This is a genomic window from Streptomyces sp. NPDC043427 (assembly GCF_056436655.1).
This window is the reverse complement of sequence record NZ_JBWKCC010000043.1, coordinates 1-42,854: the sequence shown is the minus strand read 5'-3', so window position 1 is coordinate 42,854 and position 42,854 is coordinate 1. Positions and strand designations below refer to the sequence as shown.

Sequence of the window (42,854 nt, the reverse complement as noted above, 5' to 3'; positions counted from 1 at the left end):
CCAAAAGGACGAAGTCCCCCCCACCCCCCCCCCCCCCCCCCCCCCCCCTCTCCCCCCCCCCCCCCCCCCCCCCCCCCCCCCCCCAGACCCGGGCCGGCATCGCCTTCGTCACCGTCTACGTGCTGCTCCTCATCGCGTTCGGCATCCTGCCGACCGGATACGCCGTCTACTTCGCCTTCACCGACGCCGGGGGCACGTTCACCGGCTTCAGCAACTTCGTCACCACGGCGCAGGACTTCCGCTTCATGGACGCCGTGGGCCATGTCGCGCTGTACCTCCTGTTCTGGCTGGTCTCACTCGTGGTGTTCGTGGTGAGCCTGGCGCTGCTGCTGCACCGTCTCGCCTCGGGCGGCATCAGCAAGTCCCTGCGCTTCCTCTTCTACATCCCCGGCGCGCTCGCCGGCGCCGCGAGTGTGCTGGTGTGGCTGTTCATGCTCGACCCGACGGTGAGCCCGGTCAGTTCGCTGCTGGGCGTGCTGGGGTTCCAGACCTTCGGCCAGGTGATCGCGCCCGGCAACCTGCCGCTGCTGTTCACGGTCATCGCGTTCTGGACCGGCGCGGGCGGCTGGATCGTCGTCATCTACGGCGCGCTCAACAACATCCCCAGGGACGTCATGGAAGCCGCGCGCATCGACGGCGCGGGTGCCTGGCAGACCGCCTGGCGCGTGCAGATCCCCATGCTCCGCAAGTGGATCGTGTACATGGTGATCCTGGCCTTCGCGGGCGGCGCCCAGCTCTTCGTGGAGCCGCAGTTGCTGTCCCTCGCCAGTGTGGGCGTGGCCGGCCGCGACTACTCACTGAACCAGCTGACGTACGACTTCGCCTTCCAGATGAACAACATCAACGGCGCCGCCGCGGTATCGGTGGAGCTCCTGGTCGTCAGTGTGTCGGCCGCCGCCGTCTTCGTCGCACGGTCGGGGTTCTTCGATGCCGACTAAGACCCCTGCCGGTTCAGCCGCCGCCACACCACACACGGAACGGGGACCAAGCGCCATGAGCCGAGCGCACCACCAGGCCCCTGAGCGGCGGCGCCCACGCGCCCCGCGTCGCCTCGTGCCCCGCCTGCTGACCGGCTCCATACTGCTCGTCTTCCTGGTGTTCTTCGTGCTGCCGGTGCTGTGGCTCGTCCTCGCGGCGACCAAGACCGACCACCAACTCGTCCATGGCAGCCCGCTGTCCTTCGGCTCCTGGCACGCCTTCAAGGCCAACTGGGACGGCCTCACCGCGTTCCAGGACAACGCCGTCCTGCAATGGCTGGGCAACTCCACGTTGTACGCGGTGATCTCACTGGTCATCACCCTCTGCGTGGCCGTACCGGCCGGGTACGCCCTGGCCATGACCGAGTTCCCCGGACGGCACACCCTGCTCGTCTCGACGCTGGTCGTGATGCTCATGCCGACCGCCACACTGGTGGTGCCGTTGTTCCTGGAGATCAACGCGGTGCACCTGATCGGCACGATGTGGTCGATCATCCTGCCGTACTCGTTCTACCCGTTCGGCGTGTATTTGACGTACATCTACTTCACCACCGCCGTCCCGAAGGACCTGCTGGCGGCGGCACGGATGGACGGCTGTTCGGAGTTCGGCGTCTTCCGGCACATCGCGCTGCCGCTGGCGACCCCGGTCATCGCGCTCGTGGGCTTCTTCAGCTTCGTCGCCAACTGGACGAACTACTTCCTGCCGTACGTGATGCTCCCCGAGAGCGACCAGATGCCGATCCAGGTGGGCGTCGGAAGCCTGCTCAGCAACGTGCCGTCCTTCAACCCGGCCGTCGGCACCCTCGCCATCGAGCGTCCGCAGCTGGCCCTGGCCACGCTGCTGGCCATCACACCGGTACTGATCGTCTTCCTCTTCGCCCAGCGCTTCCTGGTCAGCGGGATGCTCGCCGGCGCCACCAAGGAATAGGCCCCGACCAGCGGCCCCGCCCATGACGCCCGAGCCGGCGTCGTCCGCCCGGCCGTCGTCCCCGGCGCGCGCACCCCGCCACCCCGAACGGAGATTCATCCCATGCCCTTCACCTCTTCCGGCCCCACGTCGGGTGAGAACGCCCCGGTCTCCGGGCAGCCGGCCCCGCCACCCGAGATCGAGGCGGGGGTGCCGCTGCTCGAGCCACCCGGCTGGGCCGTGGCCCAGCGGTCACTGTTCGACCTTCTCGACCACGCCTGGCGCCGTTTCGCCCACGACTTCACCGGTCCGGACGGACGACTGAACTACTCCGGCCCGCTGACCACCCGCGACGGTGTGGACGACTTCTACGAGGTGTTCTTCAACTGGCCCCAGCTGTATCTCCTCGGTGGCGCCGACGACCTGCTGCCCGCCAGTGAGAAGCACTGGGAGGGCGTGACCCGGCAGCTCACCGAACTGGACATGCTGCGCGAGGAGTTCGAGCGCGGATACGACTGGTTCCACCAGGGCGAGAGTCTGCTGCTGCTCTACTTCCTCTGCATGGCCGCCCCCGGGCGCTGGTCCGAACGCGCCCTGCGCTTCGCCGAGCTGTACGTCGACCCGGCCAAGGGCAACTACGACCCCGAGCACCGCGTCATCACCCGCCCGCACAACGGCAGCGACCCCGACCGCACGGGCCTGTTCGACGGTGACGTCTATCCCTGGCTGCTGAAGGAAGCGGAGACGTACGGCTTCCCGCTCGACTGGATCCCCGAGGCCGACGCCGGCCCCTACCCGCTCTCCGCGGATCCGCGTCTCGGCGCGCAGATGCGGGACCGGATGGGCGTCGGCGACACCGCGGTCAACCTCGCGGCGGCCGGGCTGGTTCTCAACGCCTGGATCCTGTCCGGCGAGGACCGCTACCGCGACTGGATCGTCGAGTACGTCGGCGCGTGGCGCGAGCGCACCGAGGCGAACGGCGGTCTCATCCCGGACAACGTAGGCCCGGACGGCGTCGTCGGCAGCCTGCTGGAGGGCCGCTGGTACGGCGGCCACTACGGCTGGTCATGGCCGCACGGCTGGCACAGCGTGGGCCACGCGGCCTGTGTGGCGGCGCTGGCGGCGGCCACGGTCACCGGGGACGACGACTACCTCTCCATGGTCGCGACCTCACTCGACACCCTCATCGGCCGCGGCAAGGTGATGCCCCACACCGAGGCCGACTCCAGCCTCCCCTCCAAGTGGGCGGCCGAACTCGGCCCCGACGCCCACACCCCCACTCCGCACCTGCCGTTCCGCCACAACGACTCCGGCTGGTTCGACTACAACCCGGCCACCCCGCCCGTGCCGGTGGCCCTGTGGCACCACACGGCCTCCGACGCCGACCGCACCCGGCTGGAACGCCTGCGCGAGGCCGACGGCATCGACTGGCGCACCGTCCGGCCGTTCCGCGCCAAGGAGGAGTCCGGGCACGAGAAGGCGTGGTTCGCCTTCCTCGCCGGTGACGACCCCGGCTACCCGGAGCGGATCCTCGCCGCCGCCCAGGCCCAGATCCGCCACCGCCTGCGGCGCATCGACCGCTACCGCGACCTGGACGTGCCCGAGGCCGACATCCACGTGTGGCAGATGTCCAACCCCGTCGTCACCGAAGCCCTCGTCCAGCTCACCTGGGGCGGCCCCCAGGTGCTGTACAACGGCGGCCTGCAGCAGGCCCGGCTGCGCTACCACGACGCCGAGGCCCGCCGCGCCGGCCTGCCGCCCGACGTGGCAGCACTGGTCACCTCCATCGACCCCGAAGCGACCACCGTCGAACTCGTCAACCTCTCCCCCGAGACCCAGCGCACGGTGATCGTGCAGGCCGGCGCCTTCGCCGAGCACACCATCACCGCCGTCCGCTACACCACGTGCCAGGACGACACCTGGATCGGGGACATGTACGACTACGGCCACACCGAGCCCGTCGTCACCGAGTCGGAGCAGGTCTGCGACAGCACTTTCCTGACGGTACGGCTCCCCGCGTCCACCCGCGTCCGGCTCGTCCTGCGGCTCCGGCTGCGCACCAACACCCCCAGCTACCGCACACCGTTCGACATCCGGGACGACGTGCTCTCCCCGGGCACGGAGGAGAACACGGCATGAAACGCATCGCCCAGACGATCAGACTGCGGCCCGAGCACCGCGAGGAGTACCTCACACTCCATTCCGCCGTCTGGCCCGGCGTCCAAGCCGCCCTGCACCGGGCGAACATCCGCAACTACAGCATTTTCCTCCACGGCGATGCGCTGTTCGCCTACTTCGAGTACCACGGCGACGACTTCGAGGCCGACATGGCTGTCCTCGAAGCCGACCCCGAAACCCAGGAATGGTGGAAACTCACCGACCCCTGCCAGGAGCCCTGGCCCGACCGGGGCGACTCCCGCCAGTGGACGGAACTGACCGAGATCTGGCACCTCGACCCGCCCGGCGAAGACGTCACCGTCTGACGCGGCCCGCGCCAGACCGATTCGACTTGGAACCTGCCATGATCCCCGCCCCCGCCCCCGTCCTCATCGATGCACACCACCATCTGTGGGACCTCGACCGGCGTCCGCAACCCTGGCTCGACGACCCCGACCTGGCATCGATCAGCCGTACCTTCACCCCCGACGACCTGCGATCCACCGCCACCCATCCCATCGCGGGTCGTCACCTGCACAGCACGGTGGCCGTGCAGTGCATGCCGGACGTGCCCGAGACAGAGGACCTGCTCGCCCTCGCGGAGCAGGAGCCGCTGATCGAGGCGGTGGTCGGCTGGGCAGACCTGACGTCGCCGGCGATCGGCGAGGTGCTGGACCGACTGCTCGCCGGACCGGGCGGCGCGTATCTGCGCTCCCTGCGCCATCTCGTCCAGGGCGAGACGGACCCGGGCTGGCTGCAACGCCCGGATGTCGAGCGGGGGTTGGCGGTGGCCAGGGACCGCGGGCTCTCCTACGACGTACTGGTCCGCAGCCACCAGCTCGACCAGGCGGTCAGCCTGGCCGAACGCTTCCCCGACCTGCCCCAGGTGCTCAACCACGCAGGCAAGCCGGACATCGCCCGGCGCGAACTGGCGGACTGGGGACGTCAGGTGCGACGGCTGGCCGCACACCAGCAGGTGGTCTGCAAGGTGTCGGGACTGATCACCGAGGCCGACCACGACAGCTGGACCACCGCCGACATCCGCCCGGTCTGGGACGTCCTGCTCTGCGCCTTCGGCCCGGACCGGCTGATGTTCGGCTCCGACTGGCCGGTCGCGAACCTCGCGGGCGGCTGGAACCGCTGGGCCGCCACCGTGGACGAGCTGCTCGCCGACTGTGCCGAGCACGAAATCCACGCGCTCCTCGCCGGCACCGCGACCGCCTTCTACCGCCTTCCCGCCCGCAGCTGACCGCCGGCCGCTCGTGCTGAAGGAACTCTGGAGAACACGATGACACTCGCCGTCCGTTACACGGCCGCCCGTACCCTGGACACGGCTCCCGCCGAGACCCGCTCCCCCGGTCCCGGTGAGGTGGAGCTGGCCCCCGCCTATGTCGGTATCTGCGGCACCGATCTGCACATCTTCCACGGCGACATGGACGCCCGGGCAGGCATGCCCGCCGTCCTGGGGCACGAGATGTCCGGCCGTGTCATACGCGTCGGCGCGGATGTGGAGGGCTGGGCGCCCGGCGACGCGGTGACCGTGATGCCCCTGCGGTGGGACGACACCTGCCCCGCTTGTCTCGAGGGCCATCAACACATCTGCCAGAACCTGGACTTCATCGGCATCGACTCCCCCGGCGCGATGCAGCAGCGCTGGACGGTGCCTGCCTCCACCCTCGTCCGCCTGCCCGACGCGCTGGCCCTGGACCGGGCCGCGCTCGTGGAGCCCACCGCGGTGGCCGTGCACGACGTGGGCGGGCCGAGGTCGCCGAGGGCGAGAAGGTCGTCGTGGCCGGCGGCGGCCCCGTCGGCATCCTCATCGCGCTGGTCGCGCGGTCGGTCGGAGCCGATGCCCGGGTGGTGGAGCTCAGCGCCCATCGACGTCTGCTCGCCGATGAGTTGGGGCTGACCACTTGGGATCCGACGGCCGCTGATGTGCCCGAGCTGGTCCGTGAGTGGACCGGGGACGCGGGCGCGGACGTCGCGTTCGAGGTGTCGGGCGCGGCGGGCGGGGTGGACACGGCGGTGGAGGTGCTGGGTGTGCGCGGGCGGCTGTGCCTGGTGGCCATCCACCCCCGGGACCGGGAGATCAATCTGCACCGCTTCTTCTGGCGCGAACTCACCCTGGCCGGGGCCCGGTTGTATGACCGGTCCGACTTCGAGAAGGCGGTGGCGCTGGTCGCCGACGGCACCATTCCGGCCGAGCGGCTGATCAGCAAGGTGATGCCGCTCGCTGAGGCGCCGGCCGCGTTCGAGGCCCTGGAGGGCGGCGGTGACGTGATGAAAATCCTCGTCGACTGCACCGACGACATCCCCGGCATCGACGACGCTCAGGGAGCCGCCGTATGACCGCCTTGACCTCACCGGGCAGCTCGCTGTCGTCACCGGTGCCCGGCGCGGTATCGGCCGGGCCATGGCCCGCGCGCTCGCCGAGGCCGGCGCGGACGTCATCGGCGTCAGCGCGAACCTGGAGGAGTCCGGCAGCGACGTGGAGAAGGACGTGCGTGCCGCGGGCCGCAGCTTCGAGGCGATCCGCGCCGACTTCGCCGACCCGGCGGCCGTATGGGCTCTGGGCACGGAACTGGCCGGGCGGGAGCGGCCGGTGGACATCCTGGTCAACAACGCGGGCACCATCCGCCGCGCCCCAGCCGCCGAACACACCGACAGCGACTGGGACTTGGTTCTCCAGGTCAACCTCAGCGCGCAGTTCGCGCTGACTCGGGCCGTCGGCGGGGCGATGGTGGCCCGCGGCCAGGGCAAGGTCATCTTCACGGCGTCGCTGCTCAGCTTCCAGGGCGGCATCACCGTGCCCGGTTACACCGCCGCCAAGCACGGCATCGCCGGTCTGACCAAGGCCCTGGCCAACGAGTGGGCGCCCCACGGGGTGAACGTCCACGCGATCGCGCCGGGCTACATCGCCACCGACAACACCCAGGCCCTCCAGGACGACCCGGCCCGCAGCAAGGCGATCCTGGACCGCATCCCAGCCGGCCGCTGGGGCAGCGCCGACGACCTGGCGGGCGCCACCTGTTCCTCGCCTCCGACGCCGCCGCCTACGTCCACGGCACAAGAAGGCACATTCCACCAGTGGTTGCGCCGAACGCTGGCCGCGAGCCGGATCTTGCCGACGACCTGCGCGAACCGGTGCAGTGTCTCCTTGCAGTCCCGCCATTCGGCGAGCGGAATCGGCGGGAAGAGCTCCATGAGCCTTCCTTCCTGTTCGCAGCATCCGGCTTGGCACGGACACCGGCGGACCCCACCCCTCCATGATGGCCGACCCCGCCGCGTGCGGCATGCCGCTGGGCGCGGACCTGATCTCGGGCGGCACTATTACGTCGGGGCCTGGAGAGGCTACGAGCACGGGCAGGCCACCGGGGTCCCGGCCCTCGATGAGGGTGAAGCCTCCCCCGCGCCGGGTGTCCACAAGGTCGGGGCGGGCTGTGAGGATGCGCTCGCACCGCTGGAAGCCGCCCTGGCGGCCGGAAACACGCATGGGGCAGGAGCGCCGACCGGGTTGTCAGCCAGGCCAGGCGAGGAACCCTCCGACGAGGGTTCCGTAGGCGAGGTGTGCGGCGAGGGTGACGGTGGGTGTGCTGGGGCCGTAGTTGAGCATGAGGAACCCGGGTGGTTCGAGCAGGGCGACATCGGGGGCGCTGGTCTGGGATGTGCCCATGCGGGGGTGGACGAGGGGCAGCAGGATGTTGACCAGTGCGGTGGCGGCGAACAGGCCGTGGACCAGGCCGAAGACGCATCCCAGCCACCAACTGCTGTAGCCGATGGCGGTGAAGACCGCGTAGTAGAGCAGGGCGAAGATCTGCCCGTTGACGAAGTGCGCGCCGTAGCCGAGGGCCTTGGCGCGGGTCCGGTCGCTGGTGAAGGCGGTGCCGAGCAGGAACGGCAGGTCGATGCGGGTGAGATTGAGAGCGTTGGCCGCGCGCAGGCCCGTGGTCAGGACCAGGGTGCCGGCGAACCCACCCGCCAGGGCCGCCCAGATGCTCATCGCGTGGCCTCACCGATCGCGCGGGCGGCGCTGATCAGGGCCAGGTGGGACAGGCCCTGGGGCAGGTTGCCGAGGAAGGCACCGGTCGCAGGGTCGATTTCCTCGCTGTAGAGGCCGACGTCGTTGCCGAGCGCCACGAGCTGGTCCATGAGGGACGCGGCTTCGTCGGCGCGGCCGCATCGGGCGAGGGCTTCGGCGAGCCAGAAGGAGCAGGCGAGGAAGGCGCCCTCGCTGCCGGGGACGCCGTCGGCGCCGAGGTAGCGGTTGACGTAGGGGCCGTCCTGCAATGCCTGCTGGACGGCGGTAAGGGTCCCGCTCATGCGCGAGTCGTCGGGCGGACGGTAGCCGTGCAGCAGCCCGAGCAGCAGACTGGCGTCCACGTCGTCGCTGCCGGCGGAGCGCACGTAGCTGTTCAGCCTCGAAGAGAAGCAGCGGTCGTCGACGAACTCGGCGATGGCCTTTCGCTCGCGGCGCCACCGGGCCGCGTGCCGGTCCGGAATCAGCTGCCGGCCGGCGAGGCCGAGGGAGCGGTCAAGGGCGATCCAGCACATCATCTTGGACTGGGTGAAGTGTTCGGGCGCGCTGCGCACTTCCCAGATGCCCGCGTCCGGGTTCTGCCAGACGGCGCAGACGAAGTCGGCGGTCTCTGCCAGCCGGCGGGCGATGTCGGCGTCGAGCCGGTGGCCCGCGGTGGTGTACAGCCAGGCGGTCTGCAGCAGCTCCCCGTAGGTGTCCAGCTGGAGCTGGTCGACGGCGGCGTTGCCGACGCGTACGGGCACTGAGCCGCGGTAGCCCGACAGGGCAAGGGTCTTCTCGGGTGCGCGGGTGCCGCCGTCGAGGCGGTACAGGACGTGCAGGCGGGGGTGGGTGAGCTGGGAGGCGTGCATCAGCCACCAGAAGTAGCCGGTCGCCTCCGGCGCGCAGCCCAGCTTGAGGAAGGCGTTCAGGGTGAAGGCGGAGTCGCGGATCCAGCTGAAGCGGTAGTCCCAGTTGCGTTCCCCGCCGAGCTCCTCGGGAAGTGAGCAGGTCGCGGCGGCGGCGACCGCAGCGGAGGGGGCGAAGACAAGGAGCTTGAGGGCGAGGGCGCTGCGCAGCACCGCCTCGCGCCAGGGGCCCGCGTAGGTGCGGTGGTCCGCCCAGTGGCGCCAGGTGGCGATGGTGTGGTCCAGGCGGGCCTCGCACTCGGCGCGCGTGGGCAGAACCAGCGGCTCTTGGTGCGCGTACGGCAGCGCGAGCAGAGCCCGGGTTCCGGCATCGGCACGGAAGCGGGATGCGACGGCAGCAAAGGAGTGCTGCGGCTCTCCCGCGTCCCAGGTGCAGACCGCGACCGCCTCAGGACCGGACGTGACGACGGGAACGTCCGCACGACGCGTCACGTGCGGTGCGTGGGTGCCGTAGCCGAAGCGCGGCTGGACGCTCCAGCGCATGGGGACGCTGCCAGCCAGGCCCTCGATCCGCCGGACCAGCTCCCGGCCGGGCGCCAGGGCGTGTGGGGTGGCCATCGTCAGCGCGTCGGTCACCCGAACCGTGCCGTCCGCCGTGGTGAACGTCGTCTCCAGCACGTTGGTGCCGGGCAGATAGCGGCGGGCGGTGATGCAGGGCGCTTCCGGCTGGAGGAGGAACCTGCCGCCGCGGACGGGGTCGAGGACGGCGGCGAACAGGGTCGGCGAATCCAGGTCCGGCCAGGCCAGCCAGTCCACCGAGCCGTCCCGGGCGATGAGCGCGACGCAGCGGCCGTCCCCGATCACCGCGTAATCCCGCAGCTCCGCATACCCGTCCACCCTCGCCGACCGGGCAGCAGTGCTGTCGGGCAAGCGCGTCCGCCCGTCCCAGAGCTGGTCCGGCACCGGCGGCGGATGGCCCGGCCTGGACGGTGTAGCACTCACCTGAGGGCTCACTTTCCCGGTCCAGCACGGTGGCGAGGAGGAGTCGGCAGGGACGACGCGCGGTTGTCGGCCGGTACGTCCGGTGCACGACCTTGCTGACCAGCCGGTCCGAAGCCGTGCGGTTGCGATGCCGACAAGCCGTTCTCTGCGGATGGCCGTCGGCTCCGCTCATGGGCGGCTTGGCTGCAGATCTTCAGGCTGCGTGGGAGCCGCGGTGCAGCTGGAGCGGCTGAGACTGCTGTACTGCCTGTTCATCGCTTTCCTGCAGGGGAGTGAGCCGGATACCGGCGTGGTAGTCCTGGACCAGCATCCAGCCCAGGAAGCCGGCTGCGAGTGTGCAGGCGAGTCCGGCGGCGGACAGTGCCAGTCCGGGGGTGACTCCGGTCGCAGGGCCATCCCAATGGGTGACGTAGATGCCGAGGCTGGCGCCGAAGAGGCCCAGGGCGGTGACGTTGAGAGCGCCGTGGGCGACGCCGACGGTCTTGGCCGCCGAACGGCGGGGAATGCCGAACGCCAGGTCGATGATGCCTGGCAAGGCTGCCAGCAGTGCGGTGCCCACTCCGGCGATGTTGAGGGCGATGGCAAGGTTCAGCCAGAACTGCTGCCCGTTGGCCGCGTAGACGGCGAAACCCACCAACGTGCCCGTGTAGCAGGCAACGGGGTAGCCAATGAGCATCGGGTGGATGGGATGACCTGCGATGGTGACCTTGCTGTACATGGCACCTCCAGAGGCAAGAGGCCAGTCCATTCCAGGCTCACCCTCCATGGACGGGAGTGCCAGCGGGAGAGCGGAGCCGGCGAGGTGGAGCAGCACGTGACGGCAGGACAGCGCGGGACATGTGCGGGAGGGTGAGTGAGGAGTGCGGTGGACACCCTCCGTCACCGCAGCTCATCAAGGTGGCCGCAAGAAACCGACCGCAGCGGCACCCTCCCTCGCACACCCCGAGCGTCGCAGACCGGTCCGTCGCACACCGCAGGCCGCCCGCGCGCCACAAGGCGGGGCGCCGCCCCTTGCCGAAGGGTCTGCAGCCGGGGAGGACGCGCTGTTGATACGCACCATGGGGCCGGCACATGACTGCACCTCTGCTGACGTTCGGGCACAGCACCGCGAGCCGTGAGCGGTTGGCCACCCTCCTGCACGGCGCTGGGGTGCTGGCAGTCGTTGATGTGCGCACCGCCCCGGGCAGTCGGCGGAATCCGGATGTGGGCAAGGAACTGCTCCGGGTCTGGATGCCTGAACAAGGGATCGCATACCGGTGGGAGAAGAGACTCGGTGGCTTCCGCAAAGCCGCGCCGGACTCGCCGGACGTGTTCTGGGAGAACGCCTCCTTCCGTGGTTACGCCGGACATACGAGAAGTGCTGACTTCCTTGCCGCGATGGACGAGCTGCTGCGGCAGGTGGCGACGGCGCGTACTGCGGTCATGTGCAGTGAGGCTTTGTGGTGGCGCTGCCACCGGCGGATCATCGCGGACTTCGCCGTACTCGCCCGGCGAGTCCCGGTGCTGCACCTCGCACACGACGGGCGGCTCAGCGAGCACACGCCGACGGCTGGGGCCCGATTGCGCGACGACGGCCTGATCGTCTACGACCACGAGCCCCGATGATGTGGTTGTCACCCGGTCCCGGCGGAGTGATCGAGAAGGCGGTCGAGCGGCAACTCCGCCGTCTCCGGCACGGTCACCTCGACACCGGTGGTACGGGCGGCGGACGCAGCAGACAGCCCTTGTACGGCGGCGGCCGCTCGTAAGGGCGCTCGTTCTCCTCGCCGACCAGCACGATCCGGCCGTCGAAGCCCTCTTCCCGCAGGCTCTGCGCGCCTTGGCCCCCGCCAGGCTCGCTCCGACGATCAGCGACGATCAGCTACGTCGCCTCCGAGCCCATGGTCAGCTCCTCTGCTGTGCGGGCTGTGCGGGCTGTGCGCGCAAGGTGGTGGACAACTGCCCGCGCAGCCGGTCCCAGCTCGCGTCGAAGGCGGCGACGCCCTCGTCCTCGAGTTTTTGGACCACGTCGTCGTAGTCGATGCCCAGGGCCTGGAGCCGGTTGAGTACCTGTTGTGCTTCGGCGTAGTGGCCGCGCACCGAGTCGTCGGGCACCTGGCCGTGGTCGGCGACCGCACGGAGTGTGGCTTCGGGCATGGTGTTGACCACGCCAGGAGCGACCAGATCGACCACGTAACGGGTGTCGGGGTAGGCCGGGTCCTTGGTCGAGGTCGAGGCCCACAGTGGCCGCTGCGGGCGGGCACCGGCCTCGCGCAGCGCATTCCAACGCCGCGAGGAGAACGCTTGCTCGTGGTGCTGATAGGCGAGCCGGGCATTGGCGAGCGCCGCCCGGCCGCACAGTTCGGCGGCCTCCGCCGTGCCGATCTTGTCCAGTCGCGCATCCACCGCGGCGTCGACGCGGGAGACGAAGAAAGATGCCACCGACCCGAGCGAAGACAGGTCGCGGCCGGACTGCCGGGCACGCTCCAACCCGTCGAAGAAGGCATCAATGACAGCGTCGTAGCGGGACAGCGAGAAGATCAACGTGACGTTGATGCTGATGCCCTCGGCCAGGGACGCGGCGATCGCCGGCAGCCCCTGACGGGCGGCCGGTATCTTGACGAACAGATTCGGCCGGTCGACCAGCCACCACAGGGCCCGCGCCTCAGCGATGGTCGCCGCGGTGTCGTGGGCCAGGCGCGGGTCGACCTCGATCGACACCCGCCCGTCCACCCCACCCGTGGCGTCGTAGACCGGCCGCAGCACGTCGCATGCGTCGCGCACGTCGAACGTGGTCAGCGCCCGCAGCGCCTCCCCTACGTCCACGCCCCGGACAGCCAGGTCGCGCAGCTGTACGTCGTAGGCTTCGCCCGCTGTGATGGCCTTGGCGAAGATGGTGGGATTGGTCGTCACTCCCACCACGTGCTGGTCGGCGACCAGGTCGGCGAGACTGCCCGATACAAGGCGTTCGCGGCTCAGATCATCGAGCCAGATCGACACCCCGCGGTCGCTGAGCGCAGTCAACGGGTCGCTCACAGCCTTCTCCTTCCCGCTTCGCGGCGGAGCGAAGGCCGCTGGTCACATCCCTGAGGGTTCCGCCCGGAGGTGGAGGATTCCGCCTGGACGTGCCGACGTGGGGAGTGCCCATCCAGGCTGAGGCCACGTGGCAAGGCTCCTGCTCCGGGCCGCACCGCCGGGCACTCGCCGCCGCAACCAGCGATCAATTTCAGCCTGCTGGCCACGGGCCCGTTTGGCAAACGCAGCCGGAGCCGTCACCTGTCCTCCTCGTCATGGCCGAGGGAGTCCTGCCTGGCCTGCCGACGTCTGCACGACCTCTGTGCTCGTGAGCCCAGCATGAGTCGCCCCCGCGTGATCCGATCGTCCCGGGGTACACACTGCGGATGCCCCGCTCCGTCGGAAGAAGAGATCACGCAGGCAATGGATCACCCCGTCCGCTCTCCGGGTAACGTCAAGGCATGAGTCATCCACACCCCGAGCTCAAAGCCGCCCCTCCCCTTCCCGAAGGAGGGTTGCGGGTCGTCGCCCTGGGCGGTCTGGGTGAGATCGGCCGCAACATGACCGTCTTCGAGCACTCCGGCAAGCTGCTCATCGTCGACTGCGGTGTGCTGTTCCCCGAGGAGACCCAGCCCGGCGTGGACGTGATCCTGCCGGACTTCACCTCGATCCGGGACCGGCTGGACGACGTCGTGGCCGTGGTCCTCACCCATGGCCACGAGGACCACATCGGCGGCGTGCCGTACCTGCTGCGCGAGCGGTCCGACATTCCCGTCGTCGGCTCCAAGCTGACGCTGGCGTTCCTGGAGGCCAAGCTCAAGGAACACGGCATCCGGCCGCGCACGGTGCGGGTACGGGAGGGCGACCGGCGGCGCTTCGGGCCCTTCGACTGCGAGTTCGTGGCGGTCAACCACTCCATCCCGGACAGCCTCGCGGTCGCGATCCGCACCAGCGCCGGGATGGTGCTGCACACCGGCGACTTCAAGATGGACCAGTTCCCCCTCGACGATCGCATCACCGATCTGCGCGCCTTCGCCCGCCTCGGCGAGGAGGGCGTGGACCTGTTCCTCACCGACTCCACCAACGCCGAAGTACCCGGCTTCACCACGTCCGAGCGTGAGCTGAACCCGGCGATCGAGCAGGTGATGCGCACCGCGCCGCGCCGGGTCATCGTCTCCAGCTTCGCCAGCCATGTGCACCGCATCCAGCAGGTCCTGGACGCCGCCCACCAGCACGGCCGTAAGGTCGCCTTCGTCGGCCGGTCGATGGTCCGCAACATGGGCATCGCCCGTGACCTGGGTTATCTGAAGGTCCCGTCCGGTCTGGTGGTGAGCACGAAGGAGCTGGAGAAGCTCCCGGATCACAAGATCACTCTGGTGTGCACCGGTTCCCAGGGCGAACCGATGGCCGCGCTGTCGCGGATGGCCAACCGCGACCACGTCATCCGCATCGGCAAGGGCGACACCGTCCTGCTCGCCAGCTCCCTCATCCCCGGCAACGAGAACGCCATCTACCGGGTGATCAACGGACTCACCCGGTGGGGCGCCCACGTGGTCCACAAGGGCAACGCCAAGGTGCACGTCTCCGGGCACGCCAGCGCCGGCGAACTCGTCTACTGCTACAACATCGTCAAGCCCCGCAACGTCATGCCCGTGCACGGCGAATGGCGCCACCTGCGGGCCAACGGCGACCTCGCCATCCGTACCGGTGTCGACCCCGAGCGGGTCGTCATCGCCGAGGACGGCGTCGTCGTCGACCTCGTCGACGGGCGCGCGTCCATCACCGGAAAGGTCCCCGCCGGCAACGTCTACGTGGACGGCATGGAAGTCGGCGGCGCCACCGAAGCGTCCCTCAAGGACCGCCTCACCCTCGCCGCCGAGGGCGTGGTCACGGTGGTGGCGATCGTCGACGCGGACACCGGCGCCCTCGCCGAGGCCCCCGACTTCCTGGCCCGGGGCTTCGTCCACGACGACGCCACCTTCGAGCCCGTCATCCCCGTCATCGAGAAGACCCTGGCCACCGCGGCCGAGGAGGGCGTCGGGGACGCGCGCCAGCTCGAACAGCTCGTCGCCCGCGCCGTGGCGAACTGGGCGTTCCGCACCTACCGCCGCAAGCCCCTCATCATCCCCGTCATCATCGACGCCTGAGTTACGGCCCGGCAGCACGCCCCTGGTTCGGTCGGGGTCTCGCCGGCATGATCACCGCCGCCCTCGAACGGCTCGTGCTCCTGCCCAACCCCGGCTGACCAGCAACTTTCCACCGTCCCGACGACAACATCACCCGCCCCGGGCAGTGGAACCCGGGGCCCTCCGACGCGACAGCCGGGCCACCGTCCTGCCCACCATCAGCTCCGGAAAGCGAAAGGGTCCACCGACTCCGTCGGCGGACCCTCGCGAAAGATCGAGGCTGGTGGTGCCGTTGGGGTGCACCCAACGCGACAGATGTGTCGCAGGTGCAGGGCCCACTCGGATGTACCGAGCGTAACGATCACTCCGCTGATCTTTGGGGTTTGCGCTGGTTGGCATTGAAGCGCGCTTTCTTCTGACGATTCCCACACGTGTTCATGTCACACCATTTGCGGGTGCGACTTTGGCTGGTGTCGAAGAAGGCGGCTTGGCAGGTTGGTGATGCACACAAGGCCAACCTTCCGTCTCGTTCGCCTGCGATGATGCTGATCGCATCGGCGGCGATCACGCTGAGGGCATCTTCCACACAGGAACCCGAGCTGAGCCGCCATTGCCGCTTACCCTCCGGCGTCAGGATCGCGGCGGCCCGACCCTCAGCACTGCAGTCATTGATGACCTGGACTGCAGACGCAGGGAGAGCGTCCTGAATCGCGGCCGCTGTCGCGGCGACGTGAATCGACTCCCTCAGTTCCCGAGCTAGGTCGAGCTGGGCGGTGGTGCAGGAGTCCACAGCTAGGCCGTTCACTGCCAGCCAGTCGACGAGTCGGTGCGGCGTGGGAATGCGCTCCACAGCGTTGCCGTGACGCTCCGACAGCGTCCCCGTGAAGCTGGTCGCCAGCACGCTACCGAGGCGGAAGTCAGGGAATCCAGCACGCATGGAACCACCTTAGCTGGTTGCACGCTGGCATGGAGGCCTGTTAGAACCGTCTAAGACGGTTCGCGATAGGTCGTAGCCGGTTCCGCGATGGCCAGGAGGTCTCATGCCCCGTCCAACCAGCGACGTGCAAGCATTTGAAGCTCACGCAACTGACGCTGACCTCGACGATCTGCGCGCGCGACTGGCCGCGGCGCGGCTACCGGAGGCCGAGACGGTCTACCGCGCCGCGCCCGACCCTCGCCGATGGGAACAGGGCGTTCCTCTCGCCGACCTCGTCGATGTCGTGAACTACTGGCGCACCGGGTACAACTGGCGGTCGTTCGAAGAGCGCCTTGACCGGATCGGCCAGTTCCGCACGACTATTGATGATCTGGGAATCCACTTCCTGCACCGTCGATCCGCGCGCGCAGATGCCACTCCTCTGATCTTGACGCACGGCTGGCCAGGCAGCATTGCCGAGTTCATCGATGTAGTAGATGAGCTGGCAGATCCGAAAGATGCAGACGCGCCGGCGTTCCACGTCGTGGTTCCGTCGCTACCAGGCTTTGGTTACAGCGACAAGCCGGCCACCACCGGGTGGGGAACCGAAAAGATCGCGGCCGCATGGGTGGAACTGATGGGAAGGCTCGGCTACAGCAAGTTCGCGGCCCACGGCGGCGACTGGGGAGGCAATATCACCACGGTTCTCGGCGGCAGGTTCCCGACGCACGTTCTCGGCATCCACACGTTGTTCGCGGAGGCGCCGCCCGGGTTGACAACGGACGGGCTGACGGCGGCCGAGCGCAAATGGACCGAGGAAACCCGCGATTTCTGGCGCCACCGCGCGGCGTACGCGAAGCAGCAGTCGACCCGACCGCAGACCATCGGCTACTCGCTCGTCGACTCACCGGTCGGGCTTCTTGCCTGGATCCTTGACAAGTTCGCAGAGTGGTCAGACACCGAAGACAGCCCGTTCGAGACGATTTCCATGGACAGAGTTCTTGACGACGTCACCCTGTATTGGCTGACGCGGACCGGCGCATCGGCGGCCCGCATTTACTACGAAAGCCACAACTCGCTCGATCCCGAACTTCGGGTCGACGTCCCGTCAGCAATCAGCATGTATCCCCGCGACATCGAGAAGTGTCCGCGCCCCTGGGCACAGGAGCGGTACCGGCAGATCGTCCGATGGAGGTCGCCAGAAATCGGGGGACATTTCCCGTCGCTGGAAGTTCCCGAGTATTTCGTCAAAGATCTGCAAGAAGGCCTCGCGGCAGTGCTGGCCGCTCATCGGTGAACGCGGCTCGGCGACCCGGCACTCGATGACCGGCGACCCGGATCAAGACCGTTTCGTCAAAGTAAGCAGGCTGAGAAGCCGGTTCCGCCCGAGATCCTGGCAGTCTCACGGGCATGACCGCGCCCGAATCCCTCACGTTCCTGCAGATCACCCGGCCCGACGAGATCACGCAAGACAGTCGGGGGAACGTTCACGGGGTGGCTGATTCTCCGCAGGGATCCGCATCCAGCACTCTGCACATGAGTACGGCGACGGCTGCGGCGTGGACGGAGCGCCGGGAAAGCCAGCAGCAGGGGTATGCGGTCGACCGCGAGGAGCGGTTCACCGTCATCGCGGGCATGGTGGAACACCTGACCCTCGGCCGCCCGGCCCCGCTGGTGGTGGATCTCGGGCAGCGGACAGATCCCTGGCAGCGCGCCTGGCCGGCCGGCTGCCCGATGCCGAGGTGGTGGCCGTCGACGCCGACCCCCTGCTGCTGGAGCTGGGCAGGGCGCACTACGGCAGCACCCTGCGGTACGTCGAGGCCCTGATCGGTGAGCCCGGCCGGCTCGACGCACTCGGCGCGGACCGCCCAGTGGACGCGGCCGTGTCCACCACCGCCCTGCACTGGCTGAACGAGCGCGCCCTGCGCGGCGTGTACCAGGTCCTGCTGTGCGACGCGGGGTTCAACGGCGTGGGATCGGTATGGCAGTTCGGCAACAGTCATGTCCTGGTGGCCGTGTGCTGAGTGCCGTCCCAGGCGTCCGGGACAACGCAACGCTTTTAGTAATGGGATCCATTTTCATGTAGCGTCTGCCCTCTGGCCCTGCCCGCCCGTCCAGGAGGATTCTCATGGCTGTTCCCAAGCGGAAGATGTCCCGCAGCAACACCCGTCACCGCCGCGCCCAGTGGAAGGCCACGACGCCGCACCTCGTGCCGATCACCGTGGACGGCGTCTCCTACCTGGTGCCGCAACGGCTGGCCAAGGCGTACCAGCGCGGCCTGCTGCGCCCCGAGGGCTGAGCCCGTGCAGGCCGGCCGACTGCCCGTCACCGTCCTGTCCGGCTTCCTCGGCGCGGGCAAGACCACCCTCCTCAACCACGTCCTCGGCAACCGCGAGGGTCTGCGCGTCGCCGTCATCGTCAACGACATGAGCGAGATCAACATCGACGCCGCCCTCGTGCGCGGCGGCGACGCCGCCCTGTCCCGCACCGAGGAGCGCCTGGTCGAGATGACCAACGGCTGCATCTGCTGCACCCTGCGCGACGACCTGCTCGAGGAAGTCGACCGGCTGGCCCGCGAGGGCCGCTTCGACTACCTGCTCATCGAGTCGTCCGGCATCTCCGAACCCATGCCGGTGGCCGCGACCTTCGCCTTCACCCGCGACGACGGCGCCGCTCTCGGAGAGATCGCCCGGCTGGACACCATGGTGACAGTCGTCGACGCCGCCAACTTCCTGCCCGAACTGGAACAGGGCGACGAACTCGTGGAGCGCGGCCTGGACCAGTACGAGGACGACGAACGCACCGTCAGCGACCTGCTGATGGACCAGATCGAGTTCGCCGACGTCATCGTCCTGAACAAGCTCGACCTCGTCGACGAGGAGTCGGCGGACCGGCTGCGGGCGACGCTCACCCGCCTCAACCCGGCCGCGCGCATCGTCCCGGCCGTCCACGGCCGCGTGAAGGCCGGCGACGTACTGGGCACCAGGCTCTTCGACCTGGAACGCGCTCAACAGGCCCCCGGCTGGGTGATGGAGCTCAACGGAGAACACGTCCCCGAGACAGAGGAGTACGGGATCTCCTCGACCGTCTTCCGCTCCGAGCTGCCTTTCCATCCGGGTCGGCTGTGGACGTTCGTGACCAAGGAGCTCGACAGCGGCGCGTACGGGCAGATCCTGCGATCCAAGGGGTTCTTCACACTGGCCAGCCGCCCGCAGGTGACGGGCCTGTGGTCACAGGCCGGCTCCGTCGCACGCTTCGAACCCTCCGCCGCTCGTGGCTCCGACAGCCCCGACGGCCAGGAACTGGTCTTCATCGGCACGCACCTGCACGCAGACGCACTGCAGGCGGCACTGACCGACTGCCTCATGGCCGACGGCGAGAGCCTGCCGCCCAAGGACCCGTTCCCCGCCTGGGACACCTACGGCATCGACGACACCTGCGAGCACGAGCATCCCGAACTCGTGGCTGGCGTCTGAGGACCCCGGGTCGGGCGGCGAGATGGCGCACGCCGGCGAGCTCCCCGGCGTGACCGAGAGCAGTTGGTGACGCGCGCCCGATCCGCTCACCCCCTCCAGGGGAGGCGCGCGCCGGTTCCAAGAGGATCGGGGTCCAGCCCGGGTGCGCCACGTCCGCGCCCTGCTGCGGTGCCGAGGGCCGCCACGCTCCCTCCAGCGCCTGAGCGGCATCGTGCCGATGGGGGGCGGGGCGCGGCACTCGCTCGGGGATGCTGTGGATGTTGCGGCCGGGAAGGCCCGTGATCCAGTCACGGTGCACAAAGGGCCCTCGATGTTCTCGCGATGATCGGGCTGAGACCACGACCAGCGGTTCCCGTACTCTTCCTGAGAGCCGTCACGCAGGCCCGGCTCCGGAGGGGGCAGGACAACCGCGAGGGAGACGGCATGGGAGCCGCTGACCGGCAGAGCGCCGGAGACTGGAACGGCGTCGGCAACCGGCCCCGAGCCAGGGATGGTCACGCAAGCGAGTACGGCCACGACTACCGGTACGGGGATCTTTCCGAGTCGGCACCTCACCCCGGCTACGCACCAGATGCCGACGCGGGCCACAGCCACTCTCCGACCATGAGCCACGGGCACACCCCCGTGGTGGGTAACGATCGCCCCCCTGTGACCGGCACCGGACATGGCCCCGATCACGGCCGCGGAGCGGGCGCCGGCAGTCACGGGCACAGCCACAGCCACGGGCCTGCCGCGCCAGTCTCCCGGCACCTGCGCAAGGTCATCGCCGCGATCCTGATCCCCTTCACCGTCGCCGTCATAGTGGGGCTCGTGGTGCTCTGGCCCGGCGGCGCCCCGCCGCACAAGCGCACCGGCGTCGGCTTCGACCGCCAGACGCAGCAGGCCACGGTCACCAAAGTCGTTGAGGTGAGCTGCGAGTCCGTCAACGCCTCCGGGGAGACCCCGACCGGCGACAGCTCCACCGCCGAGGGCACCTCCGCCCAGCAGGAGGCGGGCGGCACCTGCAAGAAGGCGACGATTCGCGTCGACACCGGCAAGGACAAGGGCCGTACGTTCACCGAGATCGTGCAACCCGACCAGTCGCGGCAGCTGCACCAGGGCGAGAAGGTCGTGGCCGCCTACGAGCCCTCCGCACCCAAGGACCTGCAGTACTCGGTCGCCGACGTGAACCGCCGATTCCCGATGGGCCTGCTGGCCGGCATTTTCGCGCTTGCCGTCGTGGTGGTGGGCCGGCTGCGCGGCGTGATGGCGCTGGCCGCCCTGGCCATCAGTTTCATGGTGCTGAACTTCTTTATCCTGCCGGCAATCCTGCAGGGCTCGAATCCGCTGCTCGTGGCCGTGATCGGCTCCAGCGCCATCATGCTGATCGCCCTCTACATGTGCCACGGCCTCTCCGCCCGTACCTCGGTGGCGGTGCTCGGCACCCTGGTCTCGCTGCTGCTGATCGGCATCCTCGGCTCGCAGTTCATGGGCTGGGCCGCCCTCACCGGCAACACGGACGACAGCACCGGCCTGATCCACGGCCTGTATCCGTCGATCGACATGAGCGGTCTGCTCCTCGCCGGCGTCATCATCGGTTCCCTCGGCGTGCTCGACGACGTCACGGTGACCCAGACATCGGCGGTCTGGGAGCTGCACGAGGCCAACCCGACGATGGGCTGGCGCGGGCTCTACCGCGCCGGCATCCGCATCGGCCGCGACCACATCGCCTCCGTGGTCAACACACTCGTCCTCGCCTACGCAGGTGCCGCGCTGCCGCTGCTGCTGCTCTTCTCGATAGCGCAGAGCAGCGTGGGCGCAGTCGCCAACAGCGAGCTCGTCGCCGAGGAGATCGTGCGTACGCTGGTGGGCTCGATCGGTCTGGTCGCCTCGGTGCCGGTCACCACGGCCCTTGCGGCTCTGGTGGTCTCTGCGGACCGGCCCGGTCCGCAGAGGGAAACGGCGACAGCGGGCACGGTGACGGCCGGGAAAACGGCTGCGGGCCGGGGCGGGCGCAGACGGAAGCGTTGACAGCGATCTGTTCAAGGTGGGGCCGGGCCGCGTAGTCCATCGCCTGGTCCGCCCCGGCGAGGAGAAGTTGCTGCGAGCACCAGGGCCGTCAGCTGGTGCGCGCCGTCGGCCGGCAGGGTGAGGCGAACGGCTCCCGGTCTTGTTCGGCTCCCACTCGAATTCGTGAGCCGTTTGCTGGATCCGTGAGCGGTTCAGGCCGGGGTGGGACGTGGAGGCGAGCCAGCCCGGCCTGGCCTCATCGGATGTGCTTCGCCGGCTTGGTGGCGGCGTTGAGCAGGTACTCCAGGGGTCCGCGGCGGAAGAAGCGGGACCAGACCGCGGCGAACACGGTCGCCCCGAGGATGAACATGAGCAGCGTCACCCAGGACTCTCGTCGTAGGTCGCGCCGAACCAGGGCAGCCAGCCCTGGATGACGAAGTGGCCGACGTAGGCGGTCAGGGACATGGTGCCCACGGCGACGACCGGTTTGGCCAGGCGGCGCAGTCGCGGGAGGCGGTCCATCGCCACCGTCGCGCCCACGATCATGAGGATCGCGACTCCCACGCTGCCGATGATGTCGAACGTGGTGCCGCTGTGCGGCCCGGCCGTGAAGAGCGACGAGGCCGGAAGATCGGGCTCGAGCGACCCGCTGTCGAGGGGCATCGACCCGGAGCCGCCGGACGACGACCCGTCCTCCGCCGTGCTCCTCAACGCGTCCTTGCCGGCCAGCAGCAAGGACATGCCGTACGCGGCCACGGTGAGGGCGGCGCCGAGCGCGGCCAGGCGCCACTGGACGGCGGCCTGGGACAGGTCGAGGCGGGCCAGCGCCATACCGGCGATCACGAACGGAATCCACGTGATCGTCGGGTAGAAGCCGGTGAACAGCAGATCGAGCACTCCCACGTCACTGAGCCGGTGGAGCGGGTCGTGGGCGTTGATGCTCTGCCGGACCGGCTCGGTCAGCAGCGAGTTCAGGGCGAACGACAGCTGTGGTGTGACGAGGGCGAGGGCGGCCGCGATGGTCGCGAGTGTCCTGGCCCGCAGGCGCAGCAGGGGCAGGGCCAGCAGGAAGTAGACCCCGTAGAAGCCGAGGATGACCACTCCCCCGTATTCCATCGCCATCGCGGTGCCCAACGCCAGCAGGACCACGGCGCGGATCGCGATCCTGGCCTTCGCCTGCCGGCCGGCCAGGCCGGTCTTCGGCTCCCGGCGGCCGGCGATCAGCATCAGTACAGGTGCTTCGCCATACCGACGCCGCGCTGCTCGTACTCCATGACCGGGAAGATCAGCCGGCGACCGTCTCGGCGGCGGTGTCGTCCCCGGCCTCGGCCGTCCGGTCGTGGGCGAGTGGCTGGGCTCCGTAGGTGATGCGGATGACGCCGTCGGCGTGCCGCTCGGTGCTCGCCCGTACGCCGAAGACGTCCCTGAGGATCTCCGGGTTCAGCACTTCGAGCACCGGCCCTGCGGCGACCACGGCTCCCTCGTGCAGGACGACCAAGTGGTCGCAGAGCCGGGCAGCCAGATCGAGGTCGTGCAGGACCGCCAGCGTGGTGATACCGGTGGCGCGGATCAGGTCGAGGAGTTCGAACCGGGCGCGGATGTCGAGGTGGTTGGTGAGCTCGTCCAGCACGAGGAGCTGCGGGCTCTGGGTCAACGCCCGCGCCAGCAGAACGCGTTGGCGTTCCCCGCCGGAGAGGGAGGCGTAGTCGCGGTGTGCGTACGGTCGTACGCCGCAGCGGTCGATGGCTTCCTCCACGGCACGGTGGTCATCGGCGCCGTCGCGTCCCAGCAGGCCGTGGTGGGGGGCGCGGCCCAGGGCGACGATCTCGGTGACGGTCAGGCCGGTGGTGTTGCCGGTGGCGTCCTGGAGGACCGCGGCGGTACGGCGGGCGGCGGCGCGGGCGGACAGCGCCCACACGTCGTCGTCCCCGACCCTGACGACGCCGTCGGCCGGGCGGAGCGAGCGGTAGACGGCGCGCAGCAGGGTCGACTTGCCGCTGCCGTTGGGGCCGACGAGGCCGACGATGTCTCCCTTGCGGGCCTCGAGGCTCACGTCGCGGAGGATCGGCCGACGGTCCAGGGTGATGTGGAGCTGGTCGACGGTGAGTTGGTCGACGGTGAGTTTCATGCTTCAGTCCAGGCCCTTGTTGCGGCGCAGCAGCCACAGGAAGAAGGGGGCACCGAGCAGGGCGGTGAGGATGCCCAGCGGCAGTTCGTTGGGACGGGTGAGGGTGCGGGAGAGCAGGTCCACGAGGACCAGGTAGACCGCACCCAGCAGAGCGGTCAGGGGCAGCAGCCGGCGGTGGTCGGCGCCGGTGGTGAGACGGACCAGGTGCGGGATCATCAGGCCGACGAAGCCGATGCTGCCGGCAACGGCGATGACGGTTCCGGTCAGCAGCGCGCTGAGGACCAGGAGCACGGCGCGCAGCCGGTTGACGTCGACGCCGAGCGCGGTGGCGGACTCGTCGCCGGCGAGCAGGACGTTGAGCCGCCGGCCGAAGAGGGTCAGGAGCGCGGTGCCGGCGAGCACCACCACCGTGACGGTGGGGAGCTGGTCCCACTGGGCCCCTGCCACGCTGCCCAGCATCCAGAACATCACGGTCCGCAGCTCGGTCGGCGTCGCCTGCAACTGGACGAAGCTGGTCGCCGACAGGAAGACGTAGCCGACCGCGACCCCCGCCAGCACCAGCCGGGTGGGCGCCAGCCGGCCCCGCCGCTGCCCGAGGGCGAAGACCAGCGCGCCCGCCACCACCGCGCCGATGAAGGCCGCCGCCGACACCCCGAGCCCGGCGAGCGCGGCGCCGCCGCCCAGGGTGATGACCAGTACCGCGCCGAGCGTGGCCCCGTAGGAGAAGCCGAGCACGATGGGATCGGCGAGGGGGTTGGACACCACCGTCTGCAGCACCGCGCCCGACACGGCCAGGCCCGCGCCGACCAGGGCGGCCAGGACCACCCGGGGCGTGCGGAAGTTCCAGACGATCTGGTCGAGCGCGGGATCGCTCGGCGCCGCCCCCGCGCCGGTGACGTGGTGCAGGACGATCGTCCACACGTCACCGAGCGGGACGTTGACCGCGCCGATGCTGATCGCCACGATCATCGTGGTGACCAGCGCGACGGGCAGCAGGGTGAAGGCGAGGGCGACCCGCAGCCGGCCGGGTCCGCTCAGACGGCGTCCGGGTGCAGCATCTTGGCGATCTTCTCCACGGCCAGGTCGTTGCTGGGGCCGAGGTACATCGAGTCCGACAGGGCCACGTACTTGTTGTTCTTGGCGGCCGGCCACTGGGGGAACTCCTTCAGCAGTTTCTCGGCGTAGGCCGCCGGGTTCGGGTCGTTGTAGCCGATGACGACGAGCGCGTCGACGTCGGTGGCGGCCACCGTCTCCTTGCTCAGGTCGGCGAACGACGTCTTCGAGGCGTTCTCGAAGGCGTTGGCGCCGCCGGCCTTGGCGAGGATGTCGTTGTAGATGCCCTTGGCGACGACCGAGCTGAAGTCGTTGCCGCCCATGGTCATGTTGGAGAACAGCACCATGACTTTGGGCTGCTTCTGTCCCTTGACCTTGTCCGAGACCGCCGCGATGTTCTTCTCGGAGGCGGCGATCAGCTTCTCGGCCTCGTCCCTGCTGTTGAAGATCTTGCCCATGTCGCGCAGCAGCGTGTAGCTGTCGGCGATGGTCATCTTCGAGGTGTCCTGGTCACAGCCCTGCGGGGACACGTAGCTGTTGGCACCGACCTGCTTGAGCTGCTCGCGGGTGGCGAAGCCGTTCTTCTCGTCGAAGCCGTACGACGTCGTGGACAGGACGAGATCGGGGCGCAGGCCGATCATCGCCTCGCGGGGGATGTCGTAGGCGTCGTTGAGCTTGACGTCGCCCGTGGGCAGGGCCTTGATGGCCTTGGCCCGACCGACCACCTCGGACATGCCGTAGCTCTGCTGGTTGGCGACGATCTTGTCGCTGAGGCCGAGGGCGAGGAGGGTGGAGACCTCGGCGACGGAGGCGCCGTTCATGACGACCACCCGGCTGGGGGCCTTCTTGAAGGTCTCGCTCTGGCCGCAGTTCTCCAGTGTCACCGGGTAGCCGGTCTTCGACGCGGCGGCCTCGGTCGTCTTGTCGCTCGCCTTGTCGTTGTCGGAGGAGTCGCCGCATGCCGCTGTGAGCAGGCAGAGGGCTGCGGCCAGGGCGGTGGCGACCGGCCGGTTCATCGACATGCGGGCTCCTCATGTGCGCGATGTGCTCATGGGTTGAAGTGGTCTGTTGCAGTAGTCGGGGTTCGGTGGCAGTGAGTTCCCCGCAAGTCCCGGTTATTTTGCGGGCGTTGCCGAATCGGGCTGTCGTCGGGCCGGGGTGGGCAGCACCCGCTGTGACGCAGTGGTCCAGGTAGCGAAGGACCAGGTCTCGGTCGATGGAAGACCGCACCGGCTGGGCGCTTCGGGGTGAGACCGAGAGGGACGAGGGACCGGGCCACGAAGTCCACCGGTGTCCAGATCTCGTCCTCGAACAGGTCGGGGACGATCCCCGCCGGGATGCCGGCCCGCAGCACGCTCCCGCTCGTCGAGGGCGATGCCGCGCTGGTCGAGGGCTCGGTGGAGGCGGGCGGTGGCCTCGGCCTGGTCGAAGCCTGCCGCGTGCGAAACGTGTGCCGCGCCGGACGCGGAACACACCGTTCAGTGAGCCTCGGTGGCGGCCAGGGCCACACGGACTTTGGGAAGGGGCGCCGGTGGGCACCGGCACCCCCCTGGCGTCAGGCGGCTGCGGCAGCCGGGACCCCGGGTTCCTCGGCTTCGTCAAGAAGCTCGACGAGGGTCGCCCGGGCTCGTGCCACCCGCGAGCGGATCGTCCCGACGGGACAGCCGCCGGCCCGGGCGGCCTCCTCGTAGGGCAGTCCCGTCAGCTGGGTGAGGACGAACGCCTCGCGGCGCTCGGCGGGCAGCGCGTCCAGCAGGTCGAGCAGGGCCACGCCTTCGTCGAAGCCGGGCAGATCCTTCGGCTGGGCCCGCTCGGCCCAGGCCGTCCAGTCGTCCACGTCGGCCGACCGCGGCCGGGTGGCGGCGTACCGCAGGCTGTCGACGACCGTGCGACGCGCGATGGACAGCAGCCAGGTGCGCGCCGACGAGCGCCCCTCGAAGCGGTGCAGGCTACCGAGTGCCCGCAGGAACGTGTCCTGAGCGAGGTCGTCGGCCATCTGCCGGTCCGCGGAGAGGTACGTGACGTAGCGGACGACGTCCGGATGCAGGGCGCGCACGAAACGGTCGACGGCGTCGGGGTCACCGGCGCGGGCGGCGAGGGCCCAGGCGGTGGCCGGGTCTTCAGGTACCGAGGTCACGTGGGATTGATGCGTCACGGCATGGTCCGCGGCACGTTTCCCGCGCGACGCGGGGAGGACAGGAGTGATCACCTGATGTCCTTCTCGGGGGGCCGGGACATCCGGCACGGCGGCACGGGCGAAAGCGCCTTGGCACGCCGGGCGTGCGGCGCGCCGCCGCGGAAGGTCCCGGGACGGGAGTGGGAGGGGGGCGTACGGCGTGCACGCCCCGTGCCCGAAGCCCCGGCACCGACAGACACGGCGCCTGTGGGACGGCCTCGGGAAACCGGCTGTCTCAGATGACAGCGATCCCGGCCGGAGGCCCCCGAGAGATGATCGTGTGCGTCAGCGCCAGCCGCGGCACCCGCTCCGAACGCTCGCGCGTCGGCCGCAGACTGGGTCGGCACGGCGGGACGGGCAGCGCGGCGAGAGGAAGCCGCAGCGGGGCGGCCAGCCACCCGGCGACGGCCCGTAGCAGACGGAACGCGGCCCGCTCGCCGTAGGCCAGCCACAGGCCGCTCAGCAGCGCGGCCAGCGCGTGGGCGGCGAGCATGCCCAGCGACGGCGTGCCGCCCGTGCCGTGCGCCATGTGACCGAGGTACTCGGCGTGCGCCACGTGCCCCATGTCCATGGACCCCATGGAACCCATGTCCATCGCGTCCATGGACATGCCGCTCATGTACCGCGCCACGGACCCCGTGCCGGGTCCCGAGGGCGCCGAATGGACCAACGAAAAGGCCGAGTGGAGCGCCCCCTGGGCCATTACCGCGACGGACACCACCAGCGGGACGCCGCGTTCACAGCCCGTCAGAGTCCAGCCGACGCAGCCCGTCGCGGCGAACCCGGCGGCCATCGTCCACCACGGCACGGGGGAACCGGACATCATGACGTGTCCGAGGGCAGCGAACACCACACAGACGGCCGCGAACATCGCGGCCCGTACCGTGCGCGCACCCCACCCAGCAGTCATGACGGCCTCATCCTCGCATCCGGGCTCCGCTCGTCACCGGTGGGTACGCGCAGACCCCGGGCCTGCCACTCACCCCGAAGAGAGTGATACAGGACACAGCGTCCCGCCGGAACTCGGCAGCCGAACCGGCCGACCCTACGAGTGAGGCTCATACGGCGTTCTGGCCCGGCCGGACCACATGTCGGTGAGCCGGCGGCCGGACGGCCGCCAGAGACGCTGTTCGGTCACCGGGCGTTGCCCCGAACGGGCGGCTGCGACGACTGCCAGGCGCGCAGCTGCGGGCTGTTGGTGGCCGGACCACTTGTATGGCGCACGTCACATGAGAGGCGGGGTAGACGGCCGACACCGGCCCTGCCGCCAGGTATCCGGCGGCAGGACCGACCACATGTCCTACTCGGCTCGGGATCCGACGGAGCGGCTGCGGACGACGGCGAACACGGCGGCCGCCAGTCCCAGCACACCCACGGTCAGCCCGGCGACGCCGAGCCCGCGGGCGGTCGAGTCACTACTGGACGCGGTCGCCTTGGAACTGTCGGAGCTCTTCGTAGTCGCCGAGGAGGTCGTGGTGGAGGCGCTGTCTTCCTGCGCGCCCTTCGCGGTGAGCTTGATGACCGGCGCCGGGTTCTCCGGCTCCTCCCCGCCGGACTCCGCCTCCTCGATCCAGCGGACGGTCTTGCCGTCGGAGTACGTCTGGAGGGCCTTGAAGGTCAGCTGGTCGGTGTCGTCGGGAAGCTGCCCGAACGCAACGTCGAAGTCCTCGAACTGGCCCGCCCCGATCTTGCCGCCGGTCCAGGTGATCTCCGAGACGGCGTCGGTGATGGTGCCGTCGTCGGTCTTGACGGGCGTCTTGAGCTTCGTGTTCGTCACTTTGGCGGTCCAGCCGTCCTGCGGCGAGACGAGCACGCCGAGGACGGGGTGGTCGGTCGGCAGGAAGACCTGGACCTTTGTGGTGCCGGCCGTGTCCTCCTCGTTCGGTACCCGGAAGGTGATGACGCCGTCCGTGGCGCCCTTGGCGTAGCTCTCGGGGTGGACGGTGACGTGCGCGGAAGCGGCACCGGCGGCGGCGATGACTCCGGCAGCGGCCAGGGTGGCGACGAGGCCGGCCCGGCGCAGGGTGGTGGTGCGAGTCGTGGACATGGGTGAGTGGATCTCCGTACTCAGGAAGGGATGTCGAGGTTCAGATCGCGTACGACATCCCCGTCGGCGGTCCTCGCCGGTGCACGGCGTACCGCAGCAGCGCATGGTGCAGTGGCCGCGCTTCACCGGCAGCCCGACGTGCCTGCCGCGGCACGACCGGTACGCCTCGCGCTCCCCGTACCACCTGCAGCCAGGCGACAAGGCCTGGCACGAACGCGACCGCCCACCGCAGCAGCGACCACAGCGCGGCCTCGCCGCGCCGCAGCCACCAGGTCAGCACGAGGGCCGCCGCCATGTGGGCGCCGGTGGCGTGAGGGGTCAGCGCATGGGCGGAGGAGTGGGACATCCGCATACCCTGCATGACCGTCACGGAATGCGGCCGGACGGCGGCGAACGCGAAGTGCAGCGCACCCTGGGACGTCAGCGTCCCCCCGCCGATACCGACCAGCGACCGTTCCCGTCCGCCCAGCAGACAGCCGGCCACGAACACCAGCAGGCCCCCCGCCACCTGCCCCCACACCGGCGGCGCCGCACCTGTGGCCAGCAGATGCCCCCCGGCGGCAAGCAGCACACACAGCACGGCGAACACCGCCGCACGCAGGCTCCGCACCGCCGTGGATACATGCACGTCGCCCGATGCTGCCATGCGGCCCGAGGGTCTCCCCTCCTGCCCCCGCATGCGCACCACCACCACGTCCTTGGTGGGTGGGTGCGTCGGGGTGGGTGAGGTCAGAAATCGGTGGGCGTGCCCAGGCCTGTCAGGGCGCCCACCGGGTCGGGGTCGGGGGTGCCTCGGGGCCACCAGTCGTCGTGGGCCGGTTCCGACTCATAGGCGTACCACAGGCCGTCCCGGCCGAGACGGAGCTGGACGTGGCCGCGGGGGTGGGTGAGGCGGTTGCGCCAGGGGCGGAAGGCGGGGAGGTCGGCGGCCAGGAGGAGTGGGCGGGCGCGGTCGAAGCGGCCGGCCGGCGGGTCCCAGGGCTCTTCGAGAACACCGAGGCCGTCGAGCCCGCCCTGGCGCCAGGCGGCGACCGCCCGCGCCAGCTCCGACGGGGTGCGGCCGGTCGCGGAGGCGAGCGAGGAGTAAAGGGAGCGGGTCGCCGCGGTGAGCCCGGAACCGGGGCGGGCCGCGGCGATCCGTACCGCGTCCTGCCACAGGGTCAGCTCGCCGACCTCGTCCCGTCCGGTGCTGAGCAGGGCGTGCGCCCGGGCGGCGGCGTCGGTCGCCAACTGGTCCAGCGCGAAGGGGTCGGGGCCGCCGGGTGCCGCCGGGTACGCCGGGGGCTGCTCCGGGTGCGGGGGCACCGGCAAAGGAGCGGGCAGGGGCGGGAGTTGGCGCGCTGCGAGCGCCTCGGAGGCACGTACGCCGGGAAGCGGCGCCGGTTCCCGCTCCTGCGCGGCGCGGGCCGCGCGTGTGGCGTTGCGGCGGGACAGCGCGTCGAGCACCTCGCGTTCCCCGCGGCCACGCAGCAGAAGCAGGACGAAGGGGTCGGCGTCGAGCAGGCGCGCGGTCTGGTAGCAGAGGGCGGCGGCGTGCTTGCACGGGTGGCCGCGGTCGGGGCAGCTGCAGTGCGGGTCGAGGTCTCCGGGGCCGGGCAGCAACGACACTCCGCAGTCGGCGAGGGACTCGGGCATCTCCTTGTCCAACAGTGCGGCGATGTGCCCCGGCCGCTCCACCGCCGCCTCCAGGAATCGCTCCCAGTCCGCGTCACCGAGCGTCCGCAGCCGCACCTGTACGCGGTACGGGCGAGGGCGGCTGCCCTGCACATACGCGAGCACGAGCCCGGGTGTGACCGTGATGGCGTCCACATGCCCCTGCTCGGCGTAACCCCGCCCACGGGCCAACCGCTTGGCGTCCAGCGCGCCCTCCTCCAGCGCCGCGACCCAGGCGTTGCCCCACCAGGTCTCGGCGAAGCGGGCGTCCTCACCGTCCGACACGCGGGCAGGGAAGGCCGGGAAGGTACGACGGTGGTCGCCGTCCCGGGCGGGGGCGGCCATGGAACGGGGGTGCCGGGGGGTGGGGTCGGCGTCCGTCGCGGGTGGGGACGGAGGCGTGGGCCGGGACGGGGAGGAGAGGGAAGTGGACGGAGGCGGAGGGGGCGGCGGGGACAGGGAGGCGGACGGAGGGGGGAGCGGTGAGGGGGCCCGGGCAGGGGACGGAGGCGGGAGCGGCGTCGAGGTCCGGTCGCCCGCCTCGGCAACGCCCCGGTCGCCCGCCTCGGCAACGCCCTTGTCAGCCGCCTCGGCAGAGGTCCAGTCGCCCGCCTCGGCAGAGGTCCAGTCGCCCGCCGCGGCAGCGCCCTTGCCAGCCGCCTCGGCAGCGCCCCTGTCACCCGCCTCGGCAGAGGTCCAGTCGCCCGCATCGGCAGAGGTCCAGTCGCCCGCCGCGGCAGCGCCCCTGTCGTCCGCCTCGGCAGACGAACGCCGCTGCGCCGGGGTGTCCCCGGTCCCAGGAGACTGCTCGGCCTCCCCCGGCTCCTCCTCCGCATCCGACGGCATCCGGAACGCACCCGCGAGCAGACTCCGCAGGTCGCGGGCGGCACCGCCACCGGGTGCACGGTGATGACTCGGACGGCCGGGATCCCGCTCGGCGCTCGACCCACCGGACTCCGGACCACCGCCAGGGCCACTTGGGCCCCGGTCACGGCTCTGGGCACCGGCTGTTCGGCCAGGCCTCCCACGCCGGTGGTGGTCCTCGGCCGCCTCCGCACGGGGCGACCGTCGGCGACCGGGTTCGGATTCCTCCCGGGCCTGGCGCGCCTCGGTGCGAGCAGCACGCAGCGCCTGACGGGCGACGTCCGCGGGCCGCTCGCCTCGCTCGGGCACGGCAGGCACGGCACGCACGGCGGGCTCTGCCGCGGGCATGGCGGACGTAGCAGGCTCTGTGGGCTCGGCAGATCCTGCGGGCGTGGCAGGTACGGCATGGCCGCCTGCTGCCCGTTCATCCACGCCGCCGGAGTCCTCGCCCCCTGCCCCGCGCCGCCCCGCGAGCGCCCGCCGCAGTGCCTCCCGGGCCGCGTCCGCGGGACGGACGACATCAGCACTGCGGGGCCCGTCACCGGACCGGCCCACCTCAACGGGCCGGACCTCACCTTCCCGTGCCGCTCTCAGCGCTCGGCGTGCCGCGTCTGCGGGCCTGTCGGTCGCAGGGGCACCGGCACCCGTCTCACCGGCACCCGCACTCGTCTCATCGGCGCTCGCGCCCGTCCCGCCGACACCCGTCTCTTTCCGCCCGTCGGACATCTCGCTCACGCCTCCCTCCGTAGCCTCACGAGGTCGGTCAGCTCACGGTCCGTCAGTTCGGTGAGGGCCGACTCACCCGAGCCGAGGATGGCGTCGGCCAGGGCGCGCTTGGATGCCAGCATCTCGGCGATGCGGTCCTCGACCGTGCCCTCGGTGATGAGGCGGTGGACCTGGACGGGCTGGGTCTGGCCGATGCGGTAGGCACGGTCGGTGGCCTGTTCCTCGACGGCGGGGTTCCACCAGCGGTCGAAGTGGACGACGTGTCCCGCGCGGGTGAGGTTCAGGCCGGTGCCGGCGGCCTTCAGGGACAGGACAAGGACCGGGGTCGTGCCGTTCTGGAAGCGGTCCACCATCCGTTCGCGTTCCGGTACGGGCGTGCCGCCGTGCAGCAGGTCGACCGGGACCGCGCGGACGGCCAGGTGGGAGGTGATCAGGCGGGCCATCCCGACGTACTGCGTGAAGACCAGAGCGGAGCCGTCCTCGGCCAGCACGGTGTCCAACAGCTCGTCGAGCAACGCGAGTTTGCCGGAGCGGGCGGCGGCGGGGGTCCCCCCGCGCGAGCGAAGCCGAGCGTGGGGGACGTCACGGGCGGCCGCTTCCTCCTTGAGGTACAGCGCCGGGTGGTCGCAGATCTGCTTCAGTGCGCCCAGGAGCTTGAGGACCAGGCCCCGGCGGGCGATGCCTTCCGCCGTCTCGATGGCCAGCATCGACTCGCGCACCACCGCCTCGTACAGCGCGGCCTGTTCGCGGGTGAGCGGGACCGGGTGGTCCGTCTCGGTCTTCGGCGGCAGCTCGGGGACGATCCCCGGGTCGGACTTCTTCCGGCGCAGGAGGAAGGGGCGCACCAGGCGGGCCAGGCGCTCCACCGCCTCCTCGTCCTCACCGGTCTCCACCGCGCGCGCGTGCCGGGCGCGGAAGGACTTCAGAGGGCCGAGGAGTCCCGGGGTCGTCCAGTCCAGCAGGGCCCAGAGTTCCGACAGGTTGTTCTCGACCGGGGTGCCGGTCAGGGCCACGCGCGCGGGGGCGGGGATCGTACGCAGGGCCTTCGCCGTGGCCGAGTAGGGGTTCTTGACGTGCTGGGCCTCGTCCGCGACGACCATGCCCCAGGTTTGCGCCGCCAACGTCGGTGCGGCCGAGCGCATCGTGCCGTACGTCGTGAGGACGAAGCCGCCGGTCAGGCCGTCCAGGGTGCGCTCCGGGCCGTGGAAGCGGCGGACGGGGACGCCGGGCGCGAAGCGGGTGATCTCCCGCTGCCAGTTGCCGAGCAGGGAGGCCGGGCAGACCACCAGGGTCGGTGCGCTGCGGGCCCGTTTCAGGTGCAGGGCGATCAGTGTGATCGTCTTGCCGAGGCCCATGTCGTCGGCGAGGCAGCCGCCGAGGCCGAGGGAGGTCATGAGGTCGAGCCAGGCCAGGCCTCGGAGTTGGTAGTCGCGCAGGATCGCCTGGAGACCGGGGGGCGGGTCGGCCGGCCGTAGACCGGCGGTCAGTCGGTCGCGCAGGGCGGCCAACGCGCCGACGGGGACCGCCTCGACCGTCTCCCCGTCGACCTCCGCGGTGCCGGTGAGGGCGACGGACAGCGCGTCGACCGGGTCGAGCAGGCCGAGTTCGCGTTTGCGGGCCTTGCGGACGAGGGCCGGATCGACCAGGACCCACTGGTCGCGGAGACGGACGACCGGTCGGTGGGCCTCCGCGAGGGCGTCCATCTCTGCCTCGCTGAGCGGGTCGCCGCCGAGCGCCATCTGCCAGCGGAACTGGAGCAGTTCCTCGCTCTCGAAGAAGCCGGTGCCATCGGTCGCCGAGCCCGGCGCGGGTCGTACCACCGCCGCCGCGCTCAGGTCGTGCGCCAGGTCCCTCGGCCAGTGGACGGCTACTCCGGCGGCCGCGAGCCGGGTGGCTGCCACGCCGAGCAGATCGCTCAGCTCCTCCTCGGTCAGGGCCAGGACGTCGGGCGTGTCCTGGTCGGCGAGCCGGGCCAGCGGTGGCCAGACCCGGGCCGCGCGTCGCACGGCGAGAGCCGCGTCCACACGCGCGCGGGGACCGAATGCGGTGTCCGCCTCGCCCGCCCACAGCGCCGCCGCGTCGGCCACCAGGGTGGGGTCGGCGAGGCTGTGGACCTGGACGATCGCCGCGCCGGCGGCCCGTACCGCACCGGCCTCGTCGAACAGGTCGTACGCCGAGAGGTCCAGGCGCAGCGAGACCCGCACGCCCGCGTCCATCCCGGCGGCGACCTCGGCGGCCCACTCGTGGGCATCGGGCAGGCGGTGGGGGCGGCGGTCGGCGAAGGGCTTTCCGGCGGAGTACGGCGCCGCGGGGGTGCGGGGCAGGGTGTCCGCGACCGCGTCCAGGAAGGCGCGCATCAGCGCTTCCGGCTGCGGCAGGCGGAGTGGGCCGGGGCCGGGCAGCGGGACGGCATGGCCCTCGAACGGCAGGGCTGCGGCGACCGCGCGGAGGTGGGCGATGTCGTCCGGATCGAGGGGGCCCGCGCGCCAGGCGTCGTGCCCGGTGGCGGTGAGGCCGGGCAGCAGCCGGCCGCGCGCGGCGAGCCGCAGGGCGTGCAGCGCGGCCGCGCCCCAGCAGGCGGTGGCGGGGTGGGCGGCGGGGTCGCGGCGGGCGCGGACGAGCAGCGGGAGTGCCTCGGCGAGGGGCAGGGACAGGGCGGGGGCGGTCCGGCGTCGCACTCCGGCGCCATGCCGTCGTACGACGGTGAGCTCCGTGGGTGCGGCGGGCAGGTCGCCCCCCTCGGGGTCCCAGAAGGCGACCTGTCCGTCGCGCGGGAGGGGTGCGGGCAGGAAGACGGCCGCGAGACGCACGGGGACGGGCTCCCTCGCATCCCCCGACACCCCTGCCATCCCGGTCACCGATGCAGTGTCGGTCACCGATGCCGTGTCGGTCATACGCTCTGTTCACCTCCCGCCCTCGAGTCGGATCAGACGTCTTCGACTCTACGGGCGGGGTCTGACAATCGGCCCCGGCGACCGCTCCGGGACCGACCGGACCGCTCCGGGACCGGCTCGATCAAGGAACCGTGCGCGAGACGACGTAGATCATCGGGTGGTCGGGATCTGCGAGGTTCACCACGACGTCGTGGGTGGGCGCCGGGTTCTTCTGCTGGTGGACGAGGCTCCACCACGGGCCGGGACCGGTGAACTTCCAGCCGGTGACCTTCTGGTCGCGGTGGCTGATCGTGATGTCGTCCTGCTTCAGCCAGGTCCGGTCGGTGTCCAGGGCGTCCAGGAAGAGATCGAGGTTGGGGGCGGTGGTCTGGAACTGGACGTAGAGACGGCTGGTCTTCCAGTTGTTCGTCTCGTAGTAGGCGACCTTGGTGGACGGGTGCGGGATCGGCACCTGGTAGAGGCGGCGCTGCACGGTCGACGGCCAGCCCGCGGTCAGTCCGGTCGCCGAGTACTTCGCCTCCTTGTCCTTGCCGCTGTCGCGGCTCTGGTTGGCGGAGATCACCAGGTAGCCGGCCGGAACGCCGATGAGCAGCACGATGATCAGCAAGGTGATGGCCCTGCGGCGGATCATGTGGCGGTGGTCCTCGGCCGGCTCGGGCGGCTCGTCCGGGGGCGTGGCCTGGCGGGGCAGCGAGGCCGTCATGCCGTGTCCCGGGTACGGCGGACGGCCTCCGCGTACCGCTCGTAGCGCTCATAACGCTCCACCCGGCGCCGCTTGGCGCGCCGGAAGCGCCGGGCGACGAGACGCGCGAGGTCCGCGGCGCCGACCATGCCGGCCTCGGGGCCGAGCTGGGCGCGGACGATACGGGCCTCGGGGCGGTAGCCGCGCCCGGTGAGGTGACGCTTGAAGGCGTCCCGCGCGGGGCCGATCAGCAGGTCGTCGGCGGCCGACACCCCGCCGCCGATGACGAAGCAGGAGGGGTCGAGGGCGGCCGCCAGGTTGGCGATGCCGACGCCGAGCCACTGGCCGATGTCCTGGAGCAGTTCGACGCACATGGCGTCGCCGTCGCGCGCCAGCTCGGTGATCATCGGGCCGGTGATGTCGGCGATGTTGCCCTGGACGTGTTCGATGATCCCGTACGCCACCGGGGAGTCGGCGGCGGCCAGCTCCCTGGCCTCCCTGACCAGTGCGTTGCCCGAGCTGTACTGCTCCCAGCAGCCGCGGTTGCCGCACGGACAGCGGTGGCCGCCGGGGACGACCTGCATGTGGCCGAACTCGCCCGCGACGCCGTACTTGCCGCGCTTGACCTGACCGTCTTCCAGGATCGCGCCGCCGATGCCGGTGCCGAGCGTGATCATGACGAGGTGGTCCTCGCCGCGGCCGGCGCCGAAGCGCCACTCGGCCCAGGCGGCGGTGTTGGCGTCGTTGTCGACGAGGACGGGGACCGCGAGGCGCCCGGCGATGCGGTCGCGCAGCGGCTCGTTGCGCCAGGACAGGTGCGGGGCGAACAGGACGCGGTTGCGGTCGGCGTCCACCCAACCGGCGGCGCCGATCCCGACGGCGTGCACGTCGTGCCGGTCGGACAGGTCCAGGACCAGCTCGACGATGGTGTCCTCGACGACCTTGGGGCTCTTGGACTTGTCCGGGGTCTCCGTGCGGACCTTCTCCAGGATGTTCCCGTCGGCGTCGACGACGCCCGCCATCACCTTCGTGCCGCCGATGTCGATGCCGACCGTGGGCACGCGGGGTGCGGTCAGGTGCGAGCGGCGCTCCCGGGTGCCGACCGTGCGGAGTGCGGGGGCGCGCCGGGAGCCGATGGGGGCGCTGAGGTCGCGGTAGGTGCTCATCGCCGCCGATTCTGCCTCACGTCGGCGCCTTGTGCTGTGCCCGGGTGGGAGCGGGGTGGCGCGTACCGTCTGCGGCGTGCGGCCCCACGGTGCCTTGTCGCGCCCACGCGGTGGAGCCGCACATGGACACAGCCCCGCGCCCCTTTGGGGGCGCGTCGCTGGTCGTGTCTCCGACAGTCCGGCTACGCGGGTCGGATTGTCCGGACAATGCGACGAAGAGAGCAGGTGTCCGGGGCATGCCTCATGGCCGCACCAGGAGCTGGAACTCGAAGGAGTAGCGGCTCGGGCGGTAGGTGTGGTCGCCGAACTCGACGGCGCGGCCCGTGTCGTCGAAGGTGGTGCGTTGCATGGTGAGGAGGGGGGCGCCCTCCGGTTCGGCCAGGCGTTCCGCCTCGGAGGCGGTGGCGGCGCGGGCGCCGATGGACTGGCGGGCGCTGTGGAGGGTGATGCCGGCGGCCCGCATCAGCCGGTACAGGCCGGTGGCCTCCAGCTGCGCGGTGTCCAGGTCGAACAGGCCGGTCGGGAGGTGGTTGCAGAGGTACGCCATCGGCTCACCGTGGGCGAGACGCAGCCGTTCCACCCGGTGTACGTCGCTGTCCTCGGCCACGCCGAGTGCGGCGGCGACCTCCGCGGTCGCCGGGACGACGGTGTTGACGAGTACCTTGGTCGCCGGGCGCTGTCCGGCGGCCTCCAGGTCGTCGTAGAGGCTGCTGAGTTCCAGGGGGCGCTTGACCTGGCTGTGCACGACCTGCGTACCGACCCCTCGGCGGCGCACCAGGAGGCCCTTGTCGACGAGGGACTGGATGGCCTGGCGGACGGTCGGCCGGGACAGGCCGAGCCGCGCGGCGAGCTCGATCTCGTTGCCGAGCAGGCTGCCGGGGGTCAGCGTGCCGTGCTCGATCGCGGCTTCCAGCTGCTGGGACAGCTGGAAGTACAACGGCACGGGAGAGCTCCGGTCCACACGGAGCTCGAGCTGCACGGTCGGGTCCACTTCTGGTTTCGGCACGGGCCGAGCGTAGCTCCGCGACCGGGTGACGGGAAGTTTTGTAGTTCGATTGTCCGGACATACGCATTGACATCGCCGAGGCTCCGTGGCCACTTTGTTTTCATGCGCATCGGGGTTATCGGTACAGGTCGCATCGGCGCGATTCACGCCAACACACTCAGCCGCCACCGTGAGGTCGGTTCCCTGATCCTCACGGACGCGGACCCGGCGCGGGCGCAGGAGCTCGCGGGGCGGCTCGGGGAGACGGCGGCGCCGGGCGTGGACGAGATCTTCAGGTGGGGCGTGGACGCGGTGGTGATCACCACGGCCACCGAGGCACACGCCGAGCTGATCGGTCGGGCGGCGCGGTCGGGGCTGCCGGTGTTCTGCGAGAAGCCCATCGCGCTCGACCTGACGGGGACCTTACAGGCGATCGCCGAGGTGGAGACGGCCGGAACGATCCTTCAGATGGGGTTCCAGCGGCGCTTCGACACGGGCTACACGGGGGCGCGGGACGCGGTGCGCTCGGGGCGGCTCGGGCGGTTGCACACGGTCCGGGCGGTGACGTCGGACCAGGCGCCGCCCGCGGCCGCGTGGCTGCCTCTGTCCGGCGGGCTGTTCCGGGACACGCTCATCCATGACTTCGACGTGCTGCGCTGGGTGACCGGGCGCGAGGTGGTGGACGTGTACGCCGCCGGGTCCGACGCTGGGCCGCAGATGTTCCGCGAGGCGGGGGACGTCGACACGGCGGCGGCGGTCCTCACCCTCGACGACGGCACCCTCGCGACGGCCACGGCGACGCGGCTGAACGGGGCGGGCTACGACGTGCGCATGGAGCTGGCCGGGGAGCTCGACCAGATCGTCGTGGGGCTCGACGACCGTACGCCGATCGCCTCCACGGAGCCGACGGGCCCGCCGGCCGCCGACAAGCCGTGGGGCGGCTTCCTGGAGCGGTTCGCTCCCGCCTACGAGGCCGAGCTGGCGGCGTTCGTCGAAGTGGTGCGGGGTGAGCGGGCGAACCCGTGTGACGGACGCGAGGCGTTGCAGGCGTTGAGGATCGCCGACGCGTGCGACACATCGCGCAGGGAGCGCAGACCGGTGGCTCTGGCCGAGGTGCCGGGCGGCTGAGCGGACCCGGTGTTCCAAGGTGCTGCCGCGCCGGGCTCTACCAGCGCACCGGCAAGCTCCGCATCCCGCGCATCAGCATGCCCGGCAGCCACTCCCCGGGTGGGCCGTCGAGAGTGAGGGTGGGGATGCGGCCGAGGAGGGTGTGGATCGCGGCGCGGGCTTCGAGGCGGGCAAGCGGGGCGCCGAGGCAGTAGTGGATGCCGTGGCCGAAGGCGAGGTGGGCTCGGGTGTCGCGGCGGATGTCGAAGTGGCCGGGGTCGGGGTAGCGGGCGGCGTCGCGGTCGGCTGCGGCGAGGCCGATCATGACCGCCTCGCCCTGGCCGATGGGCGTGCCGCCGATCTCCAGGGGTTCGGCGGCGTACCGGAACGTCGCGTTCTCCACCGGCCCCTCGTAGCGCAGCATCTCCTCGACCGCGCCGTCGAGGAGGGTCATGTCGGCGCGCAGGGCGGCGAGTTGATCGGGGTGGGTGAGCAGGGCGTGGACACCGTTGGCGATGAGGTTGACCGTGGTCTCGAAGCCCGCGATGAGCAGGATGAACGCCATACCTCGCAGCTCGCCCGGGGAGAGCCGGTCGCCGTCTTCCGCCGTGGTGCGGATCAGGTCGCTCAGCAGGTCGTCGCCCGGCCCGGCGCGGCGCTTGAGCTCGATCAGTTCGGTGAGGTACGCGGCGAGCCGCACGTACGCGTCGTGCTCGCTGTCCGCGCTGGTCGGCGCGACGGCCTCCGTCGTCAGCTTGCGGAACGCCGTGCGGTCCAGTTCGGGGACGCCGAGCAGCTCGCAGATCACGGTGAGGGGCAGCGGGTAGGCGAACGACTCGACAAGGTCGGCGCGACCCTGCGGCAGCATCGCGTCGAGCAGGTCGTCGGTGATCCGCTGAACCCTGGGCCGCAGCTCCTCCACCCGGCGTGGGGTGAACGCGCGGGAGACCAGGGCGCGCAGCCGTGTGTGCTGGGGCGGGTCGGCGACCAGCAGGTACTTGCCGATCAGCTGCTCGTCGAGGAAGACCACGCCGATGCGGCTGCCGTCCTTGGACAGGCGGGGGTCGGCGAACGCGGCCCGCGCCTCCTCGTGTCCCACGACGAGCCAGGTCTCGTGGTGCGCGTCGGGCGCAGGCAGCCGCACCCGGTGCACCGGGCCGCGCTCCCTCAGCCGCTCGTACACCCCGTGCGGGTCCTGCCGGAATCCGGCGCCGAACTCCCCCAGGTCGATCACGTCCGCCATGGCACTTCCCCTCCCGTTACTGTGCCAACGCGCGACGCCGGCGCTCAGTGCCCGTCGTCGTCCAGGAGTTCCGCGTCGTAGGCCAACAGGGCGATCTGCACCCGGTTGTTGAGGTCGAGCTTGGCCAGGATGCGGGAGACGTGGGTCTTGACCGTGGCGACACTCATGTACAGCCCGGTGGCGATCTCTGCGTTGGACAGGCCCCGGCCGACGGCGACGGCGACCTCGCGTTCGCGGTCGTTGAGGGTGGCGATCCGCTCACGCGCGCGTGCGTGGCGGGTGTCGGCGGCCGTTCCGGCCGCGTGCCGCATCAACTGGCGGGTCACGGTGGGCGACAGGACGGGGTCGCCGGCCGCGACCCGGCGTACCGCGTCGAGGATCTCGGCGGGCGGGGTGTCCTTGAGGACGAATCCGGCGGCGCCCGCGCGCAGGGCGCGCAGCACCTGTTCGTCGGCGTGGAAGGTGGTGAGGACGACGACCTGCGGTGCGTCCTCGCGGCGGCGCAGCAGTTCCGTGGCCGTCAGGCCGTCCACCGTGGGCATCCGGATGTCCATCAGGACGACGTCCGGGCGGGTGCGGTCGACCAGCGCCTCGACCTCGCCGCCGTCTGCGGCCTCACCGACGATCTCGATGTCCTCGGCGCCGCCCATCATGAAGGACAGGCCGGTCCGCACGAGTGGGTCGTCGTCGACGAGGAGGAGTCTGATGACAGTCATGGGGCTTACGTAATCACGGTGCGCGGGGCGCGTGTTGACGCTCGCACCGGGTTCGTCGAGGGGGTCCGGGGCCAGGGGGCGAGAGGTCCCCTCGCTCACCCCCACGGCAGCCACGCCCGCACCATGAAGCCCCCGTCCTCCTGCGGCCCGTGGGTCAGGCGGCCCCCGGCCAGCGTCGCCCGTTCCGTCAGGCCGATCAGGCCCTGGCCGGAGCCGGGGACGGCCGGGACCTCGCCCTCGGGGGCCGGGTTGTGGACCGACAGGGTGAGGCCCTCGCCCGGGGCGCCGGTGACCGCGACCGTGACCTCCGTGCCGGGGGCGTGCTTGCGGGCGTTGGTGAGCGCCTCCTGGGCGATGCGGTAGGCGGTGCGGCCGACGGAGGCGGGGACGGCGGCGGGGTCGGTGACGCGGTTGTCGAGGAGGACCTTCATCCCGGCCTCACGGGACTCGGCGACCAGTGCGTCCAGCGCGGCGAGGGTCGGCTGGGGGCGGCCCGCGTCCTCGGAGTCGCCCGCGCGCAGGACACCGATGATCTCCCGGAGGTCCTGGAGGGCCTCGTGGGCGCTCTCCCGGATGACGCCGGCCGCCCGCGCGATCTCCTCGCGGGGCGCGTCCGGCCGGAACTCCAGCCCGCCCGCGTGCACGCTGAGCAGGGTCAGCCGGTGCGCGAGCACGTCGTGCATCTCCCGGGCGATGGCCTCGCGGGCCAGCCGCTGGGCCTGCTCGGCGCGCAGCCGCGCCTCCGTCTCGGCGCGCCGGGTCCGGTCCCGCAGGCTCAGCAGGAGCTGGCGTTTGGACCGTACGAGCAGGCCCCAGCCGATGACGGCGACGGTGAGCAGCGCGACGAAGGCGACCACGACGCGATACGGCGAGTCGGGGTCGGGACGCAGGAGGTAGAAGAGCGGCAGCAGGGCCAGGGAGGCGCCGCCGGTCCAGGCCACGTACCGCAGCGGCCGGTGCACGGCGAGGGTGAAGAGGGCGACCAGGCAGGCGCCGCCCGAGGTGTTCGACACGAAGCCGACGGGGACCAGAGCGACCGCGAGCCCGACCGGCCAGCGGCGGCGCAGCCAGACCGCGGCGCAGGCCAGGGCGCCCAGGCACTGGTCGGCGACGGCCACGGCGTGCGGAAGGTTCACCTCGTCCCGCACGGTCTCCGCGCCCAGGAGACCGATGCCAATGGCCAGGAAGAAGCAGGAGAAGTCGACGATCCAGTCGCGCGCGGTGCGCCGGGGCCGCCCCGAGCGCCCCGCGTCGGGGTCGAACTCGTGGACCACCGCGGACGGAAACAGCCATCGACGCCCCGCGAACGCCGGCGGGGTCCCCGCCGGCCTGTCAGCCATCACGGTCGACCAATCTATGCGCGAGGCTTGCCCTGCGCCCTGGTCCGACGGCAATCACCGACCAAAGTCGCGCCACCCCAGACTTTCGGCGCGCCCGCCCCGGCCCGACGGGAACTTCCGCCGGACGCGCCTCGCCCCGCGGCCGATGTGCGTGGGGGGCCCGCGGGGCGAGGGTTCTGCTCATGAAACAGGTGTTGGAGGTAATCGGGTTCATCGCCTTCGTGCAGGGCGTGATGGGCCTGTTGCACGAGTTCGCCCACTGGGACGTGGGTCTCCTGCAGCGACTCGACTTCCTCGACGGCTACGGCGTCTTCGCGAGTGTCGTGCTGATCGTGCTGGCGTGCGCGCTGTTCGCCGTGGCCGAGAGCCGCGCGCCCGAACAGGGCCGTAAGCCCGAGTGAGGCCGAAGGCCCTCAGCAGTCGTGGTCGACCAGGTCGAACGTGGCGTAGTGGTCGGCGGTGTAGTAGTCCTCCTCGTTCCGCTGGCCGGTGACGATGCGCCGCGCGCCGCGCGTGGAGGACCCCGGCGTCTTGACCGTGTACTCGTGGTACTAGTGTCCTGCGCCAGAGATCCGTTGGCAGAAGCGGGCGAGGGAATCGAGGATCTCTTCGGCGGTCTTGGTCCAGATGAACGGCTTGGGGTCCT

Annotated in this window: 33 protein-coding genes and 6 pseudogenes; 16 read left to right on the top strand and 23 right to left on the bottom strand. The window is 70.9% G+C overall.

Going from position 1 to position 42,854, the window contains the following annotated elements; translation table 11 throughout:
• The 7 genes and pseudogenes from AC067M_RS42270 to AC067M_RS42240 all read left to right on the top strand — a co-directional run.
• The coding region (locus tag AC067M_RS42270) for a carbohydrate ABC transporter permease (RefSeq protein WP_478702315.1) at window positions 1-938 on the top strand (938 nt) is incomplete at its 5' end.
• A gap of 55 nt (window positions 939-993) precedes the next feature.
• Window positions 994-1,905 (top strand): carbohydrate ABC transporter permease, encoded by a 912-nt coding sequence (locus AC067M_RS42265; RefSeq protein ID WP_478702314.1) that lies wholly within the window; start codon window positions 994-996, stop codon window positions 1,903-1,905.
• A 102-nt stretch (window positions 1,906-2,007) separates the two neighbouring features.
• A complete protein-coding gene (locus tag AC067M_RS42260; protein WP_478702313.1) occupies window positions 2,008-4,023 on the top strand; it encodes a DUF8034 domain-containing protein in 2,016 nt (671 codons plus the stop codon).
• A complete protein-coding gene (locus AC067M_RS42255; RefSeq protein WP_478702312.1) occupies window positions 4,020-4,367 on the top strand; it encodes an L-rhamnose mutarotase in 348 nt (115 codons plus the stop codon). Before AC067M_RS42260 ends, AC067M_RS42255 begins: the two co-directional genes overlap by 4 nt.
• 38 nt (window positions 4,368-4,405) lie before the next feature.
• Window positions 4,406-5,290 (top strand): amidohydrolase family protein, encoded by an 885-nt coding sequence (locus AC067M_RS42250; protein ID WP_478702311.1) that lies wholly within the window; start codon window positions 4,406-4,408, stop codon window positions 5,288-5,290.
• 39 nt (window positions 5,291-5,329) lie between these two features.
• A pseudogene (locus tag AC067M_RS42245) lies at window positions 5,330-6,390 on the top strand (zinc-dependent alcohol dehydrogenase).
• Between the two features lie 52 nt (window positions 6,391-6,442).
• Window positions 6,443-7,107 (top strand): annotated as a pseudogene (locus AC067M_RS42240) (SDR family oxidoreductase); the annotation flags it as partial.
• A gap of 6 nt (window positions 7,108-7,113) precedes the next feature.
• On the opposite strand, the pseudogene AC067M_RS42235 reads toward AC067M_RS42240, so the two are convergent.
• The 4 genes and pseudogenes from AC067M_RS42235 to AC067M_RS42220 form a co-directional block, all read right to left on the bottom strand.
• Window positions 7,114-7,245, bottom strand: a pseudogene (locus AC067M_RS42235) (DUF5996 family protein); the annotation flags it as partial.
• A 313-nt stretch (window positions 7,246-7,558) separates the two neighbouring features.
• Window positions 7,559-8,041 (bottom strand): hypothetical protein, encoded by a 483-nt coding sequence (locus AC067M_RS42230; RefSeq protein ID WP_478702310.1) that lies wholly within the window; start codon window positions 8,039-8,041, stop codon window positions 7,559-7,561.
• Entirely contained in the window at window positions 8,038-9,855 is a 1,818-nt protein-coding gene (locus AC067M_RS42225; RefSeq protein ID WP_478702309.1) for a glycoside hydrolase family 15 protein, read from the bottom strand. Before AC067M_RS42225 ends, AC067M_RS42230 begins: the two co-directional genes overlap by 4 nt.
• Window positions 9,856-10,120: 265 nt before the next feature.
• On the bottom strand, window positions 10,121-10,645 hold the full coding sequence (locus tag AC067M_RS42220) for a DUF2231 domain-containing protein (protein ID WP_478702308.1): 525 nt from the start codon (window positions 10,643-10,645) through the stop codon (window positions 10,121-10,123).
• Window positions 10,646-10,998: 353 nt separating this feature from the next.
• Here AC067M_RS42220 and AC067M_RS42215 point away from each other — a divergent pair, with 353 nt between their 5' ends.
• Window positions 10,999-11,532 carry a DUF488 domain-containing protein gene (locus tag AC067M_RS42215; RefSeq protein WP_478702307.1) on the top strand — a complete coding sequence of 178 codons (534 nt, stop codon included), beginning with the start codon at window positions 10,999-11,001 and terminating at the stop codon, window positions 11,530-11,532.
• Window positions 11,533-11,811: 279 nt separating this feature from the next.
• On the opposite strand, the gene tal is transcribed toward AC067M_RS42215, so the two are convergent.
• Window positions 11,812-12,942 (bottom strand): transaldolase, encoded by a 1,131-nt coding sequence (tal, locus tag AC067M_RS42210; RefSeq protein ID WP_478702306.1) that lies wholly within the window; start codon window positions 12,940-12,942, stop codon window positions 11,812-11,814.
• Between the two features lie 440 nt (window positions 12,943-13,382).
• Between tal and AC067M_RS42205 the strand changes: the two genes are divergently transcribed.
• Entirely contained in the window at window positions 13,383-15,068 is a 1,686-nt protein-coding gene (locus AC067M_RS42205) for a ribonuclease J (RefSeq protein WP_478702305.1), read from the top strand.
• Between the two features lie 340 nt (window positions 15,069-15,408).
• Here AC067M_RS42205 and AC067M_RS42200 read toward each other — a convergent pair whose 3' ends face one another.
• Window positions 15,409-15,984, bottom strand: coding sequence for a CGNR zinc finger domain-containing protein (locus AC067M_RS42200; RefSeq protein WP_478702304.1), 576 nt, complete (start codon window positions 15,982-15,984; stop codon window positions 15,409-15,411).
• Window positions 15,985-16,087: 103 nt separating this feature from the next.
• Between AC067M_RS42200 and AC067M_RS42195 the strand changes: the two genes are divergently transcribed.
• From AC067M_RS42195 to AC067M_RS42175, 5 genes and pseudogenes are all read left to right on the top strand, one after another.
• Window positions 16,088-17,260 carry an epoxide hydrolase family protein gene (locus AC067M_RS42195; RefSeq protein ID WP_478702303.1) on the top strand — a complete coding sequence of 391 codons (1,173 nt, stop codon included), beginning with the start codon at window positions 16,088-16,090 and terminating at the stop codon, window positions 17,258-17,260.
• Window positions 17,261-17,493: 233 nt separating this feature from the next.
• A pseudogene (locus AC067M_RS42190) lies at window positions 17,494-17,909 on the top strand (class I SAM-dependent methyltransferase); the annotation flags it as partial.
• Window positions 17,910-18,091: 182 nt separating this feature from the next.
• Window positions 18,092-18,262, top strand: coding sequence for a 50S ribosomal protein L32 (rpmF, locus tag AC067M_RS42185; RefSeq protein WP_478702302.1), 171 nt, complete (start codon window positions 18,092-18,094; stop codon window positions 18,260-18,262).
• A 4-nt stretch (window positions 18,263-18,266) separates the two neighbouring features.
• The gene (locus tag AC067M_RS42180; protein WP_478702301.1) at window positions 18,267-19,439 is read left to right on the top strand and encodes a GTP-binding protein; all 1,173 of its coding nucleotides are present in this window, start codon (window positions 18,267-18,269) and stop codon (window positions 19,437-19,439) included.
• A 603-nt stretch (window positions 19,440-20,042) separates the two neighbouring features.
• On the top strand, window positions 20,043-21,449 hold the full coding sequence (locus tag AC067M_RS42175; RefSeq protein WP_478702300.1) for a YibE/F family protein: 1,407 nt from the start codon (window positions 20,043-20,045) through the stop codon (window positions 21,447-21,449).
• A gap of 235 nt (window positions 21,450-21,684) precedes the next feature.
• On the opposite strand, the pseudogene AC067M_RS42170 reads toward AC067M_RS42175, so the two are convergent.
• The 13 genes and pseudogenes from AC067M_RS42170 to AC067M_RS42110 form a co-directional block, all read right to left on the bottom strand.
• Window positions 21,685-22,658: pseudogene (locus AC067M_RS42170) on the bottom strand (DUF418 domain-containing protein); the annotation flags it as partial.
• A 55-nt stretch (window positions 22,659-22,713) separates the two neighbouring features.
• The gene (locus tag AC067M_RS42165) at window positions 22,714-23,556 is read right to left on the bottom strand and encodes an ABC transporter ATP-binding protein (RefSeq protein ID WP_478702299.1); all 843 of its coding nucleotides are present in this window, start codon (window positions 23,554-23,556) and stop codon (window positions 22,714-22,716) included.
• A 3-nt stretch (window positions 23,557-23,559) separates the two neighbouring features.
• Window positions 23,560-24,525: a FecCD family ABC transporter permease gene (locus tag AC067M_RS42160; RefSeq protein ID WP_478702298.1), complete on the bottom strand. Its 966-nt coding sequence runs from the start codon at window positions 24,523-24,525 to the stop codon at window positions 23,560-23,562.
• A gap of 65 nt (window positions 24,526-24,590) precedes the next feature.
• On the bottom strand, window positions 24,591-25,631 hold the full coding sequence (locus AC067M_RS42155; protein WP_478702297.1) for an ABC transporter substrate-binding protein: 1,041 nt from the start codon (window positions 25,629-25,631) through the stop codon (window positions 24,591-24,593).
• 533 nt (window positions 25,632-26,164) lie between these two features.
• Window positions 26,165-26,818: a sigma-70 family RNA polymerase sigma factor gene (locus AC067M_RS42150; protein ID WP_478702296.1), complete on the bottom strand. Its 654-nt coding sequence runs from the start codon at window positions 26,816-26,818 to the stop codon at window positions 26,165-26,167.
• A 202-nt stretch (window positions 26,819-27,020) separates the two neighbouring features.
• Window positions 27,021-27,695: a hypothetical protein gene (locus AC067M_RS42145; protein WP_478702295.1), complete on the bottom strand. Its 675-nt coding sequence runs from the start codon at window positions 27,693-27,695 to the stop codon at window positions 27,021-27,023.
• Window positions 27,696-28,085: 390 nt separating this feature from the next.
• The gene (locus AC067M_RS42140; RefSeq protein ID WP_478702294.1) at window positions 28,086-28,832 is read right to left on the bottom strand and encodes a YcnI family protein; all 747 of its coding nucleotides are present in this window, start codon (window positions 28,830-28,832) and stop codon (window positions 28,086-28,088) included.
• A gap of 40 nt (window positions 28,833-28,872) precedes the next feature.
• Window positions 28,873-29,478, bottom strand: coding sequence for a hypothetical protein (locus tag AC067M_RS42135; RefSeq protein WP_478702293.1), 606 nt, complete (start codon window positions 29,476-29,478; stop codon window positions 28,873-28,875).
• Window positions 29,479-29,561: 83 nt separating this feature from the next.
• A complete protein-coding gene (locus AC067M_RS42130) occupies window positions 29,562-31,697 on the bottom strand; it encodes an SWIM zinc finger family protein (protein ID WP_478702292.1) in 2,136 nt (711 codons plus the stop codon).
• Between the two features lie 383 nt (window positions 31,698-32,080).
• Window positions 32,081-34,924: a DEAD/DEAH box helicase gene (locus AC067M_RS42125; RefSeq protein WP_478702345.1), complete on the bottom strand. Its 2,844-nt coding sequence runs from the start codon at window positions 34,922-34,924 to the stop codon at window positions 32,081-32,083.
• A gap of 166 nt (window positions 34,925-35,090) precedes the next feature.
• Complete coding sequence (locus AC067M_RS42120) at window positions 35,091-35,672, bottom strand: sugar kinase (protein ID WP_478702291.1); 582 nt, start codon at window positions 35,670-35,672, stop codon at window positions 35,091-35,093.
• Window positions 35,669-36,817, bottom strand: coding sequence for an ROK family glucokinase (locus AC067M_RS42115; protein ID WP_478702290.1), 1,149 nt, complete (start codon window positions 36,815-36,817; stop codon window positions 35,669-35,671). The genes AC067M_RS42120 and AC067M_RS42115 overlap by 4 nt, the downstream gene beginning before the upstream one ends.
• A gap of 241 nt (window positions 36,818-37,058) precedes the next feature.
• Window positions 37,059-37,796 (bottom strand): GntR family transcriptional regulator, encoded by a 738-nt coding sequence (locus tag AC067M_RS42110; protein ID WP_478702344.1) that lies wholly within the window; start codon window positions 37,794-37,796, stop codon window positions 37,059-37,061.
• A 129-nt stretch (window positions 37,797-37,925) separates the two neighbouring features.
• Here AC067M_RS42110 and AC067M_RS42105 point away from each other — a divergent pair, with 129 nt between their 5' ends.
• On the top strand, window positions 37,926-38,930 hold the full coding sequence (locus AC067M_RS42105) for a Gfo/Idh/MocA family protein (RefSeq protein WP_478702289.1): 1,005 nt from the start codon (window positions 37,926-37,928) through the stop codon (window positions 38,928-38,930).
• A 37-nt stretch (window positions 38,931-38,967) separates the two neighbouring features.
• Here the strand turns inward: AC067M_RS42105 and AC067M_RS42100 are convergent, their stop codons facing one another.
• From AC067M_RS42100 to AC067M_RS42090, 3 genes are all read right to left on the bottom strand, one after another.
• On the bottom strand, window positions 38,968-40,152 hold the full coding sequence (locus AC067M_RS42100; protein ID WP_478702288.1) for a cytochrome P450 family protein: 1,185 nt from the start codon (window positions 40,150-40,152) through the stop codon (window positions 38,968-38,970).
• A gap of 44 nt (window positions 40,153-40,196) precedes the next feature.
• Window positions 40,197-40,868, bottom strand: a complete 672-nt coding sequence (locus AC067M_RS42095) for a response regulator transcription factor (RefSeq protein ID WP_478702287.1) — start codon at window positions 40,866-40,868, stop codon at window positions 40,197-40,199.
• Window positions 40,869-40,963: 95 nt separating this feature from the next.
• Complete coding sequence (locus tag AC067M_RS42090; RefSeq protein WP_478702343.1) at window positions 40,964-42,208, bottom strand: sensor histidine kinase; 1,245 nt, start codon at window positions 42,206-42,208, stop codon at window positions 40,964-40,966.
• A 182-nt stretch (window positions 42,209-42,390) separates the two neighbouring features.
• Here AC067M_RS42090 and AC067M_RS42085 point away from each other — a divergent pair, with 182 nt between their 5' ends.
• Entirely contained in the window at window positions 42,391-42,609 is a 219-nt protein-coding gene (locus AC067M_RS42085; RefSeq protein ID WP_478702286.1) for a hypothetical protein, read from the top strand.
• Between the two features lie 12 nt (window positions 42,610-42,621).
• Here the strand turns inward: AC067M_RS42085 and AC067M_RS42080 are convergent.
• Window positions 42,622-42,759: pseudogene (locus AC067M_RS42080) on the bottom strand (ribonuclease domain-containing protein); the annotation flags it as partial.
• Window positions 42,760-42,854: the final 95 nt, after the last annotated feature.

Excerpts from the sequence above, each read along its gene's own strand:
- AC067M_RS42265 (WP_478702314.1), top strand. The coding sequence starts at position 994 with ATGAGCCGAGCGCACCACCAGGCCCCTGAGCGGCGGCGCCCACGCGCC.
- AC067M_RS42260 (WP_478702313.1), top strand. The coding sequence starts at position 2,008 with ATGCCCTTCACCTCTTCCGGCCCCACGTCGGGTGAGAACGCCCCGGTC.
- AC067M_RS42255 (WP_478702312.1), top strand. The coding sequence starts at position 4,020 with ATGAAACGCATCGCCCAGACGATCAGACTGCGGCCCGAGCACCGCGAG.
- AC067M_RS42250 (WP_478702311.1), top strand. The coding sequence starts at position 4,406 with ATGATCCCCGCCCCCGCCCCCGTCCTCATCGATGCACACCACCATCTG.
- AC067M_RS42230 (WP_478702310.1), bottom strand. The coding sequence starts at position 8,041 with ATGAGCATCTGGGCGGCCCTGGCGGGTGGGTTCGCCGGCACCCTGGTC.
- AC067M_RS42220 (WP_478702308.1), bottom strand. The coding sequence starts at position 10,645 with ATGTACAGCAAGGTCACCATCGCAGGTCATCCCATCCACCCGATGCTC.
- AC067M_RS42215 (WP_478702307.1), top strand. The coding sequence starts at position 10,999 with ATGACTGCACCTCTGCTGACGTTCGGGCACAGCACCGCGAGCCGTGAG.
- AC067M_RS42205 (WP_478702305.1), top strand. The coding sequence starts at position 13,383 with ATGAGTCATCCACACCCCGAGCTCAAAGCCGCCCCTCCCCTTCCCGAA.
- AC067M_RS42200 (WP_478702304.1), bottom strand. The coding sequence starts at position 15,984 with ATGCGTGCTGGATTCCCTGACTTCCGCCTCGGTAGCGTGCTGGCGACC.
- AC067M_RS42195 (WP_478702303.1), top strand. The coding sequence starts at position 16,088 with ATGCCCCGTCCAACCAGCGACGTGCAAGCATTTGAAGCTCACGCAACT.
- rpmF (WP_478702302.1), top strand. The coding sequence starts at position 18,092 with ATGGCTGTTCCCAAGCGGAAGATGTCCCGCAGCAACACCCGTCACCGC.
- AC067M_RS42175 (WP_478702300.1), top strand. The coding sequence starts at position 20,043 with ATGAGCCACGGGCACACCCCCGTGGTGGGTAACGATCGCCCCCCTGTG.
- AC067M_RS42165 (WP_478702299.1), bottom strand. The coding sequence starts at position 23,556 with ATGAAACTCACCGTCGACCAACTCACCGTCGACCAGCTCCACATCACC.
- AC067M_RS42160 (WP_478702298.1), bottom strand. The coding sequence starts at position 24,525 with ATGATCGTGGCGATCAGCATCGGCGCGGTCAACGTCCCGCTCGGTGAC.
- AC067M_RS42155 (WP_478702297.1), bottom strand. The coding sequence starts at position 25,631 with ATGTCGATGAACCGGCCGGTCGCCACCGCCCTGGCCGCAGCCCTCTGC.
- AC067M_RS42145 (WP_478702295.1), bottom strand. The coding sequence starts at position 27,695 with ATGACTGCTGGGTGGGGTGCGCGCACGGTACGGGCCGCGATGTTCGCG.
- AC067M_RS42140 (WP_478702294.1), bottom strand. The coding sequence starts at position 28,832 with ATGTCCACGACTCGCACCACCACCCTGCGCCGGGCCGGCCTCGTCGCC.
- AC067M_RS42135 (WP_478702293.1), bottom strand. The coding sequence starts at position 29,478 with ATGGCAGCATCGGGCGACGTGCATGTATCCACGGCGGTGCGGAGCCTG.
- AC067M_RS42130 (WP_478702292.1), bottom strand. The coding sequence starts at position 31,697 with ATGCCCGCGGCAGAGCCCGCCGTGCGTGCCGTGCCTGCCGTGCCCGAG.
- AC067M_RS42125 (WP_478702345.1), bottom strand. The coding sequence starts at position 34,924 with ATGGCAGGGGTGTCGGGGGATGCGAGGGAGCCCGTCCCCGTGCGTCTC.
- AC067M_RS42120 (WP_478702291.1), bottom strand. The coding sequence starts at position 35,672 with ATGACGGCCTCGCTGCCCCGCCAGGCCACGCCCCCGGACGAGCCGCCC.
- AC067M_RS42115 (WP_478702290.1), bottom strand. The coding sequence starts at position 36,817 with ATGAGCACCTACCGCGACCTCAGCGCCCCCATCGGCTCCCGGCGCGCC.
- AC067M_RS42105 (WP_478702289.1), top strand. The coding sequence starts at position 37,926 with ATGCGCATCGGGGTTATCGGTACAGGTCGCATCGGCGCGATTCACGCC.
- AC067M_RS42100 (WP_478702288.1), bottom strand. The coding sequence starts at position 40,152 with ATGGCGGACGTGATCGACCTGGGGGAGTTCGGCGCCGGATTCCGGCAG.
- AC067M_RS42095 (WP_478702287.1), bottom strand. The coding sequence starts at position 40,868 with ATGACTGTCATCAGACTCCTCCTCGTCGACGACGACCCACTCGTGCGG.
- AC067M_RS42090 (WP_478702343.1), bottom strand. The coding sequence starts at position 42,208 with ATGGCTGACAGGCCGGCGGGGACCCCGCCGGCGTTCGCGGGGCGTCGA.
- AC067M_RS42085 (WP_478702286.1), top strand. The coding sequence starts at position 42,391 with ATGAAACAGGTGTTGGAGGTAATCGGGTTCATCGCCTTCGTGCAGGGC.